The following is a 56664-nucleotide window of genomic DNA, read 5'->3' on the forward strand; positions in this document are numbered from 1 at the left end:
ATTCCGAAGACCTCCTCCACCGCCCAGTCACGCGCCCAGTCCCCGACGCGGAACAGCGGAGCGGGGGCGGTCAGCCGGTTGGCCACCAGCACCTCGATCACCTGGCCGTGCGTCAGATCAGCCCGGGAATCGGGCGGGCACAGCGCGTCGACGATCCCTGCGACATCCAACCGGCGCAGAAACTCGGCGGCGACGGGCAGAGCGCCCAGACGCTTGGTCACCACGGACTCGATCGCAACCCGCATACGAGGGCGCTCCGTCCGTGGCCGCGGGGACCGGGAAGTCATCGACACACCCGCTCCAACGCGACAGACCCCCGACCGGACACCGGACCGGCCACCGAACCATCCGATTCACCGACCCGCGAAGTACGGGCCTAGCCGCCGAACTCCTCCAGGCCCTTGAGCGCCTGGTCGAGCAGCGCCTGCCGCCCGGCGAGCTCCTGCTCCAGCTTCTCGGCCTTCGCCGTGTTGCCCGCCGCGCGCGCCCGCTCCGCCTGCTCCCGCAGCCGGTCCACGGCGTCCCGCAACTGGCCGGTCAGCCCCGCGGCCCGCGCCCGGGCCTCCGGGTTGGTGCGCCGCCACTCGGCGTCCTCGGCCTCCGCCACGGCCCGTTCGACCGCGTGCATGCGGCCCTCGATCGCCGCCCGGGCGTCGCGCGGCACATGCCCGATGGCCTCCCAGCGCTCGCCGATCGAACGCAGCGCCGCCCGGGCCGCCCGCAGGTCCGTGACGGGCAGCAGCTTCTCGGCCTCCGCCGCCAGCAGTTCCTTGGCCGCCAGGTTGTCCCGCTGCTCGGCGTCGCGCTCGGCGAACGCCGAGCCACGAGCCTGGAAGAAGACGTCCTGCGCCGCGCGGAAGCGCGCCCACAGGTCCTCCTCGGCGTCCCGTTGCGCCCGGCCCGCCGCCTTCCACTCCCGCATCAGCTCCCGGTAGCGGGCCGCCGTCGGCCCCCAGTCCGTGGAGTCCGACAGCGCCTCCGCCTCGGCGATCAGCTTCTCCTTGCGGCGGCGGGTCTCCTCGCGCTGCCCGTCGAGGGCGGCGAAGTGCGACTTGCGGCGCTTGGAGAACGCCGAGCGGGCCTGCGAGAACCGGTGCCACAGCTCGTCGTCGGTCTTGCGGTCCAGCCGGGGGAGGCCCTTCCAGGTGTCCACCAGGGCGCGCAGCCGCTCCCCGGCGGACCGCCACTGCTCGCTGACGGCCAGCTCCTCGGCCTCCGCGACCAGCGCCTCCTTGGCCGCCCGGGCCTCCTCGCTCTGCCGGGCCTTGGCCGCCCTGCGCTCCTCGCGCCGGGCCTCGACCGTCTCCACCAGCCCGTCCAGCCGCCGCCCGAGCGCCGCGAGATCGCCGACCGCGTGCGCGGCGTCCACCTGCTCCCGCAGGTGCCCGATGGCGGTCATCGCGTCCTTCGTCGACAGGTCGGTGGTCCGCACCCGGCGTTCCAGGAGATCGACCTCGACGACCAGGCCCTCGTACTTGCGCTCGTAATAGGCGAGGGCCTCGTCGGGCGAGCCCGCCTGCCAGGAGCCGACGACCTTCTCGCCGTCCGCCGTCCGCACGTACACGGTCCCCGTCTCGTCAACGCGGCCCCACGGCTCGCTGCTCACAGCGCCTCCTCGTTTGATGCGCGCGACAGGGCGTGATGCCCCCGGCACCGTCCACAGTTCTCGTCCGGTCCAAACCGTCTGTTCTCGTCCGCCTGACCGGCGCAGGCACCCTACACAACGCCAACATAGGCGACACCCCGCCCGGCTGTCCGCAGATTGCCCGGCGGAAATTACCGGTGAGCGGCCTCATTCCGCCGGTACGGCCTCCACCCTCGCCTCGTTGATGACCACGGTGGCGTGCGGCGCGGTGTTGCCGGTGCTCGGGTCGGGCTCGGTGGCGCCCGCCCCCGCGATCAGCTCCAGCACGTCCAGGCCGGCCGTGATGGTGCCGAACGGCGTGTAGTCCGGGGGTAGTTCGCTGTCCTGGTACACCAGGAAGAACTGGCTGCCGCCGGTGTCCCGGCCGCTCCCGTCGGAGGGGTTGTACTGGTTGGCCATCGCCACGGTGCCGGCCGGGTAGACGCCGCCCTCAAGGTCGGGGTCGTCCAGGTTCTCGTCCGGGAGGGTGTAACCGGGGCCGCCCTGCCCGGTGCCCTGCGGGTCGCCGCACTGGAGGACGAAGATGCCCTCCGGCACCAGGCGGTGGCAGGACGAGTGGTCGAAGTAGCCCTCGTTCGCGAGGAAGTTGAACGAGTTCACCGTGTGCGGGGCCGCCTCGGCGTCCATCGTGATCTCGATGTCGCCACAGGTCGTGGCCAGCGTCATCACGTAGTCCGAGGACGTGTCCACGGTCATCTCCGGCTCGGCGTCCCACTGCTTCGTGGACGGCTCGCCCGGCGCCGGCTCCTCGCAGGGGTCCTCCGGAGGCGCGCTCGGCTCTTCGCCGGGCTCGGTGCCGGGATCGGCGCTCGGCTCGCCGTCCGCCTGGTCCGACGTCCCGCCGTCGTCCCCGGCCAGCACGGCCCACGCCGTCCCGCCACCCGCGACGACGAGCACCAGCACGGCGGCGAGCAGGACCCGGCGCCGCCGTCCCTGACGCACCCGGTCGGTCCGGCGTTCCTGCTGCCGTTCCCACTTCGCCCGCGCGAGCTGCTTGCGCCGCTGCTCCTTGCTGACCACCGCGCTCTCCCTTGTCTCGACTCGGCTGCTCAACTGGACCCGTGGCGTCACCGTATACGGGTTCGCCCGGGCTGCACCGTCGCCGGTAGGCTCTGGCCTGGCAGCCCGCCCACGACGACGACCGAAGGACGACCGTGCTCATCGCTGGCTTCCCCGCCGGGGCCTGGGGGACCAACTGCTATCTGGTCGCCCCCGCGGCCGGCGAGGAATGCGTGATCATCGACCCCGGCCACCGCGCCGCGCCGGGTGTCGAGGAGACCATCGCCAAGCACCGGCTGAAGCCGGTCGCGGTCATTCTCACCCATGGGCACATCGATCATGTCGCCTCGGTCGTACCCGTCTGCGGGGCCCACGACGTGCCGGCCTGGATCCACCCCGACGACCGTTACATGCTCACCGACCCCGAGAAGGCGCTGGGCACCCGGATCGGCCAGCCGCTGCTGGGCGAGCTGACGGTGGGCGAGCCGGACGATCTGCGCGAGCTGGCCGACGGGGCCGAACTCCCGCTGGCCGGGCTGACGTTCACCGTCGCGCACGCGCCGGGCCATACCAAGGGGTCGGTGACCTTCCGGCTGCCCGAACAGGCCGACATCCCGCCGGTGCTGTTCTCGGGCGACCTGCTGTTCGCCGGCTCCATCGGACGCACCGATCTGCCCGGCGGAGACCACGCCGAGATCCTGCGGTCGCTGGCCCGTGTCTGCCTGCCGCTGACGGACTCGACCGTGGTGCTGGCCGGGCACGGCCCCCAGACCACCATCGGCCGCGAGCGCGCCACCAACCCGTTTCTGCGGGAGCCGGCCGCCGGCCACGGGACCGCCGACGCCGCGGCCCCGCGACGAGGAATGTGAAGAGACCCCTTCCGTGAGCACCTTCTCCGCCCCTAAGGGCACGTACGACCTGATCCCGCCGGACTCCGCCGCGTTCCTCGCGGTGCGCGAGGCGCTGGCGGCCCCGCTGCGCCGCGCCGGATACGGCTATGTGGAGACGCCCGGCTTCGAGCACGTGGAGCTGTTCTCCCGCGGCGTCGGTGAGTCCACCGACATCGTCACCAAGGAGATGTACACCCTCACCACCAAGGGCGGCACCCGCCTGGCGCTGCGTCCCGAGGGCACCGCCTCCGTGCTGCGCGCCGCCCTCCAGGCGAACCTGCACCGCGCGGGGAACCTGCCGGTCAAGCTCTGGTACTCGGGCACCTACTACCGCTACGAGCGCCCGCAGGCCGGCCGTTACCGGCACTTCTCGCAGGTCGGCGCCGAGGCCATCGGCGCCGAGGACCCGGTGCTGGACGCCGAGCTGATCATCCTGGCCGCGGACGCCTACAGCTCCCTGGGCCTGCGCGGCGTGCGCCTCCTGCTGAACTCGCTGGGCGACCGGGAGTGCCGCCCGGCCTACCGCGCCGCGCTCCAGGAGTTCCTGCGGGGCCTGGACCTGGACGAGGAGACTCGCGCGCGCATCGAGATCAACCCGCTGCGGGTGCTGGACGACAAGCGCGAGAGCGTGCAGCGTCAGCTCACGGGCGCGCCGATGATGCGTGATCACCTGTGCGAGGCGTGCAAGGAGTACCACGAGCGCGTCCGGGAGCTGATCGCCGGCGCCGGGGTCGCCTTCACGGACGACGAGAAGCTGGTGCGCGGCCTGGATTACTACACCCGGACCACGTTCGAATTCGTCCACGACGGGCTGGGCTCCCAGTCGGCCGTCGGCGGCGGCGGCCGGTACGACGGGCTGTCAGAGATGATCGGCGGCCCGCCGCTGCCGTCCGTGGGCTGGGCCCTGGGCGTCGACCGCACGCTGCTCGCGCTGCGCGCCGAGGAGGTGGCGCCCGGGGCCCCGGCGTCGGCCGACGTGTTCGCCGTCCCGCTCGGCGAGGACGCGCGGCGCGCGCTGTTCACCCTGGTCACCGCGTTGCGCCGGGCCGGGGTGGCGGCGGACTTCGCGTTCGGCGGCCGGGGTGTGAAGTCGGCGATGAAGTCCGCCAACCGCAGCGGCGCCCGGTTCGCCGTGGTGGCCGGCGACCGGGACCTGGCCGAGGGCGTGGTCCAGGTCAAGGACCTCGCCAGCGGCGAGCAGGCGCCCGTGCCCCTGGTCGACGCCGTGGAGGAACTGCGCCGCAGGGTCGCCGGGAGTTCCCCCACCGGTTGACATCAGCGCCCCGTGAGCGTTGTGTCACTGGTGCAGAATTGGTGAGACACACCCGGACGGAGCGGATTGGCGAAATGGCAGCATCGGCGGTGGACGTGGCCCGTACGGACGGGCCGCCGGCCAGGGACGGCGAGCAGGGCGTGGGCGCGGGGCGCGGCTTCGCGCTGACGCTGGTGATCACCGGCTTCGCCGGCCTGCTGGCGGCCTGGGTCATCATCCTGGACAAGTTCCACTTGCTGGAGGACCCGGACTTCACCCCGGCGTGCAGCCTCAACCCGGTCGTCTCCTGCGGCAGCATCATGGAGAGCGACCAGGCCGAGGTCTTCGGCTTCCCGAACCCGATGCTCGGCATGGTCGCCTACGGCGTGGTGATCGCCATCGGGATGGGGCTGCTGGCCGGCGCCCGGTACCGGCGCTGGTTCTGGCTGGGGCTCCAGGCCGGCACGCTGTTCGGCGTCGGCTTCTGCACCTGGCTCCAGTACCAGTCGCTGTACGAGATCAACGCGCTGTGCCTGTGGTGCTGCCTGGCCTGGGTCGCCACCATCGTCATGTTCTGGTACACGACGCTGCACAACGTGCGGCACGGCTTCCTGCCCGCGCCTGACGGGCTGAAGCGGACGCTGGAGGAGTTCCACTGGCTGATCCCGGCGGTGCACATCGGCGTCATCGGCATGCTGATCCTGACCCGCTGGTGGGACTTCTGGACGAGCTGACCGGCCCCGGCGGGACTGTCGGTCCCGTGGCTTAGGGTCGGTGACGTGGAGCCCGATCTGTTCACCGCCGCCGCCGAGGAGCGTGCGGAGAAGGACCCGTCCGCCCGGCCGCTGGCCGTCCGGATGCGGCCGCGCACCCTGGACGACGTCGTGGGGCAGCGGCACCTGCTGCGCCCCGGGTCGCCCCTTCGCCGCCTGGTCGGAGAGGGGAGCGGCGGCCCGGCGGGGCCCTCCTCGGTCATCCTGTGGGGGCCGCCCGGCACCGGCAAGACGACGCTGGCCTATGTGGTGAGCCAGGCCACGGACAAGCGCTTCGTGGAGCTGTCCGCGATCACCGCCGGGGTCAAGGAGGTCCGCGCCGTCATCGACGGGGCACGCCGCTCCTCCGGCGCGTACGGCAAGGACACTGTCCTGTTCCTCGACGAGATCCACCGTTTCAGCAAGGCCCAGCAGGACTCCCTGCTGCCCGCCGTGGAGAACCGCTGGGTCACCCTCATCGCGGCCACCACCGAGAACCCGCACTTCTCGGTCATCTCCCCGCTGCTGTCCCGGTCCCTGCTGCTGACGCTGGAGTCACTGACCGAGGAGGACCTGCGCGGGCTGCTGCGCCGCGCGGTCGCCGAGGAGCGCGGCCTGGGGGGCGCGGTGTCGCTGCCGGAGGACACCGAGGCGCATCTGCTGCGGATCGCCGGGGGCGACGCGCGGCGGGCGCTGACCGCGCTGGAGGCGGGCGCCGGCGCGGCCCTGGCCAAGGGCGAGAAGGAGATCGGCCTGGCCACGCTGGAGGAGGCCGTGGACCGGGCCGCGGTCCGCTACGACCGGGACGGCGACCAGCACTACGACGTGGCCAGCGCCTTCATCAAGTCCATCCGCGGCTCGGACGTGGACGCCGCGCTGCACTATCTGGCCCGCATGATCGAGGCGGGCGAGGACCCGCGCTTCATCGCGCGGCGGCTGATGATCTCCGCCAGCGAGGACATCGGCATGGCCGACCCGACCGCGCTGTCCACGGCCGTGGCCGCCGCGCAGGCGGTGGCGCTCATCGGCTTCCCGGAGGCCGCCATCACGCTCAGCCACGCCACCATCGCCCTGGCGCTGGCCCCCAAGTCGAACGCGGCCGTGCTCGCCATCGGCGCGGCCCAGGCCGACATCAAGGCGGGGCTGGCGGGCCCCGTGCCGCCGCATCTGCGGGACAGCCACTACCGGGGCGCCGAGAGCCTGGGACACGGCCAGGGCTATCTGTACCCGCACGATCTGCCCGGCGGTATCGCCGCCCAGCAGTACGCCCCGGACGCCGTGCACGGGAAGCGGTACTACCGGCCCACCGGCCACGGCGCCGAGGCGCGGTACGCGGAGATACTTGACCGCGTCCGGCAGCGGCTGTCGGACGGCCGGCGCGACCGGGGCGAATAGCGCCAGGCCGGCCGCTCGGCGGCTCAGGCGCCGGCGGCCTCGAAGAGCTGGCGCATCGCCCGGCGAAGCTGCGCGATGTCGCCCACGGGCTCGGGGAATTCGAAGCGCGCGTCGAAGCAGGCCGGGCCGGCGCGGAAGCGCACGCGCAGGCCGAAGCGGTCCAGGCTCAGCGGGGTCACGGCGTGCCAGCCCGCGCCGCCCTGTTCCGGGCTCCCGCCGCCGGGCGCCGGCGGCACCGCGCAGCCAGCTCCTCGCTCGCCCAACAGCGAGCTGAGCGACCGGAGTTGGGGCTGATGGGCGGCGGCCAGATGCTGGAGCAGCTCGGCCTCGTGCCGGGCCAGCGGGTCGGCGGCGGCCTCGGCCAGTTCGTCGGGCTCGACATGGTCGGCGCCCCACAGATCGTCGGTGTACGCCTCGCCGACCTCCAGGCGCAGCAGCGCCCAGTTGGGGTCCGGCGCCAGGTCCGGGAGGCCGTCCCGCCAGGGCGCGCCGCCGGGGTACCGTTCGGCGAGCAGCCCCAGCGCGGCGGTCCGTTCGCCGCCCGCCGCGGTGGTCAGCCAGCCCGCCACCCAGCCGCGCCCGCGGATCCGGTGGGGCACCGCCACCGGCGCGACATCGGTGATTTCCATCACGGCGGTCACCTCGTCGTCCAAGGCGCGGGCGGCGATCACGGCGGCCCGCGCACCGGCCGGGACCAGCACGAAGACGTCGCCGGAGGGCGCGACGACGCGGAAGTCGGCGGCGCCGGTCCCCGGTTCCTCGGGCTCGGCGCCCGGAATGACCAGCGTGGCGGAGGCGTTCCCGTCCAGCAGGGTGCGTACCCGCTCGGCGGCCGTGGGCTGCCGGGCGTCCTCGCCGGGGCGCGGCTGGCCCTCCTGGCTTCGGTGTCCGGTGCCGGGCACGGGGCTCCCAGGTCGAATCATGCGCACTCCTCAGCTAAGGTAAGGCTCACCTAACTTACACGGAGGTCCGGTCAACGTGAACCAGTCGCGTCCCAAGGTCAAGAAGTCGCGCGCCCTCGGCATCGCGCTCACCCCGAAGGCCGTCAAGTACTTCGAGAAGCGCCCGTACCCGCCAGGCGAGCACGGGCGCGGCCGGAAGCAGAACAGCGACTACAAGGTCCGCCTGCTGGAGAAGCAGCGGCTGCGCGCCCAGTACGACATCAGCGAGCGGCAGATGGTCCGCGCCTACGAGCGCGCCCGCAAGGTCACCGGCAAGACGGGCGAGGCGCTCATCGTCGAGCTGGAGCGGCGGCTGGACGCCCTCGTGCTCCGCTCCGGGCTGGCCCGCACCATCTACCAGGCGCGCCAGATGGTCGTGCACGGCCATATAGCGGTCAACGACCGCAAGGTGGACAAGCCCTCGTTCCGCGTCAGCCCCGAGGACGTCGTGTCCGTGCGCGAGCGGAGCCGCGCCAAGCACCCGTTCCTGGTGGCCCGGGAGGGTGGCTACGCCGGTGCCGGCGAGACCCCGCGCTACCTCCAGGTCAACCTGGAGGCGCTCGCGTTCCGGCTCGACCGCGCCCCCAACCGGAACGAGATCCCGGTCATCTGCGACGAGCAGCTCGTCGTGGAGTACTACGCCCGCTGACCCCCGGGCGACCGGTCCGGCTCCCCGTCGTCCCGGCGGGGAGCGGCGGGGGGCAGCGCGGGCCGTTCCGCCGTGCGGGCGGCCGGCAGGGCCGGTGCCCCGCCGACGCCCCGGCCGCGCAGGGCCCGCGCCACCGCCGCGTCCGTGTCGAGCCGCTCGCCCTCGCGGGTGCACTCCTTGAAACGAGCCGCGCCCAGCCGCCGCCGCAGATGCCGTTCGCACTGGATGTGCGGCGCGTTGAAGTACTCGGAGCCGAACAGCGGCATCCCCACCGACTTCCACAGCCGCCCGGCCGCGCCTTGGAGCACCGCCGCCTGCGCCGGATCTCCCTCGGTGGCCGTGATCCCGGCCAGCAGCTCCAGCGCCAGCACCGTGCCCACCGGGTCGCGGAACGTGTAGTTGACCGGCAGCGACGCCTCCAGCAGCTCCCGGGCCTCCGCCGTGTCGCCCCGGCTCCAGGCCGCGAAGCCCAGCACATAGAGCGCGTAGGTGCGCGCCCACCGCTCCCCGTGCTCCTCGGCCACCTGCCGGACCTCCTCGCACAACGCCACCGCTCCGGCCAGATCGCCCTGGAAGGCGATGGCCATGGCCAGTTCGGCCCGGCACATCAGCACGTTGCTGTTGAGCTCCCCGATCTCCTCGTACCGCTCCAGCGCGGCCCGCAAGAGCTTCTCCGCCCGCTGCGTCTCGTCGCTGATCAGCGCCAGGAGCCCCGAGTGGTGCTGGCTGTAGGCGGCGGCCCGGGCGTTGCCGGTGCGCTCCGCGCCCTCCTGACACTCGTGCAGCGTTGTCATCGCCGCCACCGCGTCGCCCTGGAGCACCGCCACCATGCCCGACACCCACAGCGCCTTGAGCCGGGTCTCCTCGTGGTCCGTCTCCTGCTCCAGCGCCCGGCGCAGCCAGTGCCGCCCCTCGCCCAGCCGTCCGCAGCCGACCCAGCAGAACCACAGCGTCCCGGCCAGGTAGAGCCCGAGCCTGCCGTCCTCCCCGTCCTCCAGGGCGAACTCCAACGCGGCGCGCAGGTTGGGCAGTTCGTCCTCGATCCGGCGCGCCACCTCCGCCTGGCGGGGGCTGAACCACTCCAGCTCGCACCAGGTGACCAGGCCGGTGCACCAGTCGCGGTGCCGCCGCCGCAGCCGGTCCGTGTCGCCGGTCGCCGCCAGCCAGTCGGCGCCATAGGCCCGCAGCGTGTCCAGCATCCGGTACCGCACGCCCGAGGCCCCGTCCTCCCGGGTCACCACCGACTGCGCGACCAGCTCGGTCAGCACGTCGAGCACCTCGTCCGCCGGCAGATCGGGCCCCGAGCAGACGTACTCGGCGGCCTCCAGGTCGAAGTGCCCCGCGAAGACCGACAGCCGCGCCCACAGCAGGCGCTGCGCGGGCGTGCACAGCTCATGGCTCCAGCCGATGGCCGTGCGCAGCGTCTGGTGGTGCGGGGGCGCGCCGCGGCTGCCGCCGACCAGCAACCGGAACCGGTCGTCGAGCCGGTGCAGGGTCTGGTCCAGGGACAGGGTCCGCAGCCGTCCCGCGGCCAGCTCCAGCGCCAGCGGAATGCCGTCAAGGCGGTGACACAGCTCCGCCACGACCTCGTGATTCTCCTCGTTGACGCTGAACCCCGGCAGCACTGCCGCCGCCCGGTCCGCGAACAGCCAGGCCGCCTCGCTCAGCGGCGCCAGCGCGCTGGCCGCCCCCGACCCGGGCGTCGGCGCGGCCAGCGGGGGCAGCGGGTACAGCCGCTCGCCGGCCACCCCCAGGGGGCGGCGCCCGGTGGCCAGCACCCGCAGCCCGGGAGCCCGGCGCAGCAGCTCGTGCACCAACTCCGCGGAGGGCTCCACCAGATGCTCGAAGCCGTCGAGAACGAGCAGCAGCCGCCGGTCGGCCAGCCGCTCGACGAGCACCGTCCGCGGCGGGCGGCCGGTGTGGTCGGTGAGGGCCAGCGCCTCCACGACGGCGTGGTCCAGCAGCTCCGGATCGCGCACGGTGGCCAGCTCGACCAGCCAGACGCCATCGCAGAAGCGTTCCTGCAACTGTCTCGCCGCCTGGATCGCGCACCGCGATTTTCCGACGCCGCCGACCCCGGTCACCGTGACCAGCCGCGCCCCCGTCAACTTGCGGACCAGCACGCCCACTTCCGCGTGCCGCCCGATGAATCTGGTGAGCTCGGCGGGGAGGTTGCCCTGCCTGCGCCCGATCCCTGGATTCTCCCGAGCCGGAGGCTCGGAACCCTGAAAGCCTCGCATGAGACACGCAGCGTACTCGAAGGTATGCAGAACGTACAATTGTGGCCTGCGGCCCTTGGCAGGAGCCGGAGAATGCGGTACGAGCGCGGGCGCCGGGCGCGATAGGGTCGGGATCTGCCGTCGCACGCGGACGGGCCGCCAGCCCAGATGAGCGGCGGCCGATCCCGAAAGCTGTCCGAAAGAACCCATCCGAGGGAAGCGGTGCGTTCGTGTCCGGTGGAGAAGTGGCCGGCCTCCTGGTGGCCGTCTTCTGGGCGATCCTGGTCTCGTTCCTCTCCGTGGCCCTGGTCCGGCTGGCCCAGACGCTCAGGGCCGCGACCAAGCTGGTCACCGGGGTGACCGAGCACGCCGTGCCCCTGCTGGGGGAGGCGTCGCAGACCGTGCGTTCCGCGCAGGCGCAGCTCGACCGGGTGGAGACCATCGCCTCCGACGTCCAGGACGTCGCCGCCAACGCCTCGGCGCTGTCCACGACCGTCGCGTCGACCTTCGGCGGACCGCTGGTGAAGGTCGCGGCGTTCGGCTACGGCGTGCGCAGGGCGCTGCGCCGCCGCGGAGCCCCGCCGCCGCCCGTCGTCGGCCGTACGCTGCCGGCCGCCCGGCGCCGCCCGACCGGAAAGGACTGAACCGGCCATGTTCCGCCGTGCCTTCTGGTTCACCACCGGCGCAGCCGCCGGCGTCTGGGCCACCACCAAGGTCCAGCGCACCCTGCGCGGCCTGGCGCCCGACAGCCTCGCCGTCCGCGCGGCGGGCCGCGCCGCGGCGGCCGGCCACCGCGTGCGCGGCTTGGCGCTCGACGTCCGGGCCGGCATGGCCCAGCGCGAGGGCGAGCTGAACGAGGCGCTGGGCCTCGCGCCCCAGCAGCCCGCACCGGGCGGGGCCCTTCCCCCGCCCGTCCCCCGGGTCGGCATCGGCCCGGCCCGGGACACCACCGCACCGACCGGACCGACCGGAAATGAGGACCACTGATGGAGTCGGCTGAAATCCGCCGCCGCTGGCTGAGCTTCTTCGAGAAGCGCGGGCACACCGTCGTGCCCTCGGCGTCGCTGATCGCGGACGACCCGACGCTGCTGCTGGTCCCCGCGGGCATGGTTCCGTTCAAGCCCTACTTCCTGGGCGAGGCCACGCCGCCCTTCGCGCGCGCCGTCAGCGTGCAGAAGTGCGTGCGCACCCCCGACATCGAGGAAGTCGGCAAGACCACGCGCCACGGCACGTTCTTCCAGATGTGCGGGAACTTCTCGTTCGGCGACTACTTCAAGGAAGGCGCGATCCGTTACGCCTGGGAGCTGCTGACCAGCTCCGTGGCCGACGGCGGCTACGGGCTGGACCCGGAGCGGCTGTGGATCACCGTCTACGAGCAGGACGACGAGGCCGAGCGCATCTGGCGGGAGGTCATCGGCGTGCCCGCCGAGCGCATCCAGCGCCTGGGCATGGGCCCGAACTTCTGGTCCATGGGCGTCCCCGGACCCTGTGGCCCCTGCTCCGAGATCAACTACGACCGCGGCCCGGAGTTCGGCCCCGAGGGCGGCCCCGCCGTCAACGACGAGCGCTACGTGGAGATCTGGAACCTGGTCTTCATGCAGTACGAGCGCGGGCCGGGCGAGGGCAAGGAGGACTTCCCGATCCTCGGGGACCTGCCCGCCCAGAACATCGACACCGGGCTGGGCCTGGAGCGGCTGGCGATGATCCTCCAGGGCGTCCACAACATGTACGAGACGGACACCCTGCGCGTCGTCATCGACAAGGCCGGCGAGCTGACCGGCGTGCGCTACGGCGCCGGTGAGGACTCCGACGTCTCGCTGCGCGTGGTCGCCGACCACATGCGCACCTCCGTCATGCTCATCGGAGACGGCGTCACCCCGGGCAACGAGGGCCGCGGCTATGTGCTGCGCCGGATCATGCGCCGGGCCATCCGCAACATGCGCATCCTCGGCGCCACCGGCCCGGTCGTCGGCGACCTCGTCGACGTCGTGATCGCCACCATGGGGCTCCAGTACCCGGAGCTGCTCACCGAGCGCCGCCGCATCGAGACCGTGGCCCTCGCCGAGGAGGCCGCGTTCCTCAAGACCCTCAAGGCCGGCACCAACATCCTGGACAGCGCCGTCAGCGAGACCCGCGCCGCCGGCGGCACCGTGCTGCCCGGCGACAAGGCGTTCCTGCTCCACGACACCTGGGGCTTCCCGATCGACCTGACCCTGGAGATGGCCGCCGAGCAGGGGCTGTCCGTCGACGAGGCCGGCTTCCGCCGCCTGATGAAGGAGCAGCGGGAGCGGGCCAAGGCCGACGCCCGGGCCAAGAAGCAGGGCCACGCCGACCTGTCCGCCTACCGCGAGGTCGCCGACGCCGCCGGGCCGTCCGAGTTCATCGGGTACACGGACACCGCCGGTGAGGCCACGGTGGTCGGGCTCCTGGTCGACGGCCTGTCCTCGCCGGCCGCGCAGGAGGGTGACGAGGTCGAGATCGTGCTGGACCGCACGCCGTTCTACGCCGAGGGCGGCGGCCAGCTCGCCGACACCGGCCGGATCCGCCTGGACTCCGGCGCCGTCGTCGAGGTCCGCGACGTCCAGCAGCCGGTGCCCGGCGTCACCGTCCACAAGGGCGAGGTGCAGGTCGGCGAGGTGACCGTGGGCGCCGGCGCCCACTGCCACGTCGACGTCCAGCGCCGCCGGGCCATCGCCCGCGCCCACAGCGCCACGCACCTGACGCACCAGGCGCTGCGCGACGCGCTCGGCCCGACGGCCGCCCAGGCCGGTTCGGAGAACTCCCCGGGCCGCTTCCGGTTCGACTTCGGCTCGCCGGCCGCCGTGCCCGGCTCGGTGCTCGCCGACGTCGAGCAGAAGATCAACGAGGTGCTGGCCCGGGAGCTCGATGTCACCGCCGAGGTCATGTCGATGGACGACGCCAGGAAGCAGGGCGCCATCGCCGAGTTCGGCGAGAAGTACGGCGACCGGGTCCGGGTGGTCACCATCGGCGACTACTCCAAGGAGCTGTGCGGCGGCACCCACGTGCACAACACCGCGCAGCTCGGCCTGGTGAAGCTGCTCGGCGAGTCCTCCATCGGCTCCGGGGTGCGCCGCGTCGAGGCCCTGGTGGGCGCCGACGCCTACCGTTTCCTGGCCCGCGAGCACGCCGTCGTCGCCCAGCTCACCGAGCTGGTCAAGGGCCGGCCGGAGGAGCTGCCCGAGCGCATCTCCGGCGTGCTGTCGCGGCTGAAGGAGGCCGAGAAGGAGATCGAGCGGTTCCGCGCCGAGAAGGTCCTCCAGGCCGCCGGCGGCCTGGCCGCGGGCGCCCGCGACATCCGGGGCGTGGCGCTGGCCAGCGGCCGGGTGCCGGACGGCACCACGGCCGAGGACCTGCGGCGGCTGGTGCTGGACGTGCGCGGCCGGATCCCGGGCGACCGGGCCGCCGTCGTCGCCCTGTTCACGGTCGTCAAGGGCCGGCCGCTCACGGTCGTGGCCACCAATGAGGCCGCCCGCGAGCGCGGTCTGAAGGCCGGCGACCTGGTGCGCACCGCCGCCAAGACGCTGGGCGGCGGCGGGGGCGGCAAGCCCGACGTGGCCCAGGGCGGCGGCCAGGACCCGGCCGCCATCGACGAGGCGCTGGCCGCCATCGAGCGTCAGGTCGGTGAAGTGGCCTGATGCGGCGCGGCAGACGGCTCGGCATCGACGTCGGGGAGGCCAGGATCGGGGTCGCCGGCAGCGATCCCGACGGCCTGCTAGCCACCCCGGTGGAGACGGTGCCGGGCCGCGACGCGTCGGCCGCGCACCGGCGGCTGGCCCAACTGGTCGCGGAATACGAGCCGTTGGAGGTCGTGGTCGGGCTCCCGCGCTCCCTTTCCGGGGGCGAGGGCCCGGCCGCGGCGCGGGTGCGCGCGTTCGCCCAGGAGACCGCGCGCCGGATCGCCCCCGTGCCGGTGCGACTTGTGGACGAACGGATGAGCACCGTCAGCGCGGCGCGGGGCATGCGCGCCTCCGGGGTGTCCGCGAAGAAGGGCAGGTCCCGGATCGATCAGGCCGCCGCCGTGGTCATCCTCCAGAGCGCCCTGGACACGGAACGGTCCTCCGGCCGCCCGCCGGGGCAGTGCGTCGAAGTGGTTGTCTGATCGCGATACGGTAACGTTCCGCGCGACAGGGCAGTCGTGCGGACTGCGGGGGACCGGCTGCCGCCTTGCGTGACAAGGGGTTCGATGACTGAGTATGGCCGGGGCTCCGGCTCCGAACCGTGGTACCCCGAGGACCCGCTCCACGGGGACCCGAACTGGTCCGGCGGGTACGACGGCACGGGCGCCCAGCCCGGGGCGTGGGAGGGGCAGTACGGCGCGCAGCAGCAGCCGCACCACCCCGGACAGCACGCTCCGCAGCAGCACCAGGAGCCGCACTACCCGCAGCAGTACGGGGAGCAGGGCGGCTGGGACACCACGGGCCAGTACTACGCGGACCCCTCGTATCCGCAAGCGCAGAGCGGCGCGTACCCCACGGGGGAGTACCAGGACGCGTACGGCACTCAGGAGGCGTACCCGGCGCCCCAGCCGCAGCACCTGGGGCAGGAGCCGCAGCACCACCAGCACCACCAGGAGCAGTACGAGCAGCAGCACCCCGAGCAGTACGAGCAGCAGCAGCGGCACGCACACCCGCAGCAGGGCGGGCACCAGGCCGGGCCGCGCCCCGCGCCGCCGGCGGCCGACGGGCCCGGACCCGATCCGGAGACCGGCTGGGACCCGGGGCCCGATCAGGGGGAGCACGACTTCTTCAGCCGGGACGACGACGATGAGGACGACCGCCGGAGCGGCGGCGCGGCCGGGCGCGCGGGCCGACGCGGCGAGCGTCCCAAGCGGCGGCGCGGCGGCTGCGGTTGCATGGTGGCGGCGCTGATCGTGGTCGGCGGTCTGGGCGGCGTGGCCTACTACGGCTACCAGTTCTACCAGGACCGGTTCGGCCCGGCGCCGGACTACGCGGGCGAGGGCACCGGCGAGGTCCAGGTGGAGATCCCCGAGGGCTCCTCGCTCTCCATGATCGGCAACATCCTGAAGGAGGCGGGCGTCGTCCGCAGCCACGACGCCTTCGTCGAGGCCGCCGGGGAGAACACGTTCCAGGCCGGCGTCTTCAACCTGCGCGAGCAGATGTCGGCGGCGTCGGCCGTGGAACTGCTGCTGGACCCCGCCGCGGTCAACGCGCTGATCATCCCCGAGGGGCGCCGGGCCACCGAGATCTACACCCTGATCGACGAGTACCTGGGGCTGGAGGAGGGCAGCACCGAGGAGGTCGCGGACTCCGCGGACCTCGGGTTGCCCGACTGGGCCGAGGGCAATCCGGAGGGTTTCCTCTTCCCCACCCGTTACGACGTGGGCGCCGACACCACCCCGGAGGAACTGCTGACCGAGATGGTGGACCGGGCCGAGGCCGAGTTCGCCGAGATCGACCTGGAGGGCCAGGCCGCGGAGATCGACCGGACCCCGCGCGAGGTGCTGACGATCGCCTCGCTGATCGAGGCCGAGGCCCAGTCCGACGAGGAGTTCGTCCAGGTGTCCCGGGTGATCTACAACCGCCTGGAGCAGGACATAAAGCTGCAGTTCGACTCCACCATCAACTACGCGTTGGGCCGCTCCACCCTCGACACGAGCATCGAGGACACCCAGCTCGACTCCCCGTACAACACGTATGTGGAGTTCGGGCTGCCGCCCGGGCCCATCGACAACCCCGGGCACGAGGCCGTCGAGGCCGCGCTCAACCCGGCCGACGGCGACTGGCTGTACTTCGTCACGGTCACCGAGGGGGACACCCGCTTCACGGCCGACTACGACGAACACCTCCAGAACGTGGAGGACTTCAACGAAGCGCAGGGGAACGGCTGATGGCGCTCGCGCCGGCGGACCGCCGGGCCGCCGTCCTCGGGTCCCCCATCGAGCACTCGCTCTCCCCGGTGCTGCACCGTGCCGCCTACCGGGCGCTCGGGCTCGACACGTGGTCCTACGGGCGGTTCGAGGTCGACGAGGAGAGCCTGCCCGGCTTCGTCGCCGGCCTTGGCCCGGACTGGGCCGGGCTGTCGCTGACCATGCCGCTCAAGCGCGCCGTGATTCCGCTGCTCGACGAGATCAGCGAGACGGCCGCCTCCGTGGAGGCGGTCAACACCGTGATCTTCGCCCCCGACGGCCGGCGGCTCGGCGACAACACCGACATCCCGGGGATGACCGAGGCCCTGCGGGAGGCCGGCGTGACCCGCGTGCCGAGCGCCGCCGTCCTGGGCGCCGGCGCCACCGCGTCCTCGGCGCTGGCCGCGCTGGCCCGGGTCTGCGAGGGCGAGGTCACCGCGTACGTCCGCAGCCCGGCCCGCGCCGCCGAGATGCGCGGCTGGGGCGAGCGCCTCGGGGTGCCGGTGCTGATCCGTGACTGGTCCGAGGCCGAGCGCGCCCTGGCCGCCCCGCTGGTGATCGCCACCACCCCGGCCGGCGCCACCGATGTCCTGGCCACGGCCGTTCCCGACCGCCCCGGCACCCTGTTCGACGTGCTGTACGACCCGTGGCCCACGGCGCTGGCGGCGGCCTGGGCCGGCCGCGGCGGGGAGGTCATCGGCGGCCTCGACCTCCTGGTGCACCAGGCCGTTCTCCAGGTCGAGGCGATGACCGGCCTGGCCCCGGCCCCGCTGAAGGAGATGCGGGAGGCGGGCCTGGCGGCGCTCGCGGCGCGCTGAGCGGCCCGCGCGGCGCGCTGAGATGACGGAGTCGTCTCGCGCATCGGGCGAGGCACCGGCCGGACGCGGCGGACGTGGGAGGATCGACAGTGAGACACCGCACGGTCGAACGAATCCCTAAGGAGCACCGTTGAGCAGGCTGCGCTGGCTGACAGCGGGAGAGTCGCACGGTCCGGCACTGGTGGCGACGCTGGAGGGGCTGCCCTCCGGGGTGCCGGTCACCACCGACATGGTGGCGGACGCCCTGGCCCGCCGGCGGCTCGGCTATGGCCGCGGGGCCCGGATGAAGTTCGAGCGCGACGAGGTCACCTTCCTCGGGGGCGTCCGGCACGGCCTGACGCTCGGCTCGCCCGTGGCCATCATGGTGGGCAACACCGAGTGGCCCAAGTGGGAGAAGGTCATGGCGGCCGACCCCGTGGATCCGCAGGAGCTGGCCGGCCTGGCGCGCAACGCCCCGCTGACCCGCCCCCGCCCCGGCCACGCCGACCTGGCCGGCATGCAGAAGTACGGGGTGAACGACGCCCGCCCGATCCTGGAGCGCGCCTCCGCCCGGGAGACCGCGGCCCGCGTCGCGCTGGGCACCGTCGCCCGCTCCTACCTCAAGGAGACCACCGGCATCGAGATCGTCTCGCACGTCGTCGAACTGGCGGGCGCCCGCGCCCCCCAGGGATCGCTGCCGCGTCCCGAGGACACCGCCCGGCTCGACGCCGACCCGGTGCGCTGCCTGGACGCGGACGCGAGCAAGGCGATGGTGGCCGAGATCGACCAGGCCCACAAGGACGGCGACACCCTCGGCGGCGTCGTCGAGGTGCTGGCCTACGGCGTGCCCGTGGGCCTCGGCTCGCACGTCCACTGGGACCGCCGGCTCGACGCGCGGCTGGCCGCGGCGCTGATGGGCATCCAGGCCATCAAGGGCGTCGAGGTCGGGGACGGCTTCGGGCTCGCCCGGGTCCCCGGCTCCCAGGCGCACGACGAGATCGTGGCGACCCCGGACGGCATCCGGCGTGCCTCCGGCCGTTCCGGCGGCACCGAGGGGGGCCTGTCCACCGGTGAACTGCTGCGCGTGCGTGCCGCGATGAAGCCCATCGCCACCGTGCCCCGCGCCCTGTCCACCGTGGACATCGCGACCGGCGACACCACCAGCGCCCACCACCAGCGTTCCGACGTCTGCGCCGTGCCGGCCGCGGGCATCGTCGCGGAGGCCATGGTCGCCCTGGTGCTGGCGGACGCCGTGGCGGAGAAGTTCGGCGGGGACAGCGTGACCGAGACCCGGCGCAACGTCACCGGCTTCCTGGACAGCCTGGAGATCCGGTGAGCGGCACCGCGGGGGCCACCGGGCCGGCCGTGGTCCTGGTCGGCCCGCCCGGATCCGGCAAGTCCACCGTGGGCGCCCTGCTCGCCGAGCGGCTCGGGACCACGGTGCGCGACACCGACACAGACATCCAGCGGGCCGCGGGGAAGCCCATCCCGGAGATCTTCGTCGAGGACGGCGAGCCAAGGTTCCGCGAGCTGGAGGCCGCCGCCGTGCGCGCCGCCCTCACCGAGCACGACGGCGTCGTCTCGCTGGGCGGCGGCGCCATCCTCAGCCCCGCCACCCGGGAGCTGCTGGCCGGGCTGCCGGTGGTGTTCCTCGACGTCGCGCTCGCCGAGGCCGTGCGGCGCGTCGGCCTGGACACCCCCCGCCCGCTGCTCGCCGTCAACCCCCGGCAGCGCTGGCGGGTGCTCATGGAGGAGCGCCGCCCCCTGTACACCGAGGTCGCCCGCGCGGTCGTGCAGACCGCCGAGCGCACGCCGGACGAGGTCGCCCAGGCGGTCCTTGACGCATTGGAGCTCGAAACAGCATGACCCACTCCTCCCAGGACATCTCCACGGACGTCCCGACCCGGATCACGGTCGGCGGCAGCGCGGGGACGGAAGCCTACGACGTGCTGGTCGGCCGCCGCCTGCTGGGCGAGCTGCCGGGCCTGATCGGCACGGCCGCCCGGCGCGTCGCCGTGCTGCACCCGGAGGCGCTGGCCGAGACCGGCGAGGTGGTCCGCGAGGACGTCGCCGGCCAGGGGTACGAGACCATCGCCATTCAGTTGCCCAACGCCGAGCAGGCCAAGACGGCCGAGGTCGCGGCCTACTGCTGGAAGGCGCTGGGCCAGAGCGGCTTCACGCGCACCGATGTCATCGTCGCGGTCGGCGGCGGGGCGACCACCGACGTCTCCGGCTTCGTGGCCGCCACCTGGCTGCGCGGGGTGCGCTGGATCGCCGTGCCCACCACCGTGCTGGGCATGGTGGACGCCGCGGTCGGCGGCAAGACCGGGATCAACACCGCCGAGGGCAAGAACCTGGTGGGCGCGTTCCACCCGCCGGCCGGCGTGCTGTGCGACCTGGCCGCCCTCGACTCCCTGCCGGTGCACGACTACGTGTCCGGGCTGGCCGAGATCATCAAGGCCGGGTTCATCGCCGACCCCGTCATCCTCGACCTCATCGAGGCCGACCCCGAGGCCGCGCGCCGCCCCGACGGCCCGCACACCGCCGAGCTCGTCGAACGCGCCATCCGCGTCAAGGCCGAGGTGGTGGCCAGCGACCTCAAGGAGTCCGGGCTGCGCGAGATCCTCAACTACGGGCACACACTGGCGCACGCCATCGAGAAGAACGAGCGCTACACCTGGCGGCACGGCGCCGCCGTCTCGGTCGGGATGGTCTTCGCCGCCGAACTGGGCCGCATCGCCGGCCGGTTGGACGACGCCACCGCGGACCGGCACCGGGCCGTCCTCACCTCGGTCGGACTGCCCGTCACCTACCGCGGCGACCAGTGGCCCCGGCTGCTGGAGACGATGCGCATCGACAAGAAGTCCCGGGGCGACCGGCTGCGTTTCATCGTCCTGGACGGGCTGGCCCGGCCCGCCGTCCTGGAGGGCCCGGACCCGGCGATGCTGCTGGCCGCGCACGCGGAGATCGCCGCATGAGCCGCCCGGTTCTGGTCCTCAACGGCCCCAACCTCGGCCGCCTGGGCTCCCGCGAGCCCGATGTGTACGGCTCGACGTCCTACGCCGGACTGGTCGAACGGTGCACCGCGCTCGGCAAGGAGCTGGACCTCGCGGTCGAGGTCCGGGAGACCAACGACGAGGGCGAGTTGATCCGCTGGCTCCACGAGGCGGCGGACGGCTCGGTCCCCGTGGTCCTCAACCCCGGCGCGTTCACGCACTATTCGTACGGACTGCGGGACGCGGCGGCCCAGCGCTCAGCTCCGCTCATCGAGGTGCATATCTCCAACCCGTACGCCCGGGAGGAGTTTCGTCACACCTCGGTGATCGCGGCCGTGGCCAGCGGCACCGTCGTCGGCTTCGGCATCGGCTCATATCTGCTGGCCCTGCGGGCACTCGCGGAGGAACTGGCCGGCTGAACGGGCGGGCGCGGGCACTTGTCGGCCGCGCCACTCGTTCACCCGATGCGGGGCCGACCGGGTACGGTGTTTCAGGCCCGAAGGGATGCACGAGCCGGGTGCCGTGCGCGGAGAAGACGTAGGTGGGGAGCGGATGCAACAGCCCGGTGGGATGCCCGTGCCGCCTCCGGCGCCGCTCGACGGTGGGACTGCCGGGTACCTCCAACTGCCGCCCGGCGGCTCGGTGCCAGCGCCGGCACCCGCCCCCGGGACCGCGCAGCCGGACGTGTCGCACGCCGGGGTGGCGGTGCTGCTGATCGGGCCGGCCGGGGCGGGCAAGACGACCGTCGCCCGCTTCTGGGCGGAGCGGCGCCCGGTGCCGACCGCGCACATCAGCCTGGACGACGTGCGGGAGTGGGTCCGCTCGGGGTTCGCCGACCCGCGCTCCGGCTGGGACGACCGCTCCGAGGCCCAGTACCGGCTGGCGCGCCGCACCTGTGGCTTCGCCGCGCGGAACTTCCTGGCCAACGGCATCTCCTGCATCCTCGACGACGCCGTCTTCCCCGACCGGCCCGCCGTGGGCCTCGGCGGCTGGAAGCGGCACGTGGGACCGGGCCTGATCCCCGTCGTCCTGCTGCCCGGGCTCGACGTCGTCCTCGAGCGGAACGCCGCCCGCACCGGGACCCGGCGCCTCTCCGACGAGGAGGTGGCGACGATACACGGCCGGATGGCCGGCTGGTACGGCTCCGGCCTGCCCATCATCGACAACTCGCGGCACGACGTCGCCACGACCGCCCGGATGCTCGACGACGCGGTGGCCCACAGCCTCACCAGTCCCGCCCAGTGGTGACCGGGGTCCGCTCGTCCGGACCCGTTCAGGCGGCCGAATGGAGCCGCGGTGCGTAGGCTCGGTCCATGTCCGAGGTACACGCGGCCCGGAGGGCACGGCTGCGGGCCCGCTGCTCGTCAGCGGGCAGCGTGGCCGCCCTCGTCTCCCGGCCGGCCAACGTCCGTTATCTGGCCGGTTCCGCGCCCGCCCAGGCGGTGCTGCTGGTCGGCCACTCCGGCGGTGACGTGCTGGTCGGCCACTGGGACCCGGCGGGCGATCCGGCCGGACCGCGCCCCGCGGACGACGACGGCCTGCGCCGGGTGGCGCTGGAGGGCGACACCGACCCGGCCGTGACGGCCGTCGCGCTCGCCGCGGAGGGCGGCGCCGAGGCCGTCGCCGTCGAGGAGCACCATCTGACGGTCGCCCGGCACCGGGCCCTGGCCGCGGGCGCTCCGGGGTTGCGGCTCACCGACCTGGACTGCGCGGTGGAGCGGCAGCGGCTGGTGAAGGACGAGGACGAGATCGCGGCGCTGCGCGTCGCCGCCGAGATCACCGACCGGGCGCTGGGCGAGCTGCTGGAGTCGATCCTGGTCGGCCGCACCGAGCGCCATCTCGCCCTGGAGCTGGAGCGCCGTCTGGTGGACCACGGCGCGGACGGCCCGGCGTTCCCCACCTCGGTCGCCACCGGCAGCCACTCGGGCCTGGCCGGCCACCGGCCCAGCGACCGCCGGGTGGAGGAGGGCGACTTCCTCACCGTGCGGCTGGGCGCGCGGTTCCGCGGCTACCGCTGCCAGATCGGCCGGACGTTCGTGATCGGCACCAGCCCGGCCGACTGGCAGATCGAGCTGTACGAGGTCGTCTTCGCCGCGCAGCGGGCGGCGCGGGAGGCGCTGGCGCCGGGCACCGAGTACCGGGCGGTGGACCGCGCGGCGCGCGAGGTGCTGGCCGCCGCGGGGCACGGCACGGCGCTCGGACCGGTCACCGGGCACGGCGTCGGGCTGGAAATCGGGGAGGACCCTCGGTTGGCACCCGCGGCCATGGGTAGACTTGGCCCTTGCGTGCCGGTCACCGTCGAGCCAGGGGTGCATCTTCCCGGCCGGGGCGGTGTCCGGATCGACGACACACTCGTCGTCCGCTCACCGGCGGACGGCGGGCCCGAGCTACTCACCATCACGACCAAGGAGCTCCTCGCCCTTTAGGCCCTGCCGTGGGCGGCGCGGGGGGACCGCGGTCACCTCAGTACGCAGTTGGTAGGAGATTCCGCGACCGTGGCCACCACGAACGACCTGAAGAACGGCATGGTGCTGAAGCTCGACGGGGGCCAGTTGTGGTCCGTTGTCGAGTTCCAGCACGTCAAGCCCGGCAAGGGCGGCGCCTTCGTGCGCACCAAGCTCAAGAACGTACTCTCCGGCAAGGTGGTGGACCGGACCTTCAACGCCGGGACCAAGGTCGACACGGCCACCGTGGACCGGCGGGGGATGCAGTTCTCCTACAAGGACGGTGTCGACTTCGTCTTCATGGACACCGAGACGTACGACCAGCTCTACGTCAACCCGGAGACCGTGGGCGACGCGGCCAACTACCTGCTGGAGGGCCAGGACTGCACCGTGGCCATCCACGAGGAGAACCCGCTGTTCGTGGAACTCCCGGCCGCCGTCGAGCTGGTCGTGGAGTACACCGAGCCGGGCGTGCAGGGTGACCGGTCCACCGGTGGCACCAAGCCCGCGCGGCTGGAGACCGGCTACGAGATCGGCGTCCCGCTGTTCATCACGACCGGCGAGAAGATCAAGGTCGACACCCGCTCCGGCGACTACCTTGGCCGGGTGACCAGCTAACCGTGTCTGCTCGCAGCAAGGCCCGTAAACGCGCCCTACAGATTTTCTTCGAGGCCGATCAGCGTGGCGTCCCGACGACGGAGGTCCTTGCTGACTGGGTCCGGCTCGCCCGGACCGACGACCGTCAGCCGCCGGTCAGCGAGTACACCCGCGAGCTGGTCGAGGGCTACGCCGGGCATGCCGAGCGCATCGACGAGCTGATCTCCCAGTACACGGTGAGCTGGCCGCTGGACCGCATGCCGGTCGTGGACCGCAACATCCTGCGGATGGCCACCTTCGAGCTGATCTGGCAGGACGGCACGCCCGACGCGGTGGTGCTGGACGAGGCCGTGCAGCTCGCCAAGGAGTTCTCCACGGACGACTCGCCGGCGTTCGTCAACGGACTGCTCGGCCGGCTGAAGGACCTCAAGCCGACGCTCCGCCGCTGACACCTCCTCCGGCGCGGGCCGGAGCGAGACGCCCCCGGTCCCGGGTCACCCCGGGCCGGGGGCGTGCCACATCAGCCCTCTTCCGCCTGCACCGCACGGCGCGCGTCCGCGCCCAGCACACCCCAGCTGATGAGCTGCTCGGTCAGCACCGAGGGCGACTGGTCGTAGATGACGGCCAGCGTGCGCAGGTCGTCCTGCCGGATCGACAGCACCTTGCCGTTGTAGTCACCGCGCTGACTCTGGATTGTCGCGGTGTAGCGCTGCAGAGGCCCGGCCTTCTCGCTCGGCACGTGCGCGAGGCGCTCCAGGTCGAGCACGAGCTTCGGCGGCGGCTCGGCGGCACCCCCGGGGGTCGAGCCGGGCAGCAGCTCCTGCACCGGGACCCCGTAGAAGTCCGCCAGCTCCGCGAGGCGCTGCACGGTCACGGCTCGGTCGCCGCGCTCGTAGGAGCCGACGACGACCGCCTTCCAGCGGCCCTGCGACTTCTCCTCGACCCCATGGAGCGACAGACCCTGCTGGGTGCGGATGGCGCGGAGCTTGGCCCCGAGCTGTTTGGCGTATTCGCTGGACATGTGTCTCCCCGGAACGGCTACTTCGTAACTCACTGTGAGGTTACGCAGCGTAATATGTCCCGTCAAGCCGGGGCCCGGCAGTCGGCCCCTGACCTGGGAGAATGCGCAGCGTGCCGAGGTCCCTGGTATCGTCGGGCCGGATCTACCAGACGTCCTTTAAGGCCCGTCCCGTGAGGCGGGGAAGGAGGTCCTCTTTCGATGGACTCATCACACCCGGCGCCGGCCCGCTCCGTCCTGGAGGCGCCGGACATTGCGCGGGCACTGACCCGCATCGCCCACGAAATCGTCGAACGCGCCAAGGGCGCCGACGACGTGGTGCTTCTCGGCATTCCGACCCGTGGGGTCTTCCTGGCCCGGCGGCTGGCCGCCAAGCTGCGCGAGATCACCGGCCACCCGGTGCCCGTCGGCTCCCTGGACATCACCATGTACCGGGACGACCTGCGGCTGCGCCCGGCGCGCGCGCTGGCACGCACCGACATCCCCGGTGACGGCATCGACGGCGGGCTCGTCGTACTCGTCGACGACGTGCTGTTCTCCGGCCGCACCATCCGGGCCGCGCTCGACGCGCTCAACGACATCGGCCGGCCGCGCGCCGTGCAGCTCGCGGTCCTCGTCGACCGCGGCCACCGCGAGCTGCCCATCCGGGCCGACTACGTCGGAAAGAACATCCCCACCTCGCTGCGGGAGACGGTCAAGGTGCTGCTCATCGAGGAGGACGGCCGCGACGGCGTGCTGCTCGGCGTGCGCGACCACGCCCCGGCCGGTGAGTGCTAGCGCCCGCCGAGCCCTCCCCGCACGCCAGCACGCTTCCCTTGACCCACGGAAGGCACCAGATGAAGCGCCATCTCATCTCGGCCACCGATCTCACCCGTGACGACGCCGTCCTGGTCCTCGACACCGCCGAGGAGCTCGCCCGCGTCGCCGACCGGCCGATCAAGAAACTGCCGACCCTGCGCGGCCGTACCGTCGTGAACCTCTTCTTCGAGGACTCCACGCGCACCCGCATCTCGTTCGAGGCCGCGGCCAAGCGCCTGTCCGCGGATGTGATCAACTTCTCGGCGAAGGGCTCGTCCGTCTCCAAGGGCGAGTCGCTGAAGGACACCGCGCTCACCCTGGAGGCCATGGGCGCCGACGCGGTCGTGATCCGCCACCACGACTCCGGCGCCCCGCACCGCCTCGCCACCTCCGAGTGGATCGGCGCCTGCGTGGTCAACGCCGGTGACGGCACCCACGAGCACCCCACCCAGGCGCTGCTGGACGCGTTCACCCTGCGCCGCCGCCTGGTCGGTGGCCCGCACGGCGGCGCCGGCGCGGACCTGGCCGGCCGCCGCGTCACGATCGTCGGCGACATCCTGCACAGCCGGGTGGCCCGTTCGAACGTCCATCTGCTCACCACGCTGGGCGCCGAGGTCACCGTTGTCGCGCCGCCCACCCTGCTGCCGATCGGCATCTCCCACTGGCCCTGCGAGGTGTCCTACGACCTCGACGCCGTGCTGGCGAAGTCCGACGCCGTGATGATGCTGCGGGTCCAGCGCGAGCGGATGAACGCCGCCTACTTTCCGACCGAGCGCGAATACGCCCGGCGCTACGGGCTGGACGGCGACCGGATGGCCCGGATGCCCGAGCACGCCATCGTGATGCACCCGGGCCCGATGAACCGCGGCATGGAGATCACCGCCGAGGTCGCCGACTCGTCCCGCTGCACCGCCGTGGAGCAGGTCTCCGGCGGTGTCAGCGTCCGGATGGCCGTCCTGTACCTGCTGCTCGGCGGCGCCGGGCCCGCCGTCACCACCCGCACCCAGGAGAACGGACTGCCAGCATGAGCCAGACCCAGCGGACCCTGATCCGAGGCGCCAGGATCCTCGGCGGGGCGCCCCGGGACGTCCTGATCGACGGCGAGACGATCGCCGAGGCCGGCGCCGGGCTGCCGGCCGACGGCGCGACCGTCGTCGAGGCCGACGGCCGCGTCCTGCTGCCCGGCCTGGTGGACCTGCACACCCACCTGCGCGAGCCGGGCCGGGAGGACTCCGAGACCGTCCTCACCGGCACCCGCGCCGCCGCGGCCGGCGGCTTCACCGCCGTGCACGCCATGGCCAACACCTTCCCCGTCGCCGACACCGCCGGCGTCGTCGAGCAGGTCTGGCGGCTGGGCGCGGAGTCCGGGTACTGCGACGTCCAGCCGGTCGGTGCCGTCACCGTGGGCCTGGGCGGCAAGCAGCTCGCCGAGCTGGGCGCCATGCACGACTCGGCGGCCGGTGTCGTGGTCTTCTCCGACGACGGCAAGTGCGTCGACGACGCCGTGATCATGCGGCGCGCGTTGGAGTACGTGAAGGCGTTCGACGGCGTGATCGCCCAGCACGCCCAGGAGCCCCGGCTCACCGAGGGCGCCCAGATGAACGAGGGCGTCGTCTCCGCCGAGCTGGGCCTGGCCGGCTGGCCCGCCGTCGCCGAGGAGTCGATCATCGCCCGCGACGTGCTGCTGGCCGCGCACGTCGGTTCCCGGGTGCACATCTGCCACCTGAGCACCGCCGGCTCGGTGGAGCTGGTCCGCTGGGCCAAGTCCAAGGGCTGGCAGGTGACCGCCGAGGTCACCCCGCACCACCTGCTGCTGACCGACGACCTGGTGCGTTCCTACGACCCGGTCTACAAGGTCAACCCGCCGCTGCGCACCGAGACCGACGTGCTCGCGCTGCGCGAGGCGCTGGCCGACGGCACCATCGACTGTGTGGCCACCGACCATGCCCCGCACCCGCACGAGGACAAGGACTGCGAGTGGGGCGCCGCGGCCATGGGGATGGTGGGCCTGGAGACCGCGCTCTCCGTCGTCCAGCACACGATGGTGGACACCGGGCTGCTCGACTGGGCCGCGGTCGCCGACCGCATGTCCATCCGGCCGGCCGCCATCGGCCGCCTCACCGGCCAGGGCCGCCCCATCGCCGCCGGCGAGCCGGCGAACCTGACGCTGCTCGACCCCGCCCACCGCGCGGTCGTCGACCCCGCGGCCTTCGCCTCCCGCAGCCGCAACTCCCCCTACCGGGGCCGCGAGCTGCCGGGCCGGGTGACCCACACCTTCCTGCGCGGCCGCGCCACGGTCCGGGACGGTGAGCTCGTATGACGACCACGCTGCTGCACGTCCTGGCCGAGGGCGGGACCGAACGGCGCTCCCAGGAGGTCACCGACTGGGCCGCCCGCATCGGCTGGGTCGTCGGGCTGCTGCTCTTCGTCGCCCTGGTCTACTGGCTGATGCGCGAGGGCTGGAAGTGGCGGGCCACCCTCCAGGGCGACCTGCCCGAGCTGCCCGCCGTGCCCGGCACGGCCGCCGAGCCGCGGCTGCGGTTCGCCGGCCGCTACCACGGCACCACCACCGCGGGTCAGTGGCTGGACCGCATCGTCGCCCATGGCCTCGGCGCCCGGAGCCGCGCCGAGCTGGCCCTGACCGACGAGGGCGTCACCGTGCTGCGCCCGGGCGCGGCCGACTTCCTCATCCCGGCCGACAGCATCCGCGGCGCCCGCCTGGACAAGGGCATCGCCGGCAAGGTCCTCACCGAGGGCGGCCTGCTGGTGATCACTTGGGCGCACGGCGACCGGCTGCTGGACTCCGGCTTCCGCTCGGACGACGCCGCCGGGCACGCCGCCTGGGTCGAGGCGCTCGGCCCGTTCTCCCCGTTCGACGGCTCCACCACCAGCGAGACCCGCAAGGAAGGTGCACGATGACCACCGCCGCAGTGAACGGCGCCACGGCCTCCGCCGTGCTGGTACTGGAGGACGGCCGCGTCTTCGGCGGCCGGGCCTACGGTGCCGTCGGCGAGACCTTCGGCGAGGCGGTGTTCGCCACCGGCATGACCGGTTACCAGGAGACGCTCACCGACCCGTCGTACCACCGGCAGGTGGTCGTGATGACCGCGCCGCACATCGGCAACACCGGCGTCAACGACGAGGACCCCGAGTCACGCCGCATCTGGGTCGCCGGCTACGTCGTCCGCGACCCCGCCCGGGTGCCCTCCAACTGGCGCTCGGTGCGCTCCCTCGACGAGGAGCTGGCCGCGCAGGGCGTCGTCGGCATCAGCGGCGTGGACACCCGCGCCCTCACCCGGCACCTGCGCGAGCGCGGCGCCATGCGCGCGGGCATCTTCTCCGGCGCCGCGCTGAGCGACACGGAGACGCTGCTGACGCGCGTGCGCTCCGCGCCCGTGATGACCGGCGCCGACCTGGCCGCCGAGGTCGCCACCACCGAGCCGTACGTCGTGCCCGCCATCGGGCGCAAGCGGTTCACCGTGGCCGCGGTCGACCTCGGCATCAAGGGCATGACCCCGCAGCGGATGGCCGAGCGCGGCATCGAGGTCCATGTGCTGCCCGCCACCGCCTCCCTGGACGAGGTGTACGCCTCCTCGCCGGACGGCGTCTTCTTCTCCAACGGCCCCGGCGACCCGGCCGCCGCCGACCACCCCGTCGACCTGATGGGCGGCGTGCTGGAGCGCGGCACCCCGCTGTTCGGCATCTGCTTCGGCAACCAGATCCTCGGCCGGGCCCTCGGCTTCGGCACGTTCAAGCTCAAGTACGGCCACCGCGGCATCAACCAGCCGGTGAAGGACCTGGCCACCGGCCGCGTCGAGGTCACCGCGCACAACCACGGCTTCGCCGTGGACGCCCCGCTGGAGGGCGCCACCGAGACACCGCACGGACGGGTGGAGGTCTCCCACGTCTGCCTCAACGACGACGTCGTCGAGGGGCTGCGGCTGCTCGACCGCCCGGCCTTCAGCGTCCAGTACCACCCCGAGGCGGCGGCCGGCCCGCACGACGCCGCCTACCTGTTCGACCGCTTCGCCGCACTGATGGAGGGCCAGCGTGCCTAAGCGCACCGATATCCAGTCCGTCCTGGTCATCGGCTCCGGCCCGATCGTCATCGGCCAGGCCGCCGAGTTCGACTACTCCGGCACCCAGGCGTGCCGCGTGCTCAAGGCCGAGGGGCTGCGCGTCATCCTGGTCAACTCCAACCCGGCGACGATCATGACCGACCCGGAGATCGCCGACGCCACCTATGTGGAGCCGATCACCCCGGAGTTCGTCGAGAAGATCATCGCCAAGGAGCGCCCCGACGCGCTGCTGCCCACCCTGGGCGGCCAGACCGCGCTCAACGCCGCGGTCGCCCTGCACGAGGCTGGCACGCTGGAGGCCTACGGCGTCGAGCTGATCGGCGCCAACATCGCGGCGATCCGCAAGGGCGAGGACCGCGACCAGTTCAAGGAGGTCGTGGCCGCCGTCCGCGAGCGGATCGGGCACGGTGAGTCGGCCCGTTCCGTGATCTGCCACTCCATGGACGACGTCCTGGCGGGCGTCGCCGAGCTCGGCGGGTACCCGGTCGTCGTGCGGCCCTCGTTCACCATGGGCGGCGCGGGCTCCGGCTTCGCGCACGACGAGAACGAACTGCGCCGCATCGCCGGCCAGGGGCTGACCCTGTCGCCGACCACCGAGGTGCTCCTGGAGGAGTCGATCCTCGGCTGGAAGGAGTACGAGCTGGAGCTGATGCGCGACCGGAACGACAACGTGGTGGTCGTCTGCTCCATCGAGAACCTGGACCCGATGGGCGTGCACACCGGGGACTCCATCACCGTCGCGCCCGCGATGACCCTCACCGACCGCGAGTACCAGGTCCTGCGGGACATCGGCATCGCCGTCATCCGCGAGGTCGGCGTGGACACCGGCGGCTGCAACATCCAGTTCGCGGTCAACCCGGACGACGGCCGCGTCATCGTCATCGAGATGAACCCGCGCGTCTCCCGCTCCTCCGCGCTGGCGTCCAAGGCCACCGGCTTCCCGATCGCGAAGATCGCCGCGCGGCTCGCCATCGGCTACACCCTGGACGAGATCCCGAACGACATCACCGAGCAGACCCCCGCGTCCTTCGAGCCCACCCTCGACTATGTGGTGGTCAAGGTGCCGCGGTTCGCGTTCGAGAAGTTCCCCGCCGCGGACCCGTCGCTCACCACCACCATGAAGTCCGTCGGCGAGGCCATGGCCATCGGGCGGAACTTCACCGAGGCGCTCAACAAGGCGCTGCGCTCGCTGGAGAAGAAGGGCTCCCAGTTCGACTTCACCGGCGACCCCGGCGACAAGGACGCGCTGCTGGACCGCGCCCGCGTGCCCACCGACGGCCGGCTCAACACGGTGATGGCCGCCATCCGCGCCGGAGCCACCCCCGATGAGGTCTTCGGGGCCACCCGGATCGACCCCTGGTTCGTCGACCAGCTCTTCCTCATCAAGGAGATCGCCGACGAGCTGGCCGCCGCGGACCTGCTCTCCCCGGACCTGCTCGCCACCGCGAAGCGGCACGGCTTCTCCGACGCCCAGATCGCCGGCATCCGGGGCCTGCGCGAGGACGTCATCCGCGAGGTCAGGCACGCGCTGGGCGTGCGCCCCGTCTACAAGACGGTGGACACCTGCGCCGCCGAATTCGCCGCCCGCACCCCGTACCTGTACTCCTCCTACGACGAGGAGACCGAGGTCACCCCGCGCGAGAAGCCGGCCGTGATCATCCTGGGCTCCGGCCCCAACCGCATCGGCCAGGGCATCGAGTTCGACTACTCCTGCGTCCACGCCTGCTTCGCGCTGAGCGAGGCCGGCTACGAGACCGTGATGGTCAACTGCAACCCGGAGACCGTGTCCACCGACTACGACACCTCCGACCGGCTCTACTTCGAGCCGCTCACCCTGGAGGACGTCCTGGAGATCGTGCACGCCGAGACCCAGGCCGGGCCCGTCGCCGGCGTCCTGGTGCAGCTCGGCGGCCAGACCCCGCTGGGCCTGGCCCAGGCCCTCAAGGACAACGGCGTGCCCATCGTCGGCACCTCGCCCGAGGCGATCGACCTCGCCGAGGAGCGCGGCGCGTTCGGCCGGGTGCTCGCCGAGGCCGGCCTGCCCGCGCCCAAGTACGGCACCGCGTTCTCGTTCGACGAGGCCAAGGCCATCGCCGCGGGCATCGGCTACCCGGTCATGGTCCGGCCCAGCTACGTCCTCGGCGGACGCGGCATGCGCATCGTCTACGACGAGCCCTCGCTGGCCGACTACCTGGTCCACCACGCCGGGCTCATCTCCGAACACCCGGTCCTGATCGACCGGTTCCTCGACGACGCCATCGAGATCGACGTCGACGCGCTCTACGACGGCCACGAGCTCTACCTCGGCGGCGTGATGGAGCACATCGAGGAGGCCGGCATCCACTCCGGCGACTCCGCCTGCGCGCTGCCCCCGATCACCCTGGGCGGATACGACATCAAACGGCTGCGCGCCTCCACCGAGGCCATCGCGCGCGGGGTCGGCGTGCGCGGCCTGATCAACATCCAGTTCGCGCTGGCCGGCGACATCCTCTACGTGCTGGAGGCCAACCCCCGCGCCTCCCGCACCGTCCCGTTCACCTCCAAGGCCACCGCCGTGCCGCTGGCCAAGGCCGCCGCCCGCGTCTCGCTCGGTGCGACGATCGCCGGGCTGCGCGAGGAGGGCCTGCTCCCGGCCCGGGGCGACGGCGGCACCCTGCCGCTCACCGCGCCGATCTCCGTTAAGGAGGCCGTGATGCCGTGGTCCCGCTTCCGCGACGTGCACGGGCGCGGCGTGGACACCGTGCTGGGCCCGGAGATGCGTTCCACCGGCGAAGTCATGGGCATCGACTCGGTGTTCGGCACGGCCTACGCCAAGTCCCAGGCCGGCGCCTACGGCGCGCTGCCCACCAAGGGACGGGCGTTCGTCTCCGTGGCCAACCGCGACAAGCGCGCCATGATCTTCCCGGCCCGCGCGCTGGTGGAGCACGGTTTCGAGCTGCTGGCCACCTCCGGGACCGCCGAGGTTCTCAAGCGCAACGGCATCAACGCCACCGTGGTGCGCAAGCAGGGTGAGGGCCAGGGGCCGAACGGCGAGCCGACCATCGTCCAGCTCATCCACGACGGCCTCGTCGACCTCATCGTCAACACGCCCTACGGCACCAGCGGACGCCTCGACGGCTACGAGATCCGCACCGCCGCGGTGGCCCGCGGCGTGCCCTGCCTGACCACGGTGCAGGCGCTGTCGGCCGCGGTGCAGGGCATCGACGCGCTCAACCGCGGGGAGGTGAGCGTGCGTTCGCTCCAAGACCACGCGCGCGAGCTCACCGCCGCCAGGGAGGGCTGAGCCGCCATGTCTCCCTACGGACTGCTGTTCTCCGGCGTGCTGCGCCGGCTGGACGCGGAGCGGGCGCACCGCCTCGCGTTCGGCCTGATCCGGCTGGCCGCCCGGGTGCCCGGCCTGCGCGCCGTGGTGCGCGCCGCGTTCGCCCCGGCGCACCCGGAGCTGCGCGTCACCGCCCTCGGGCTGGACCTGCCCGGGCCGTTCGGCCTGGCCGCGGGCTTCGACAAGAACGCGGTCGGCGTCGACGGGCTCGCCGCGCTCGGCTTCGACTTCGTCGAGATCGGCACCGTCACCGCCCGGCCCCAGCCGGGGAACCCGCTGCCGCGCCTGTTCCGGCTGCCCCGGGACCGCGCCCTGGTCAACCGCATGGGCTTCAACAACGACGGCTCGGCCGCCGTCGCCGCCCGGCTGGCCCGGACCACCGGCCGGCGCGGCGTGGTGGTGGGCGTCAACATCGGCAAGACCAAGGCCGTCCCCGAATCGGAGTCCGTCGCCGACTACGTCGCCTCCACCGAGCGCCTGGCCCGGCACGCCGACTACCTGGTGGTCAACGTCTCCTCGCCCAACACCCCGGGCCTGCGCGACCTCCAGGCCGCCGAGCGGCTGCGCCCGCTGCTCGCCGCCGTCCGCGCGGCGGCCGACCGCGCCGTTCCCGAGCGCCGCGTGCCGCTGCTGGTCAAGATCGCCCCCGACCTCGCCGACGAGGACATCGACGCCGTCGCCGACCTCGCCGTCGAGGCGGGCCTGGACGGCATCGTCGCGACCAACACCACCATCGCCCGCGACGGCCTGGCCTCCGACCCGGCGGCCGTGGCGGCGGCCGGCGCGGGCGGCCTGTCCGGCGCCCCCCTGCGGGACCGGTCGCTGGCCGTCCTGCGCCGCCTGTACGCCCGCGTCGGCGACCGGCTCACGCTGGTCGGCGTGGGCGGCGTGGAAACCGGGGACGACGTCTGGGAGCGCGTGCTGGCCGGGGCCACCCTCGTGCAGGGCTACAGCGGGTTCATCTACGCCGGCCCGTCCTGGACCCGCTCGGTCCACCGCGATCTGGCCCTGCGGCTGGCCGCCAGTCCGCACACCACGCTCGCCGACGCCGTCGGCGCCGACGCCAGGAAGGAAGAAGCCGCGTGACCGGAGCAGACGCGCCCACCGGCGCCCCCGAGCCCTTCGGCGCCCGGCTGCGCCGCGCCATGGACGAGCGCGGACAGTTGTGCGTCGGCATCGACCCGCACGCCGCGCTGCTCGCCGAGTGGGGCCTGTCCGACGACATCGGCGGCCTGGAGCGCTTCACGCGCACCGTGGTGGACGCCCTCGCCGACCGGGTGGCCGTGCTGAAGCCGCAGTCGGCGTTCTTCGAGCGGTTCGGCTCGCGCGGCATCGCCGTGCTGGAGCGGGCCGTCGCCGACGCCCGCGCGGCCGGCGCCCTGGTGGTGATGGACGCCAAGCGCGGCGACATCGGCTCCACGATGGCCGCCTACGCCGGCGCGTTCCTCGACAAGGGCGCCCCGCTGTTCTCCGACGCGGTCACCCTCAGCCCCTACCTCGGCTACGGCTCGCTGCGCCCGGCGCTCGACCTGGCGCGCGCCGGCGGCGCCGGCGTCTTCGTGCTGGCCCTCACCTCCAACCCCGAGGGCGCGGAGATCCAGCGGGCCACCACCGCCGCGGGCACGCCGCTCGCTCAGACGGTGCTGGACCGTCTCATGGCGGAGAACGCCGGGGCCCGGCCGCTGGGTTCCTTCGGCGCCGTGGTCGGCGCGACGATCGGCGAGGCCGGCGTGGACCTGGACATCAACGGGCCGCTGCTCGCCCCGGGGCTGGGCGCCCAGGGGGCCACCGCGGCGGACCTGCCGCGCGTCTTCGGGGACGCCGTGGGCAACGTACTGCCCAGCGCCAGCAGGGGAGTTCTGCGGCACGGCCCCAATCCGGCGGCACTGCGTGCCGCGGTGGAACGCGAGGTCGGCGAGATCGCCCGATTCATCGGTTCCGGAGGGTAACGGGCCGTGGCCGGGAGGTGGCGACCGAGGGGATATGTCGGACATGTCGCCGACACTCCAAGGCTGACCTGGACTTTTTGTCGATTCTCCCTGACTTATTGCGGCGGTGGCCGCTAGTCTCCGTCGAGAGCGAGCCCCGAGCGCGTTGCTCGTTGCTCCACCGGTGCGGGCCTACTAGGTTCCTCACCGTTCCGTATCCGACAGTTCGACACCCGAGGTGACGTAGGCGTGGCTCTTCCGCCCCTAACCCCTGAACAGCGCGCAGCCGCGCTTGAGAAGGCAGCCGCGGCTCGCCGGGAGCGCGCCGAGGTCAAGAATCGGCTCAAGCACTCCGGCGCCTCGCTGCACGAGGTCATCAAGCAGGGCCAGGAGAACGATGTCATCGGCAAGATGAAGGTCAGTGCGCTGCTGGAGTCGATGCCTGGCGTCGGCAAGGTCCGGGCCCGCCAGATCATGGAGCGGCTCGGTATCTCCGAGAGCCGCCGGGTCCGCGGCCTCGGCACCAACCAGATCGCGGCCCTTGAGCGCGAGTTCGGCACCGGTACCGCCTGAGCCGCTTCCGCCTCTCGTGGACCACGTTGTCGCGGTCGTCACGGGAAGCGGGATAATCGCCGCATGACCGATCGTCCGCGACTGACCGTGCTCTCCGGCCCCTCCGGGGTCGGCAAGAGCACGGTCGTCGCCCATCTGCGAAAAGCCCACCCGGAGGTGTGGCTGTCCGTCTCGGCCACGACGCGCAGGCCGCGCCCCGGCGAGCGGCACGGCGTGCACTACTTCTTCGTGGACGACGAGGAGTTCGACAAGCTGATCGCCAACGGCGAACTGCTCGAATGGGCGGAGTTCGCCGGGCATCGCTACGGGACCCCGCGTCGTGCCGTGCTGGACCACCTCGACGCGGGCGTTCCCGTGCTGCTGGAGATCGACCTCCAGGGCGCCCGGCTGGTGCGCGACTCCATGCCGGACGCCCGGCTGGTATTCCTCGCGCCGCCGAGCTGGGAGGAGCTGGTCCGCCGGCTCACGGGCCGGGGCACCGAGCCGCCCGAGGTGGTGGAACGGCGGCTCGCCGTGGCCAGGACGGAGCTGGCGGCCGAGCCGGAGTTCGACGTCACCCTGGTCAACACCTCGGTCGAGGACGTCGCCGCCGAGCTGCTAGCCTTGATTCGTTGACCATCCGGTTGAAATGCGGTAATTCCCGAGACATCCAGCGGAAGGCAGAGCGTGTCCTCTTCCATCACCACGCCCGAGGGCATCATCAACCCGCCGATCGACGAGCTGCTCGAGGCGACCGACTCGAAGTACAGCCTGGTGATCTACGCCGCCAAGCGCGCGCGCCAGATCAACGCGTACTACTCGCAGCTCGGCGAGGGTCTGCTGGAGTACGTCGGCCCGCTCGTGGACACCCACGTGCACGAGAAGCCGCTCTCCATCGCGCTCCGCGAGATCAACGCGGGCCTGCTGACCTCCGAGGCCGTCGAGGGCCCCACGGAGTAGCGGCCACGGCATCGTGAATCACGGGCCCGGCGGCGCCGAGACCCCCGACGGGGCGGCGCCGCCGGGCCCGTGACCGTTGTGCGGCAGGATGGCCTTCCCCGGTGGGGCACCGAGGAAGCGGCGGGAGACGGAAGGGGACATTCGATGGAGCGGCCCAGGGTCGTCCTCGGCGTGGGCGGCGGGATCGCCGCCTACAAGGCATGCGAGCTGCTGCGGCTGTTCACCGAGTCCGGGCACGAGGTCCGGGTCGTGCCGACCGCCTCCGCCCTCCGTTTCGTCGGCGCCGCCACCTGGGCCGCGCTCTCCGGCGCCCCGGTGGCCACCGAGGTCTGGGAGGATGTCCACGAGGTGCCGCACGTCCGCCTCGGCCAGCGCGCGGACCTCGTCGTCATCGCCCCCGCCACCGCCGACGTGCTGGCGCGGGCGGCCGGCGGCCGGGCCGACGACCTGCTGACCAACGTCCTGCTCACCGCCCGGTGCCCGGTGGTCTTCGTGCCCGCCATGCACACGGAGATGTGGGAGCACCCCGCCACCCGGGAGAACGTCGCCACCCTGCGCCGCCGCGGGTCCCTCGTGCTGGAGCCCGCCGAGGGCCGGCTGACCGGCGCGGACACCGGCAAGGGCCGGCTGCCCGACCCCGACGCGATCTTCGAGGTGTGCCGCCGCGTGCTGGCCACCGGTGCCGGCGCCCTCGTCCCGGACCTCGCGGGGCGGCACGTGGTGGTCACCGCCGGGGGCACCCGCGAGCCGCTGGACCCGGTCCGGTTCCTGGGCAACCGCTCCTCGGGCAAGCAGGGTTACGCCCTGGCCCGCACCGCCGTGGCCCGCGGCGCCCGGGTCACCCTCCTCTCCGCCAACAGCGAGCTGCCCGACCCGGCCGGGGCCGAGGTCCGCCGGGTGGGCACCGCCGAGGAACTGCGGGACGCCGTCCTCAAGGCCGCCGCGGACGCCGACGCGGTGGTGATGGCGGCGGCGGTGGCCGACTTCCGGCCAGCCGACCGCGCCGGGCAGAAGATCAAGAAGGTGGAGGGCCGGGACCCGGAGCCCGTCGTCCTCGTCCGCAACCCGGACATCCTGGCCGAGCTCTCGGCCGGCCGGGCAGCGGGCCAGGTCGTGGTCGGCTTCGCCGCGGAGACCGAGAACGTGCTGGCCAACGGCCAGGCCAAGCTCGCCCGCAAGGGCTGCGACATTCTCGTGGTCAACCAGGTGGGGGAGGACCGCGCCTTCGGGACCGAGGAGAACGAGGCCGTGATCCTGGCGGCGGACGGCGGCGAGACGCCCGTTCCGCACGGCCCCAAGGAGGCGCTGGCCGATCGCGTCTGGGACGCGGTGACGCGGCGCTGGTCCGCGGCGGGTTGAGGCACAAACGTCTCGGAGTGCGGGCCGCCTCTACCCGGAGTGGAGCGGGTCCCGTTACTGTTGTCCTCCTGAAGCCGTGTGGGGCCGGTGATCGCCGGGGTCCACGCGGACCAGAGCCGGATACACTGGCGCCGACCCGGCCCCGACGTGGGCGGTCGCCGGTGATTCAGTCAGCAGCCGCTGCAACCAAGGGAGCGATGTGTCCCGCCGTCTCTTCACCTCGGAGTCCGTGACCGAGGGTCACCCCGACAAGATCGCCGACCAGATCAGCGACACCATTCTCGACGCGCTGCTGAAGGAGGACCCCTCCTCCCGCGTCGCCGTGGAGACCTTGATCACCACGGGCCTGGTCCATGTGGCCGGCGAGGTCACCACCAAGGCCTACGCCCCGGTCGCCACCCTGGTGCGCAACAAGATCCTGGAGATCGGCTACGACTCCTCCAAGAAGGGCTTCGACGGGGCCTCCTGTGGAGTGTCGGTGTCGATCGGCGCGCAGTCGCCGGACATCGCGCAGGGTGTGGACGCCGCGTACGAGGCGCGGGTCGAGGGTGACGACGACGAGCTGGACCGGCAGGGCGCCGGGGACCAGGGCCTGATGTTCGGCTACGCCTGCGACGAGACGCCCGAGCTGATGCCGCTGCCCATCCGGCTCGCCCACCGCCTCTCGCACCGCCTCTCCGAGGTCCGGCGCAACGGCACCATCCCCTATCTGCGCCCGGACGGCAAGACGCAGGTCACCATCGAATACGACGGCGACAAGGCCGCCCGGCTGGACACCGTGGTGGTCTCCAGCCAGCACGCGTCCGACATCGACCTGGACTCTCTTCTGGCGCCCGACATCCGGGAGTTCGTCGTCGAGGCGGAGCTGAAGCTGCTGACGGACGAGGGCATCAAGCTGGATACCGACGGGTACCGGCTGCTGGTCAACCCGACGGGCCGGTTCGAGATCGGCGGTCCCATGGGTGACGCGGGGCTGACCGGCCGGAAGATCATCATCGACACCTACGGCGGGATGGCCCGGCACGGCGGCGGCGCGTTCTCCGGCAAGGACCCCTCCAAGGTGGACCGCTCCGCGGCGTACGCGATGCGCTGGGTGGCGAAGAACGTGGTGGCCGCGGGCCTGGCCCGGCGCTGCGAGGTCCAGGTCGCCTACGCCATTGGGAAGGCGGAGCCGGTCGGTCTCTTCGTGGAGACCTTCGGCACCGCCAGCGTGCCGGTGGAGCGGATCGAGCAGGCCATCACCGAGGTCTTCGACCTGCGCCCGGCCGCGATCATCCGCGACCTGGACCTGCTGCGGCCCATCTACGCCCAGACCGCCGCCTACGGGCACTTCGGCCGCGAGCTGCCGGACTTCACCTGGGAGCGCACCGACCGCGTCGACGCCCTGCGCGCCGCCGCCGGAGCCTGACGGCCGGCGCCCCGGGAGGGGCGCCGGGTGTCCGACCCGTTTGATGTACTGGCCCCGTGGGCGAGGCACAGTCGGGCGGCGAGCGGACCGGTGAGCAGTTGGCGCTGCTCCGGGAGGCCGCGCGCCGCGGGTCCACCGCCCGCGCCAGGCCACGCACCTGGCGCGGCGCGGCGCTTGCCGGGGGGCTGCCGGTGGCCCGGGTCCTCGTCGACAAGGGCCTGGTCCACCTCGACCGTTACTTCGACTACGCCGTGCCCGCGGCCATGGACGCCGAGGCTCAGCCCGGCGTCCGGGTCCGGGTGCGCTTCGGCGCCGGCCAGCGGGAGGGCCGCCGCGAGGGCGGCCGGCTGATCAACGGCTTCATCGTCGAGCGCCGCGCCGACAGCGACTTCCCCGGGGTGCTGGCGCCGCTGGCCCAGGTCCTCTCCACCGAGCGGGTCCTGGACCCCGGGCTGCTGCGGCTGTGCCGCGCCGTCGCCGACCGCTACGCCGGGGCGCTGGCCGACGTCGTCTCCCTCGCGGTGCCGCCCCGGATGGCGCGCGCCGAGCGCGCGCCCTCGCCCGCCCCGGGCGGCGCGCTCCCGGCCCCGGGCCCCGGCGGCTGGGCGCGTTATCCGCACGGCCCGGGATTCCTGGACGCGCTCGCCCGCGGCGCCGCCCCGCGCGCCGTGTGGTCCGCGCTGCCCGGCCCCGGCTGGCCCGAGGAGCTGGCCCGGGCCCTGGCGACCACGCTGGCCGCCGGGCGCGGCGCCCTGGCCGTGCTGCCGGACGGGCGCGCCGCCGCCCGTGTCGACGCCGCGCTCGCCGCGCTCACCGGCCGCGACCACCATGTGCTGCTGACCGCCGACGCCGGCCCCGAGGCGCGGTACCGGCGCTGGCTGGCGATCAGCCGGGGCGCGGTCCGGGGGGTCGTCGGCACCCGTGCGGCCATGTTCGCCCCGGTGCGCGACCTCGGGCTGGCCGCCATCTGGGACGACGGGGACGCCGCCCATCGCGACGACCGCGCCCCGCACCCGCACGCCCGCGAGGTGCTGCTGCTGCGCGCCACCCAGGAGAACGCGGCGGTGCTGATCGGCGGGCACGCGCTGACCGCCGAGGCCGCGCAGCTCGTCGAGTCCGGCTGGGCCCGCCCGCTGGCCGCCGGCCGGGAGACCGTCCGCGCCACCGCGCCGCTGATCCGCACCGTCGGCGACGACGACGAGGCGCGCGACGAGGCGGCCCGTTCCGCCCGGCTGCCCACCCTGGCCTGGGGGGTGCTGCGCGACGGACTGGCCCGGGGCCCGGTGCTCGTTCAGGTGCCCCGCCGGGGATACGCGCCCCGGCTGGCCTGCGCGCGCTGCCGCACCCCCGCCCGCTGTGGGCGCTGCCACGGGCCGCTGGCCTCGGTGGGCGCCGAGGAGACGCTGCGCTGCGGCTGGTGCGGCACCGAGGAGCCCGACTGGCACTGCGCGGAGTGCGGGGGAGCGCGGCTGCGGGCCGTCGTCGTCGGGGCCCGCCGCACCGCCGAGGAGCTGGGCCGCGCGTTCCCCGCCGTGCCCGTCCGGACCTCGGGCCGCGACCACATCCTGGACACCGTCCCGGACCGGCCGGCGCTCGTCGTCAGCACCCCCGGCGCGGAGCCCGTGCCGGAGGGGCCCGGCTACGCGGCCGCGCTGCTGCTGGACGGCTGGGCCCTGCTCGGCCGCCCCGATCTGCGCGCCAGCGAGGAGGCGCTGCGCCGCTGGCTGGACGCCGCCGCGCTGGTCCGCCCGGGGGACGACGGCGGCACCGTCGTCGTGCTCGCCGAGCCGACGCTGCGCCCGGTGCAGTCTCTGGTGCGCTGGGACCCCGCCGGTCACGCGCGCCGCGAGCTGACCGACCGGGCGTCCCTCGGCTTTCCGCCGGTCTCCCGGATGGCGGCCGTCAGCGGCCCGCCCGAGGCGGTCGAGGGACTGCTGCGCGCCGCCGCCCTCCCGGACAGCGCCGAGACCCTGGGCCCGGTGCCGCTGCCCGTCGGCGAGCCGGGCCGCCCCCGCCGCACCGGCGATCCCCCGCCGGGGGAGCGGTGGGAGCGGGCCCTGATCCGGGTGCCGCCCGGCAGCGGCACCGCGCTGGCCGCCGCCCTGAAGACCGCGCAGGCCGCCCGGCTCGCCCGGCGCGAGGGCCCCTGGGCGCGCGTGCGCATCGATCCGCCGGACATCGGCTGACCGGCCGGCGCGGTCAGCCGCTGCGCTGCCCGGGGAACGCGCCCGGCCGGGACTCGCCCTGGCCCGGCGGCGCGGGACGGCCGGTCACCGCGCGGGCCGCCGGCAGGACGGGCGGCGGTGGCCCGGCCGGCTCCGGGTGGGCCACCTCGCGCGCGGCGGGCGGCTGGGCGGCGGCCGTCGGCCGCCGCGTGCCGTAGCGGCGGTGCACGGCCTGCTTGGTGACGCCGAGGGCGGAGCCCACCGCGTCCCACGAGAAGCCGAGGGAGCGGTCGAAGTCCACCGCGGCCGTCACCAGGGCCTCCACACTGTCCCGGAGCTCCTGAGCGAGCCGGACCGTCGGGGCCGGGGCGCGCCCGTACACCACGAAACCGGCCGACGGGCCGGTGCGGCGCGGACGGTAGACGTTGCCGAGCTGTGCGGTCAGCGTGCGCAGCGCGTCCACCTGACGGCGGACCCGCTCGATGTCCCGCACCAGCAGGTGCAGGCTGGCCCGTGCCTGAGCGTCAGGGGTGGCGTGGTCGGCCATGAACAAGCCTCTCGAACCGGCGTCAAGGAAGCGGGCCCGAAATCGGCCCGTAGCGGTCAATCTGCCTTGACCAACGCGCCAGCCACGGTCGGGGTAACGCTGTGGGAGCGCATCGTCAACTCATCGGGGCGCACGGGGAGCTGTACGCCCCTCACGGCGCCCGTCCCCCGGTGAACGTAGACTTGCGAGCCGCTCCCGACACCCGACCGAGAGGTGACACCCGCACGATGAGGCTCGTCTTCGCCGGCACGCCCGAGGTCGCCGTGCCCGCCCTGGACGCCCTGCTCGCCGCCGACCGGCACGAGGTCGTCGCCGTCGTCACCCGGCCCGACGCGCCCGCCGGCCGCGGGCGCCGGCTGGTCGCCAGCCCGGTGGCCGAGCGGGCCGCCGAGGCGGGGATCGAGATCCTGCGGCCCGCCCGCCCGCGCGATCCGGACTTCCTGGCCCGGCTCACCGAGATCGCCCCCGACTGCTGCCCGGTCGTGGCCTATGGCGCGCTGCTGCCCCGGGCCGCCCTGGACATCCCCCGGCACGGCTGGGTGAACCTGCACTTCTCGCTCCTCCCCGCCTGGCGCGGCGCCGCGCCCGTGCAGCACGCGGTGCTGGCCGGCGACGAGGTGACCGGCGCCAGCACGTTCCTCATCGAGGAGGGGCTGGACTCCGGCCCGGTCTACGGCGTGCTGACCGAGCAGATCCGCCCCGACGACACCAGCGGCGACCTGCTCACCCGGCTCGCGCTGGCCGGCGCCGGGCTGCTGGTCGCCACCATGGACGGGATCGAGGACGGCACGCTGGTGCCCCGGCCGCAGCCACCGGAGGGCGTCAGCACGGCGCCGAAGCTCACCGTCGAGGACGCCGCCGTCGACTGGACGGCGCCCGCGCTGCGCGTGCACCGCCAGGTCCGCGCCTGCACGCCCGCGCCCGGCGCCTGGACCGTCTTCCGGGGCGAGCGGCTGAAGCTCCGCCAGACCGCCCTGGCCCCCGACCGCACCGGCCTGGCCGCCGGTGAACTCGCCGCCGGCAAGCAGTCGGTGCACGTCGGGACCGGTTCGCACGCCGTGGAGCTGGTGTGGGTGCAGCCGCAGGGCCGCAAGCCGATGCGGGCCGCCGACTGGGCGCGGGGCGTGCGTGTCGCGCCGGGGGAGCGGCTGGGTGCCTGAGCGCCGTCCCGCCGTAGGCTTGGACAGCACCCGTCCCGTACCACCCGGAGTTGACCAGCACGTGAGCAACCGGCCGCGCCGCCCTGCCAGGCCCTACCGCCGTCCCCGCCGGGACCCGGTCCGGATCCTCGCCTTCGACGCGCTGCGCGCGGTGGACGAGCGCGGCGCCTACGCCAACCTCGTGCTGCCGCCCATGCTGGCCAGGGCCCGGGCGGACGGCACGTTCGACAGCCGCGACGCGGCGCTGGCCACCGAGCTGGTCTACGGCACGCTGCGCCGGCAGGGCACCTATGACGCGGTGCTCGCCGAGTGCGTGGACCGGCCGCTGCGCGAGGTGGACCCGCCCGTGCTGGACGTGCTCTCGCTGGGCGCGCACCAGTTGCTGGGCACCCGCATCCCCAGCCACGCGGCCGTCAGCGCCTCCGTCGAGCTGGCCCGCTGCGTGCTGGGCGACGGGCGCGCCAAGTTCGTGAACGCCGTGCTGCGCCGGGTCGCCGCCCGGGACCTGGACGGCTGGCTGACGCACCTCGCGCCGCCCTACGACGAGGACCCCGAGCGGTATCTGGGCCTGGTGCACGCCCACCCGCGCTGGGTCGTCTCCGCGCTGTGGGACGCGCTGGGCGGCGGCCGGGAGGACATCGAGAGCCTGCTCGCCGCGGACAACGAGCGGCCCCGGGTGACGCTGGCCGCCCGCCCCGGCCGGTCCACCGTGGCCGAGCTCGTGGCGAGCGGTCCAGCCGAGCCGGGCCGCTGGTCGCCCTACGCGGCGCGGCTGGCGGAGGGCGGCGAGCCGGGCGCGCTCGACGCCGTCCGCGAGGGGCGGGCCGGGGTGCAGGACGAGGGCAGCCAACTGGTCGCCCTCGCGCTGGCCAACGCGCCGCTGACCGGCGGCGACACCCGCTGGCTGGACGGCTGCGCCGGCCCCGGCGGCAAGGCCGCGCTGCTCGGCGCGCTCGCGGCGGAACGGGGCGCCGCGCTGGTGGCCGCCGAGAAGCAGCCGCACCGGGCCCGGCTGGTGGCCCGCGCCCTGGCGGACAACCCGGGCCCGGCCCAGGTCGTCGTCGCGGACGGCACCCGCCCTGCCTGGCGGCCGGGCAGCTTCGACCGGGTCCTGGTGGACGTTCCCTGCACCGGGCTGGGCGCGCTGCGCCGCCGCCCGGAGGCCCGCTGGCGGCGCCGCCCGGAGGACCTGGACTCCCTGACCTCCCTGCAACGCGAGCTGTTGCGCGGGGCGTTGGCCGCCGCCCGGCCCGGCGGGGTCGTCGGCTACGCCACCTGCTCGCCGCATCTGGCCGAGACCCGGCTGGTCGTCGCGGACGTGCTGAAGCGGCTGGACGGCATCGGCGCCGAGTGGATCGACGCCCGCCCGCTGCTGCCCGGGGTGCCGGACCTGGGCGACGGCCCGGACATCCAGCTCTGGCCGCATCTGCACGGCACCGACGCGATGTACCTGGCGCTGCTGCGGCGCACCTGACGCCCCGGCGGGGCCGTTGATCGCATGCTGAATACTGGGGGCCATGGCTCAGATCAACCCCAGCATCCTGTCCGCCGACTTCGCCCGCCTCGCCGAGGAGGCCCGGGCCGTCGAGGGTGCCGACTGGCTGCACGTCGACGTCATGGACAACCACTTCGTGCCAAACCTGACGATCGGTCTGCCGGTCGTCGAGTCGCTGCGCAAGGCCACGGACACCCCGCTGGACTGCCACTTGATGATCGAGGACCCGGACCGCTGGGCGCCGGCCTACGCGGAGGCGGGCGCGGGGTCGGTCACGTTCCACGCCGAGGCCGCCGCCGCGCCCGTCCGGCTGGCGCGCGAGATCCGGGCCAAGGGCGCGCGCGCCTCGCTGGCGCTGCGACCGGCCACCCCGATCGAGCCGTACGAGGACCTGCTGCCCGAGCTGGACATGGTGCTGATCATGACCGTGGAGCCGGGCTTCGGCGGGCAGGCGTTCCTGGACATCATGCTGCCCAAGATCCGCCGCACCCGGCAGCTCATCGACCGGCACGGCCTCGCCCTGTGGCTCCAGGTGGACGGCGGCGTCTCGGCGGCCACCATCGAGCGCTGCGCGGAGGCCGGGGCCGACGTGTTCGTCGCCGGATCGGCCGTCTACGGCGCGGAGGACCCGGCCGCCGCCGTCGGCGCGCTGCGCGACCGGGCCGAACGGGCCGCGGCCCGCGCCACATCCCGGTGAACTCCCGCCGTCCATCCGGTTCCCGCGGGGCCGCGGGCGGCGGGATCCGGACCGGCGGCCACGGGGATCTGCGAGGATGAACCGGCAGGACGTGAGCGGGGACACAATGCGTAGAACAGTGAGGTGAGTGCGGTGCCGACCGGGAGGTCAGCCACACGGATGGGGCCCGCCGAGCTGATGCAGGCGGCGGCGATGGCGCGCCGCTTCTACTTGGAAGGAAAGTCGAAGATCCAGATCGCGGACGAGTTCGGGGTGAGCCGCTTCAAGGTCGCCCGCGTCCTGGAGTCCGCGGTGGAGCACGATCTGGTGCGCATCGAGATCCGGGTGCCGGCCGAGCTGGACGCGGAGCGGTCGGACGCGCTGCGGGCGCGGTACGGGCTGCGGCACGTGGTGGTCGCCGAGTCGCCGTCGGACGCGGCCGACGACACCCCGGATCCGGAGCATCTCGGCGAGGTGGGCGCGGAGTTGCTGGGGGAGCTCGTCACGGAGGGGGACGTGCTGGGCCTGGCCTGGGGGCGGTCGACCATCCACATGGCCGCGGCGCTGCGCGAGCTGCCGCCGTGCACGGTGGTCCAGCTCACGGGGGTCTACGACGCGGGCGCGGCCGAGCGCGGCTCGGTCGAGGCGGTCCGCCGCGCGGCGGCGGTGTCCGGGGGCGACGCGCACCCGATCTACGCGCCGATGCTGCTGCCCGACCCGGGCACGGCGGCGGCGCTGCGCCGGCAGCCGGGGATCGCGGCGGCGTTCGAGTACTTCGACAAGGTGACCATCGCCGCGGTCTCGATCGGCACCTGGGAGTCCGGCATCTCGGCCGTGCACGACATGCTCGGCAAGGACGAGCGGGAGCACTATGCCTCGTTCGGGGTGGCGGCCGAGATGTCCGCGCACCTGTTCGCCGCGGACGGCCGCCGTGTCGGGCGGGACCTGGGGGAGCGGTGCATCACGGTCGAGGCCGAGCGGTTGCGCCGCGTTCCCGAGGTGGTCGCCATCGCCGGAGGCCGGCGGAAGGCGGACGCGATCGGCGCGGTGCTGCGGTCCGGGCTGGTCACCAGCCTGGTCACCGACACGGCCGCCGCCGACCGGCTGCTCGCCCAGCCGCCGGGCCGCCGCCCGGCGCTGGACCGCGCCGACCCCGACGAATAAGGCGGCAGACCCTAGCCCGCGGCGGCCCGTTCCGTGACCGGGGTGATGATCTCGTCCGCCGCCCAGCGGGCGACCCCCGGCGGGAACGGCATCGGCAGGCTGAGCACGAGGTGCGTGACGCCCGCGTCGATCAGCTCCAGCACGGTGGCGCGGGTCGCGGCGGGGTCGTCGTAGGAGACGTGGAACTGGGCGGAGCGCGTGATCTCGGCGGGGTCGCGGCCGATGGCGGCGCAGTGCCCGTCGAGGATCCGGGCCCGTTCGCGGATCCGGGCGGCGTCGTTGTGCGGCGGCCCCGGCATGTTCCAGATGTCGGCGTGCTCGGCCACCACGCGCAGCGTCCGGGTGCCCGAGCCGCCGATCAGCAGCGGGGGGCGGCGTTCCGGCCGGGGCACGCAGCGGGCGCCGGTCAGCCGGTAGTACCGGCCGGTGAAGTCCACGGTGTCCTCGGTCCACAGCCGGCGCAGGATCGCGCAGGACTCGGCGAGGCGCGCCACGCCCTCGGCGGGGGAGACCAGGCCCACGCCCAGGGCGGCGTACTCGGCGGCCGGGTCTTTCCCGGGGCCGCCGCCCGCACCACCGGAGGTCCGGCGGGTGCCGCCGACGCCGATGCCCATGGTGAGCCGGCCGCGCGAGATCACGTCGGTGGTCGCCGCGATCTTCGCCAGCAGGGCGGGCGGGCGCAGCACGTTGGCCGTCACCAGCAGGCCGAGCCGCAGCCGCTCCGTTCGCGCGGCGAGGGCGGCCAGCAGCGTCCAACTGTCGTGGGCCTGCCCGTCCGGCGGGCCGAAGACGGGCAGCAGGTGATCCCAGAGCCAGGCGTGCTCGATCCCGGGGATGGCGTCCGCCTCCTGCCAGACCCGCAGGATGTCGTCGTACCCGATGTGGGCGGGGGTGGTCTTGATGCCGAAGCTCAGCCGTCCGTCGTGCGCGTTCATGCCGGTCCCTTTCCGCCGCTCCGCCGCGGCAGCCGCACCCATCGCTACCCGCCCGGCGACCACGCCAAGCGAGTGCGGCGTCACGGTCGGTGAAATGGGGTGCGGGGGCGGCGGCCGGTTCGTCCGGTCGCGCCGGGATCGGCGATAATGACACAGGAGCCGCAGCTCCCCACCGGCCGGATCCGCACAGCAGCAGGTGAGAGAGCGAGCAGCATGAGGTTCCTCAACGATTCCCCGCCGTCGTACGACCTGACCTACGACGACGTCTTCATGGTCCCCAACCGTTCGGCGGTCGTCTCCCGCCAGGACGTGGACCTCGCGACCCCCGACGGCACCGGCACCACCATCCCCCTGATCGTCTCCAACATGACGGCGGTGGCCGGCCGCCGGATGGCCGAGACCGTCGCGCGCCGCGGCGCCATGGCCGTCATCCCGCAGGACATCCCGCTGGACGTCGTCACCGAGGTCATCGGCTGGGTCAAACGGCGCCATCTGGTGCTGGACACCCCCATCGTGCTCGCGCCCACCCAGACGGTGGCCGACGCGCTGGCCCTGCTGCCCAAGCGCGCGCACGGCGCCGGGGTGGTCGTCTCGGCGGAGCGGCCGGTCGGCATCGTCACCGAGGCGGACCTGACCGGCGTCGACCGCTTCACCCAGGTCGGCGAGGTCATGTCCCGCGACCTCGTCGTGCTCGACGCGTCCCAGGACCCCCGGGACGCGTTCACCGCGCTGGACGCCGCGCACCGCAAGATCGCCCCCGCGGTGGACGAGGACGGCCGGCTCGTCGGCATCCTCAGCCGCAAGGGCGCTCTGCGGGCCACGCTCTACACCCCCGCCACCGACGACCGCGGCCGGCTGCGGATCGCGGCGGCCGTGGGGATCAACGGCGATGTGGCCGGCCGCGCCAAGGCCCTGCTCGACGCCGGGGTCGACACCCTCGTCGTGGACACCGCGCACGGCCACCAGGAGTCGATGATCGCCACGCTCCGGGCGGTGCGCGGCCTGGACCCGCGAGTGCCCGTCGTCGCGGGGAACGTCGTCTCCGCCGAGGGCGCCCGGGACCTCATCGAGGCCGGGGCGGACATCGTCAAGGTCGGCGTCGGCCCGGGCGCGATGTGCACCACGCGCATGATGACCGGCGTGGGCCGGCCGCAGTTCTCCGCGGTGCTCGAATGCGCCGCCGAGGCACGGAAGTTCGGCAAGCACGTCTGGGCCGACGGCGGCGTGCGGCACCCCCGGGACGTCGCGATGGCGCTGGCTGCCGGCGCGTCCAACGTGATGATCGGCTCCTGGTTCGCCGGCACCTACGAGTCGCCCGGCGACCTCCAGCAGGCGGCCGACGGCCGGCTGTACAAGGAGAGCTTCGGCATGGCCTCGGCCCGCGCCGTGCGCAAGCGCACCAGCGAGGAGTCGGCCTACGACCGGGCGCGCAAGGGGCTGTTCGAGGAGGGCATCTCGACCTCGCGGATGTTCCTGGACCCGGCCCGGCCGGGCGTGGAGGACCTGATCGACTCGATCGTCGCCGGGGTCCGTTCGGCCTGCACCTACGCGGGCGCGGCGACGCTGGAGGAGTTCGCCGAGCGGGCGATCGTGGGCGTGCAGAGCGCCGCCGGGTACGCGGAGGGCAAGCCGCTGCACGACAGTTGGCAGTAATCCGGGGGCGGTTGGCGGGCTCCGGGCTGTTCCGGCCGGCACCCCGCGTGGTGTGCTGTCCGGCATGAGCGAACGCATGCGTGACGGGTTCCGGGGGACCGGCCCCGGGCCCATTACCCCGGACGGCTGCGCCGTCGAGCGGTGGCTGCGGCTGCCGGTGGGCCGGGAGCCGGACATCATCGAGGCCGCCGTGCCGCCCGGCGCCTCCCTGCTCGAACTCGGCTGCGGCGTCGGCCGGGTGACCCATCCGCTGCTGGCGCGCGGCTTCGCCGTGACCGCGGTCGACGAGTCGCCGGAGATGCTGGCGCATGTGCGCGGCGCCCGCACCGTGTGCTCCCCGGTGGAGACCCTGGAGCTGGGCGAGGAGCGCTTCGATGTGGTGCTGCTCGCGTCGTTCCTGGTGAACAACGGCGATCCCGCGGTCCGCCGGGGCATGCTGCGCACCTGCCGCCGGTATGTCGCCGACGGCGGCTGCGTGCTCATCGAGCGGGAGGGCGACGACTGGCACGTCCGGGTGCCCCGCGAGGCGCGTTCCGCCGACGGCGGACTCGTCCGGGTGGCCACGGCGGAGCCGGTCGGGCCGGACACCTCCGCGATCCGCGTCGAGTACGAGTTCCCGGACGCCGTGTGGACGCAGACCTTCGTGTCCTACCGCTATCGCGGCGACGCGTTCGAACGGGCCCTGGCGGAGGCCGGGCTGGCCGTGGACGCCACGCTGACCGAGGACCTGACCTGGGTCCGGGCGCGGCCGGTGTGACGCGCGTCGCGTTCCGCCGGTCAGTCGTTTTCTCATCGGTCAACTCGCGTAAATGCCATAGGGGTTGAGTATTCCGTTACTCGAACGTAGCTTCATCTTCCGGACCCCACGCGGCAGTTCCCCAACTGCCGCCCGAATTCCGGAGGATGCGCATGCGCACCCGTCATCGGCTCGCCACCGCTGTGTCCGCCTCCGCGCTGGCCCTCGTCGCCGTCTCGGCGACGCCGGCTGTCGCGGCCCCGGCCGACAAGCCGCAGGTGCTGTCCAGTTGGACGCAGACGAGCGCCAGCAGCTACAACGCCTGGCTCAACGCGCGTAACAACCAGTCCGCGTGGAGCGCCTACGACTTCGACTGGAGCACCGACCTGTGCTCGTGGTCCCCGGACAACCCGTTCGGCTTCCCCTTTGAGCTGTCATGCGCGCGACATGACTTCGGGTACCGGAACTACAAGGACATCGGGACCTTCGAGGCCAACAAGGCCCGCCTCGACAGCGCCTTCTACGCGGACCTCCTGCGGGTCTGCGACCGCTACTCGGGCGCGACGGGCGCGGCGTGCGACGCCACGGCGTGGACCTACTACCAGGCCGTGCGCAACTTCGGCTGACACCTCCGGACCCGTGCCGCGGCGCCTGACCAACGCCGCGGCACGTGCTTTCCCGGGGCCTGTCCGGACGGGCTCAGCCCCGGGGTTCGCCGCGCTCCCGGGCGGATGCCCCGGCCGGCGCCGCGCCGCCGGTCGCCACGGGGGTGTCGCGCGGCGGCGCGCCGAGCACCCCGGCGCCCGCCACCAGCACCCCGGTGGCGGCCGTGACGACCGCGAACGCGACGGGGAGCGAGGTGAGTTCGCCGATCGTGCCGATGAGCGTCGGGGCGAAGAGCCCGGTCGTGTAGGTGACAGTGGCGACGCCCGCGATGGCCTGGCTCGGGTTCGGCCCGCTGCGGCCGGCCGCGGCGAAGGCCAGCGGCACGACGACCGCGATGCCCACGCCCAGCAGCGCGAAGCCCGCGATGCCCTGCGCCGGCTCGCGCGCCGTCACCACCAGCAGGCCGCCGGCGACGGCCAGCGCGCCGCTGGTCCGCACGGTCCGCACCGGGCCGAAGCGGCGGACCACCGCGTCGCCGGCCAGCCGCGCCACGGCCATGGTGCAGGCGAACGCCGTGTAGCTGGCGGCGGCCACGGTCTCCGAGGAGCCGGCCACGTCCCGCAGGTAGACGCCCGACCAGTCCGCGCTGGCCCCCTCGGCCAGGATCGCGCACATCCCCACCGCGCCGATCAGCAGCGCCGAACGCGGCGGCAGCGCGAAACGCGGCGGCGGGTCATCGTCCGGCTCGGCCCGCACGTCCAGCAGGTCGCGGCAGGCGACGGGCACGGCCGCGACCAGCGCCAGGGCCATCAGTCCCAGATGCGCCCGGGCGTCCAGGCCCAGATGGACCGCGCCGACGCCGGCCGCCGCGCCGAGCAGCGCGCCCACGCTCCACAGGCCGTGCAGGCCGGACATGATCGACCGCCCGTGGTGCCGTTCGATGTCCACGCCCTGCGCGTTCATCGCGACGTCCGCCATGCCGGCGCCCGCGCCGAACAGCAGGAGGGCCGCGCACAGAACCGGCAGCGAGGGCGCGAGGGCGGGCAGGGCCAGCGCCAGACACCACAGCGTGAGCAGGCCGCGCACGGCGGCGAGCGCGCCGTAACGGTGCATGATCCGGCTGGCCAGGGGCATGGCGATCGAGGCGCCGAGGGCGGGGAACGCCAGCGCCAGGCCGAGCACCGCGGTGCTGAGGTCCAGGTGGTCCTTCAGCCAGGGGATGCGGGCGGCGAAGCTGCCCGCGGCCGCCCCGTGCAGGGCGAAGACGATGCCGATGGACACCCGGGCGCGGCGGGTGCGCGCCGGCCCGGGGAGGGTGGTGTGCTGCGACATGGGACGAGTCGGTTCCTCGTGAGTGATGCGGGAAGGCCGGGGACGGCGGCCGGTGCTTAAATTATCAGGAAGCCTTCCTAATAAAAAGTTCTGCGAGGATTTCCGTATGACCACCGCGCGCACCGCATCGCCGCGTACGGCCCGGGCCATCAACGACCGCATCGCTCTCGAACTCCTCGCGGAGCACGGACCGTTGACGGCGGCCGGGCTGCGCGACCTCACCGGTCTGTCCCGGCCCAGCGTCGCCGACCTGCTCGACCGGCTCAGCCGGGACGGCATGGTCGCCGTCGTGGGCGAGGCGGGGGAGGCGCGCCGCGGGCCGAACGCCCGCCTCTACGGGCTGGTGGCCGAGCGCGCCCACGTGGTGGCCCTGGACGTGCGCACCCAGTCCGTCGCCCTGACCCTCGCCGACCTGACCGGCCGGACCGTCGGCCGGGCCGAGCTGCCCATCGACGACGACCCGGCCGGCAGCGGGTCCGGCGCCGTCACCGCCGTGCTCGACGCGCTGTCCGAGGCCATGCGCGGCGCCGGGGTGACGGCCGTGCACACCGCCGTCATGGGCGCCCCGGGGCTCGCGGACCCGGCCACCGGGGCGCTGCTGCCGGTGAGTTCGCTGCCCCGCTGGCACGCCGCGCTGCTGACGGCGCTACGGGACCGGTTGAACGGCCGGGTCCTGCTGGAGAACGAGGTCAACCTCGCGGGCATCGCCGAGCACCGCCTCGGCGCCGTCCGGGACCGCGACACCTTCGTCCTGCTGTGGCTCGGCCACGGCATCGGCGCCTCCGTGGTGCTGGACGGCACGCTGCGCCGCGGCGCCTCCGGCGGCGCCGGCGAACTGGGCTTCCTGCCGGTGCCGGGCACCGGCGGACTCCCCTCGGCCACCGACTGCGACCGCGGTTTCCACTCGCTGGCCGCCAGCGGCGCGGTCTGTGCGCTGGCCCGGCGGCACGGGCTGCCCGCGGACGAGGCGGACGACGCGCCCGCCGCCGAGGCCGTGGTGCGCGCGGCGGCCGAGGCCGACGACGGGCCCCGCGGCGCGTTCCTGGACGAGCTCGCCGAGCGCGTCGCCGTCGCCATCGCCGCTGTGGTCGCCGTCCTCGACCCCGGCTGCGTGGTGCTCGGCGGCGAGGTCGGCCGGGCCGGCGGACCGGCCCTGGCCGAGCGCGTCGGCCGCCGGCTGCGCGAGCTGTCGCCGCTGGCCACGGAGGTGCGCGCCGCGACGGTCGGCGGCAGCCCGGTGCTCAGCGGCGCGCTGCTCACCGCGCTGGACGCCGTCCGCGACGAACTCTTCGGCCCCGGACGTTAGGCCCTGCCAGTCCGTCAACACCCGTACCGACGGCGGGAGAACGTGCCCGGGGCGCCCGTGTCCGCTCCAGCGCGCGGGGTGTGGGCTCCTGTGAGTCGCCCCACAGCCGGGGCGGGGCCCCGGGACGCCATGGCACACTGGTGGGCGTACCAGTGACGTAGCGCACTCCGGGGTCGGTGAAAGTCCGAACCGGCGGTTATAGTCCGCGACCCGTCCGCTGCCAGCGGCCGGTTGACCAGGTGGAATTCCTGGACCGACGGTTAAAGTCCGGATGGGAGGCAGTGCGCGGCGGAACGGGACCGGTACGGCCCGGCCGTCGGTCCGCCCTCAGGGGCGGTCCGTGAGCGCGAGCCCGCCCGGCCCCACCGTTCCGTCCTGTCTCTTCGAGCCCCGGAGCCGTGCCTTCTCAGGCAGGAGGATCCGGTGGCCCCCCCGACAGCAGCGAGCCACGCCGGCCACGAGGCCGAGGCGATGCGCCGCGCCATCGCGCTGGCGGCCCGCGGACTGGGCACCACCAGCCCCAACCCCGTCGTCGGCTGCGTCATCCTCGACGCCGCCGGCCGCCCCGTGGGCGAGGGCTGGCACGAGCGGGCCGGCGGACCGCACGCCGAGGTCAACGCGCTGGCCGACGCCGGCGCCGCGGCGCGCGGCGGCACCGCCGTGGTCACCCTCGAACCGTGCGACCACACCGGCCGCACCGGCCCCTGCACCCGGGCGCTCATCGCCGCCGGAATCGCCCGCGTCGTCTACGCCGTCGCCGACCCGCACCCCCCGGCCAGCGGCGGCGCGGACACCCTCCGCGCGGCCGGTGTCGACGTCGCCGGCGGCCTGCTCGCCGAGGAGGCCGCCGCAGGCAACGCCGCCTGGCTCACCGCCGTCAGGCTCCGCCGCCCCCATGTGCGCTGGAAGTACGCCGCCACCCTCGACGGCCGCGTCGCCGCCGCCGACGGCACCAGCCGCTGGATCACCTCCGGGCCCGCCCGCGCCGATGTGCACCGGCTGCGCGCCCAGTCCGACGCGGTGCTCGTCGGCGCCGGCACGGCCCGCGCCGACGACCCGCACCTGGCCGTCCGCGGCGTCCCCGGCGACCGCCGGCCGCTGCGCGTCGTCGCCGACACCGGCGCCACCGCCGTGGCGCCCGGCGCCCGCGTGCTCGACGACGCCGCGCCCACCCTGATCGCCGTCGCGCACGACGCCCCGGAGGAACGCGCCGCCGCCCTCGCCCGGCACGCCGAGGTCGTGCGGCTGCCCCGTGCCGCCGACGGCCGGGGCCTGGACATCCCCGCGCTGCTCACCGCGCTCTACGACCGCGGCGTGCGTTCCGTCCTGCTGGAGGGCGGCCCCACGCTCGCCGGCGCGTTCACCGCCGCCGGCGCCGTCGACGAGATCACCGCCTACCTCGCCCCCGCGCTGCTGGGCGCGGGCCCCCACGCGCTGGCCGGCGCAGGAATCACCACCATCGCGCAGGCGTTGCGCCTTCGCGTCACCGAGGTGATCCGCGTCGGGCCCGACATCCGCATCACCGCCGTCCCCGCCAACGCCCCCGAGGAGTTGTGAGTGTTCACCGGAATCATCGAAGAGCTGGGTGAGGTCGTCGCCGTCGAGTACGCCGCCGACTCGGCGCGCCTGCGCCTGCGCGGCGACGTCGTCACCGAGGGCGCCGCCCACGGCGACTCCATCGCCGTCAACGGCGTCTGCCTGACCGTCGTGGCCACCGGCGACGGCGAGTTCACCGCCGACGTCATGGCCGAGACCCTCAAGCGCTCCACCCTCGCCGGCCTCACCCCCGGTTCCCGCGTCAACCTCGAACGCCCCACCCCCGTCGGCGGGCGCCTGGGCGGCCACATCGTCCAGGGCCACGTGGACGGCACCGCGCCCGTGCTCAGCCGCGTCCCCGGCGACCAGTGGGAGAGCGTCGCGTTCGGGCTGCCCCCGGAGCTGTCCCGGTACGTCGTGGAGAAGGGCTCCATCACGGTCGACGGCGTCAGCCTCACCGTGGTCGAGGTGAGCGACGACCGCTTCACCGTGGGCCTCATCCCCACGACGCTGGCCCTCACCACGCTCGGCCACCGGCAGCCCGGCGACCTCGTCAACCTGGAGGTTGACGTCCTCGCCAAGTACGTCGAGCGGCTCCTCGCCCACCGGGAGGGCGCCGATGGGGTGACCGTCCGATGAGCGCGCTGGACCAGCTCAACGCCACCGCGTTCACAGCCTTCGGACAGCATGTGATGTGGTCCGACATGGCGGGGAACCTGGCGGGCCTCGTCGCCCTCGCCCTCGGCTGGCGGCGCTCCATCTTCACCTGGCCCGTCCAGCTCCTCTCCGGCGTCATCCTCGTCGCCGCCTACGCCTCCGCCCAGCTCGGCGGGGGAGTGGGCAAGCAGCTCCTTGTCATCACCGTGGCCGTCTGGGGCTGGCGGCAGTGGCAGCTCGGCGGCCGGCGGACCGCCGACGGCCAGATCGCGGTGCGCTTCGCCACCTGGCCCGAGCGGGCCGCGCTGGTGGCCGGTACCGCCCTGGGCACCCTCGCCGTGGGCGGGCTGTTCACCGCCTTCCCCGACCTGTCCTGGAACCCCTGGCCGGACGCCTACATCTTCGTCGGCACCCTGGCCGCCATGGTGGCGCAGGCCCGCGGCCTGGTGGAGTTCTGGTTCGCCTGGCTGCTGGTGGACATCGTCGGCGTCCCGCTCGCCTTCAGCAGCGGCCTGCCGTTCTCCGGCCTGGTGTACATCGTCTACTTCGTCCTCGTCCTGTGGGGCATGCGCGACTGGTGGCTGCGCTCGCGCACCACCGCGGCCGAGCCCGTTCTGGAAGGAGCAGCAGCGTGACCGTGACGCAGCGCGCCCCCGCGATGCCGAACACCCAGCCCCTGGACCCGGTCCGGCGGGCCATCGACGACATCGCGCTCGGCCGCCCGGTCGTCGTCGTGGACAGCGCCGACCGCGAGAACGAGGGCGACCTCATCGTGGCCGCCGAGTTCATCACCCCCGAGATCGTCGCGTTCATGATGAGCCAGTGCCGCGGCATGATCTGCGTCCCCATGGCGCCCGACGACCTCGACCGGCTGGACCTGCCGCAGATGGTGGAGAAGAACACCGAGTCGATGGCCACCGCGTTCACCGTCTCGGTCGACGCCACCGCCGCGCACGGGGTCACCACCGGCATCTCCGCGGCCGACCGCGCCGCCACGATCCGGCTGCTCGCCGACCGCGCCGCCACCCCCGCCGACTTCGCCCGCCCCGGCCACGTCTTCCCGCTGCGCGCCCGCCCCGGCGGCGTGCTGGTCCGCCCCGGGCACACCGAGGCGGCCGTCGACCTGGCCCGGCTGGCGGGCCTGCGCCCCGCCGCCGTGGTGGTGGAGATCGCCGCCGAGGACGGCACCATGCTGCGGCTGCCCGCGCTGCGGTCGTTCGCCCGCAAGCACAACCTGGCGATCATCTCCATCGAGGACCTCATCGCCTACCGCCGCGCCGCCGACGAAGACGCCGGACCCGCCGTCCGGCGTGAGGCCGAAACCGCCCTGCCCACCGCCCACGGCGACTTCCGCGCCTACGGCTACCGCGACCCCGCCGATGGCGCCGAGCACATCGCCCTGGTGGCCGGCGACCTCGGGGACGGCGAGGACGTCCTGGTCCGGGTCCACTCCGAATGCCTCACCGGCGACGTCTTCGGCTCCCAGCGCTGCGACTGCGGCCCCCAGTTGCGCGCCGCCCTGGAACGGGTCCAGGCCGAGGGGCGCGGCGTGGTCCTCTACCTGCGCGGCCACGAGGGGCGGGGCATCGGACTGCTGTCCAAGCTGCGCGCCTACGAGCTTCAGGAACGCGGACGGGACACCCTGGACGCCAACCTGGAGCTCGGCCTGCCCGCCGACGCCCGGGACTACGCCGCCGGGGCACGCATCCTCGCGGACCTCGGCGTGCGTTCGCTGCGCCTGATGACCAACAACCCCGACAAGACCGCCGCGCTCCGCCGGCACGGACTGCGCGTCACCGGCCGCGAGCC

The 56664-nt window shown here is 73.9% G+C and carries 54 protein-coding genes and 1 riboswitch (1 of these 55 only partly in view); of the genes, 45 read left to right on the plus strand and 9 right to left on the minus strand.

Annotated elements, in window-relative coordinates; all coding sequences use genetic code 11:
• From RM590_RS13890 to RM590_RS13900, 3 genes are all read right to left on the minus strand, one after another.
• The coding region (locus RM590_RS13890) for a DUF4277 domain-containing protein (protein WP_311704832.1) at nucleotides 1-224 on the minus strand (224 nt) is incomplete at its 3' end.
• Between the two features lie 152 nt (nucleotides 225-376).
• Nucleotides 377-1606, minus strand: coding sequence for a DUF349 domain-containing protein (locus tag RM590_RS13895; RefSeq protein ID WP_311704833.1), 1230 nt, complete (start codon nucleotides 1604-1606; stop codon nucleotides 377-379).
• Between the two features lie 186 nt (nucleotides 1607-1792).
• Nucleotides 1793-2665 (minus strand): peptidylprolyl isomerase, encoded by an 873-nt coding sequence (locus RM590_RS13900; RefSeq protein ID WP_311704834.1) that lies wholly within the window; start codon nucleotides 2663-2665, stop codon nucleotides 1793-1795.
• A gap of 134 nt (nucleotides 2666-2799) precedes the next feature.
• Here RM590_RS13900 and RM590_RS13905 point away from each other — a divergent pair, with 134 nt between their 5' ends.
• From RM590_RS13905 to RM590_RS13920, 4 genes are all read left to right on the plus strand, one after another.
• Nucleotides 2800-3513, plus strand: a complete 714-nt coding sequence (locus tag RM590_RS13905; RefSeq protein ID WP_311704835.1) for an MBL fold metallo-hydrolase — start codon at nucleotides 2800-2802, stop codon at nucleotides 3511-3513.
• 13 nt (nucleotides 3514-3526) lie between these two features.
• Nucleotides 3527-4807 carry a histidine--tRNA ligase gene (gene hisS / locus RM590_RS13910; protein WP_311704836.1) on the plus strand — a complete coding sequence of 427 codons (1281 nt, stop codon included), beginning with the start codon at nucleotides 3527-3529 and terminating at the stop codon, nucleotides 4805-4807.
• A 74-nt stretch (nucleotides 4808-4881) separates the two neighbouring features.
• Complete coding sequence (locus RM590_RS13915; protein WP_311704837.1) at nucleotides 4882-5520, plus strand: vitamin K epoxide reductase family protein; 639 nt, start codon at nucleotides 4882-4884, stop codon at nucleotides 5518-5520.
• 45 nt (nucleotides 5521-5565) lie between these two features.
• On the plus strand, nucleotides 5566-6933 hold the full coding sequence (locus RM590_RS13920) for a replication-associated recombination protein A (RefSeq protein ID WP_311704838.1): 1368 nt from the start codon (nucleotides 5566-5568) through the stop codon (nucleotides 6931-6933).
• Nucleotides 6934-6956: 23 nt separating this feature from the next.
• On the opposite strand, the gene RM590_RS13925 is transcribed toward RM590_RS13920, so the two are convergent.
• Entirely contained in the window at nucleotides 6957-7856 is a 900-nt protein-coding gene (locus tag RM590_RS13925; RefSeq protein ID WP_311704839.1) for a DUF2470 domain-containing protein, read from the minus strand.
• Between the two features lie 55 nt (nucleotides 7857-7911).
• Between RM590_RS13925 and rpsD the strand changes: the two genes are divergently transcribed.
• The gene (rpsD, locus tag RM590_RS13930; protein WP_311704840.1) at nucleotides 7912-8523 is read left to right on the plus strand and encodes a 30S ribosomal protein S4; all 612 of its coding nucleotides are present in this window, start codon (nucleotides 7912-7914) and stop codon (nucleotides 8521-8523) included.
• Here rpsD and RM590_RS13935 read toward each other — a convergent pair.
• Entirely contained in the window at nucleotides 8511-10763 is a 2253-nt protein-coding gene (locus RM590_RS13935) for an ATP-binding protein (RefSeq protein ID WP_311704841.1), read from the minus strand. The genes rpsD and RM590_RS13935 overlap by 13 nt on opposite strands.
• A gap of 209 nt (nucleotides 10764-10972) precedes the next feature.
• Here RM590_RS13935 and RM590_RS13940 point away from each other — a divergent pair, with 209 nt between their 5' ends.
• The 14 genes from RM590_RS13940 to nusB all read left to right on the plus strand — a co-directional run bounded on the left by RM590_RS13940 (nucleotide 10973) and on the right by nusB (nucleotide 23912).
• On the plus strand, nucleotides 10973-11386 hold the full coding sequence (locus RM590_RS13940) for a DUF948 domain-containing protein (protein ID WP_311704842.1): 414 nt from the start codon (nucleotides 10973-10975) through the stop codon (nucleotides 11384-11386).
• A gap of 7 nt (nucleotides 11387-11393) precedes the next feature.
• Nucleotides 11394-11729 (plus strand): DUF6167 family protein, encoded by a 336-nt coding sequence (locus RM590_RS13945; RefSeq protein WP_311704843.1) that lies wholly within the window; start codon nucleotides 11394-11396, stop codon nucleotides 11727-11729.
• Entirely contained in the window at nucleotides 11729-14398 is a 2670-nt protein-coding gene (alaS, locus tag RM590_RS13950) for an alanine--tRNA ligase (protein ID WP_311704844.1), read from the plus strand. The genes RM590_RS13945 and alaS overlap by 1 nt, the downstream gene beginning before the upstream one ends.
• The gene (ruvX, locus tag RM590_RS13955; RefSeq protein ID WP_311704845.1) at nucleotides 14398-14862 is read left to right on the plus strand and encodes a Holliday junction resolvase RuvX; all 465 of its coding nucleotides are present in this window, start codon (nucleotides 14398-14400) and stop codon (nucleotides 14860-14862) included. The genes alaS and ruvX overlap by 1 nt, the downstream gene beginning before the upstream one ends.
• A gap of 84 nt (nucleotides 14863-14946) precedes the next feature.
• Nucleotides 14947-16611 (plus strand): endolytic transglycosylase MltG, encoded by a 1665-nt coding sequence (gene mltG, locus RM590_RS13960; protein WP_311704846.1) that lies wholly within the window; start codon nucleotides 14947-14949, stop codon nucleotides 16609-16611.
• On the plus strand, nucleotides 16611-17447 hold the full coding sequence (locus RM590_RS13965; protein ID WP_311704847.1) for a shikimate dehydrogenase: 837 nt from the start codon (nucleotides 16611-16613) through the stop codon (nucleotides 17445-17447). Before mltG ends, RM590_RS13965 begins: the two co-directional genes overlap by 1 nt.
• 130 nt (nucleotides 17448-17577) lie before the next feature.
• Nucleotides 17578-18762 (plus strand): chorismate synthase, encoded by a 1185-nt coding sequence (gene aroC, locus RM590_RS13970; RefSeq protein WP_311704848.1) that lies wholly within the window; start codon nucleotides 17578-17580, stop codon nucleotides 18760-18762.
• Nucleotides 18759-19292: a shikimate kinase gene (locus RM590_RS13975; protein ID WP_311704849.1), complete on the plus strand. Its 534-nt coding sequence runs from the start codon at nucleotides 18759-18761 to the stop codon at nucleotides 19290-19292. Before aroC ends, RM590_RS13975 begins: the two co-directional genes overlap by 4 nt.
• Nucleotides 19289-20404, plus strand: a complete 1116-nt coding sequence (aroB, locus tag RM590_RS13980) for a 3-dehydroquinate synthase (RefSeq protein ID WP_311704850.1) — start codon at nucleotides 19289-19291, stop codon at nucleotides 20402-20404. The genes RM590_RS13975 and aroB overlap by 4 nt, the downstream gene beginning before the upstream one ends.
• Nucleotides 20401-20841, plus strand: coding sequence for a type II 3-dehydroquinate dehydratase (gene aroQ / locus RM590_RS13985; RefSeq protein ID WP_311704851.1), 441 nt, complete (start codon nucleotides 20401-20403; stop codon nucleotides 20839-20841). Before aroB ends, aroQ begins: the two co-directional genes overlap by 4 nt.
• 85 nt (nucleotides 20842-20926) lie before the next feature.
• Complete coding sequence (locus tag RM590_RS13990) at nucleotides 20927-21670, plus strand: AAA family ATPase (protein WP_394813861.1); 744 nt, start codon at nucleotides 20927-20929, stop codon at nucleotides 21668-21670.
• A 65-nt stretch (nucleotides 21671-21735) separates the two neighbouring features.
• Nucleotides 21736-22848: a M24 family metallopeptidase gene (locus tag RM590_RS13995; protein ID WP_311704853.1), complete on the plus strand. Its 1113-nt coding sequence runs from the start codon at nucleotides 21736-21738 to the stop codon at nucleotides 22846-22848.
• Between the two features lie 69 nt (nucleotides 22849-22917).
• A complete protein-coding gene (efp, locus tag RM590_RS14000) occupies nucleotides 22918-23484 on the plus strand; it encodes an elongation factor P (protein WP_311704854.1) in 567 nt (188 codons plus the stop codon).
• A gap of 2 nt (nucleotides 23485-23486) precedes the next feature.
• Nucleotides 23487-23912 carry a transcription antitermination factor NusB gene (gene nusB, locus RM590_RS14005; RefSeq protein ID WP_311704855.1) on the plus strand — a complete coding sequence of 142 codons (426 nt, stop codon included), beginning with the start codon at nucleotides 23487-23489 and terminating at the stop codon, nucleotides 23910-23912.
• Nucleotides 23913-23983: 71 nt separating this feature from the next.
• On the opposite strand, the gene bldD is transcribed toward nusB, so the two are convergent.
• Nucleotides 23984-24484, minus strand: a complete 501-nt coding sequence (gene bldD, locus RM590_RS14010) for a transcriptional regulator BldD (RefSeq protein ID WP_077062573.1) — start codon at nucleotides 24482-24484, stop codon at nucleotides 23984-23986.
• Nucleotides 24485-24682: 198 nt separating this feature from the next.
• Here bldD and pyrR point away from each other — a divergent pair, with 198 nt between their 5' ends.
• The 14 genes from pyrR to RM590_RS14080 all read left to right on the plus strand — a co-directional run bounded on the left by pyrR (nucleotide 24683) and on the right by RM590_RS14080 (nucleotide 41073).
• Nucleotides 24683-25258: a bifunctional pyr operon transcriptional regulator/uracil phosphoribosyltransferase PyrR gene (pyrR, locus tag RM590_RS14015; RefSeq protein WP_311704856.1), complete on the plus strand. Its 576-nt coding sequence runs from the start codon at nucleotides 24683-24685 to the stop codon at nucleotides 25256-25258.
• A gap of 59 nt (nucleotides 25259-25317) precedes the next feature.
• Entirely contained in the window at nucleotides 25318-26307 is a 990-nt protein-coding gene (locus tag RM590_RS14020) for an aspartate carbamoyltransferase catalytic subunit (RefSeq protein ID WP_311704857.1), read from the plus strand.
• Nucleotides 26304-27599, plus strand: a complete 1296-nt coding sequence (locus RM590_RS14025) for a dihydroorotase (protein ID WP_311704858.1) — start codon at nucleotides 26304-26306, stop codon at nucleotides 27597-27599. The genes RM590_RS14020 and RM590_RS14025 overlap by 4 nt, the downstream gene beginning before the upstream one ends.
• Entirely contained in the window at nucleotides 27596-28198 is a 603-nt protein-coding gene (locus RM590_RS14030; protein ID WP_311704859.1) for a PH-like domain-containing protein, read from the plus strand. Before RM590_RS14025 ends, RM590_RS14030 begins: the two co-directional genes overlap by 4 nt.
• On the plus strand, nucleotides 28195-29337 hold the full coding sequence (gene carA / locus RM590_RS14035; RefSeq protein WP_311704860.1) for a glutamine-hydrolyzing carbamoyl-phosphate synthase small subunit: 1143 nt from the start codon (nucleotides 28195-28197) through the stop codon (nucleotides 29335-29337). Before RM590_RS14030 ends, carA begins: the two co-directional genes overlap by 4 nt.
• Nucleotides 29330-32641: a carbamoyl-phosphate synthase large subunit gene (gene carB / locus RM590_RS14040; RefSeq protein ID WP_311704861.1), complete on the plus strand. Its 3312-nt coding sequence runs from the start codon at nucleotides 29330-29332 to the stop codon at nucleotides 32639-32641. Before carA ends, carB begins: the two co-directional genes overlap by 8 nt.
• Nucleotides 32642-32647: 6 nt before the next feature.
• Nucleotides 32648-33766, plus strand: coding sequence for a quinone-dependent dihydroorotate dehydrogenase (locus RM590_RS14045; RefSeq protein ID WP_311704862.1), 1119 nt, complete (start codon nucleotides 32648-32650; stop codon nucleotides 33764-33766).
• Complete coding sequence (pyrF, locus tag RM590_RS14050; protein ID WP_394813862.1) at nucleotides 33763-34629, plus strand: orotidine-5'-phosphate decarboxylase; 867 nt, start codon at nucleotides 33763-33765, stop codon at nucleotides 34627-34629. The genes RM590_RS14045 and pyrF overlap by 4 nt, the downstream gene beginning before the upstream one ends.
• 228 nt (nucleotides 34630-34857) lie before the next feature.
• Nucleotides 34858-35181 carry an integration host factor gene (locus RM590_RS14055; RefSeq protein WP_311704863.1) on the plus strand — a complete coding sequence of 108 codons (324 nt, stop codon included), beginning with the start codon at nucleotides 34858-34860 and terminating at the stop codon, nucleotides 35179-35181.
• A 63-nt stretch (nucleotides 35182-35244) separates the two neighbouring features.
• Entirely contained in the window at nucleotides 35245-35796 is a 552-nt protein-coding gene (gene gmk / locus RM590_RS14060; protein WP_311704864.1) for a guanylate kinase, read from the plus strand.
• Nucleotides 35797-35847: 51 nt separating this feature from the next.
• A complete protein-coding gene (rpoZ, locus tag RM590_RS14065; RefSeq protein WP_311704865.1) occupies nucleotides 35848-36120 on the plus strand; it encodes a DNA-directed RNA polymerase subunit omega in 273 nt (90 codons plus the stop codon).
• 144 nt (nucleotides 36121-36264) lie between these two features.
• Nucleotides 36265-37479 carry a bifunctional phosphopantothenoylcysteine decarboxylase/phosphopantothenate--cysteine ligase CoaBC gene (gene coaBC / locus RM590_RS14070; RefSeq protein WP_311704866.1) on the plus strand — a complete coding sequence of 405 codons (1215 nt, stop codon included), beginning with the start codon at nucleotides 36265-36267 and terminating at the stop codon, nucleotides 37477-37479.
• A 199-nt stretch (nucleotides 37480-37678) separates the two neighbouring features.
• Entirely contained in the window at nucleotides 37679-38887 is a 1209-nt protein-coding gene (gene metK, locus RM590_RS14075) for a methionine adenosyltransferase (protein WP_311704867.1), read from the plus strand.
• 56 nt (nucleotides 38888-38943) lie between these two features.
• Nucleotides 38944-41073 carry a primosomal protein N' gene (locus RM590_RS14080; RefSeq protein WP_311704868.1) on the plus strand — a complete coding sequence of 710 codons (2130 nt, stop codon included), beginning with the start codon at nucleotides 38944-38946 and terminating at the stop codon, nucleotides 41071-41073.
• A gap of 13 nt (nucleotides 41074-41086) precedes the next feature.
• On the opposite strand, the gene RM590_RS14085 is transcribed toward RM590_RS14080, so the two are convergent.
• On the minus strand, nucleotides 41087-41599 hold the full coding sequence (locus RM590_RS14085) for a hypothetical protein (protein WP_311704869.1): 513 nt from the start codon (nucleotides 41597-41599) through the stop codon (nucleotides 41087-41089).
• 227 nt (nucleotides 41600-41826) lie between these two features.
• Here RM590_RS14085 and fmt point away from each other — a divergent pair, with 227 nt between their 5' ends.
• The 4 genes from fmt to RM590_RS14105 all read left to right on the plus strand — a co-directional run bounded on the left by fmt (nucleotide 41827) and on the right by RM590_RS14105 (nucleotide 46094).
• Nucleotides 41827-42759 carry a methionyl-tRNA formyltransferase gene (gene fmt, locus RM590_RS14090; RefSeq protein WP_311704870.1) on the plus strand — a complete coding sequence of 311 codons (933 nt, stop codon included), beginning with the start codon at nucleotides 41827-41829 and terminating at the stop codon, nucleotides 42757-42759.
• Nucleotides 42760-42820: 61 nt separating this feature from the next.
• The gene (locus tag RM590_RS14095; protein ID WP_311704871.1) at nucleotides 42821-44233 is read left to right on the plus strand and encodes an RsmB/NOP family class I SAM-dependent RNA methyltransferase; all 1413 of its coding nucleotides are present in this window, start codon (nucleotides 42821-42823) and stop codon (nucleotides 44231-44233) included.
• Nucleotides 44234-44276: 43 nt separating this feature from the next.
• A complete protein-coding gene (gene rpe / locus RM590_RS14100; protein WP_311704872.1) occupies nucleotides 44277-44951 on the plus strand; it encodes a ribulose-phosphate 3-epimerase in 675 nt (224 codons plus the stop codon).
• A 159-nt stretch (nucleotides 44952-45110) separates the two neighbouring features.
• On the plus strand, nucleotides 45111-46094 hold the full coding sequence (locus RM590_RS14105; protein WP_311704873.1) for a sugar-binding transcriptional regulator: 984 nt from the start codon (nucleotides 45111-45113) through the stop codon (nucleotides 46092-46094).
• Between the two features lie 11 nt (nucleotides 46095-46105).
• On the opposite strand, the gene RM590_RS14110 is transcribed toward RM590_RS14105, so the two are convergent.
• Entirely contained in the window at nucleotides 46106-47029 is a 924-nt protein-coding gene (locus RM590_RS14110; protein WP_311704874.1) for an LLM class flavin-dependent oxidoreductase, read from the minus strand.
• 213 nt (nucleotides 47030-47242) lie between these two features.
• On the opposite strand from RM590_RS14110, the gene RM590_RS14115 reads away from it, so the two are divergent.
• From RM590_RS14115 to RM590_RS14125, 3 genes are all read left to right on the plus strand, one after another.
• Entirely contained in the window at nucleotides 47243-48682 is a 1440-nt protein-coding gene (locus RM590_RS14115; RefSeq protein WP_311704875.1) for a GuaB1 family IMP dehydrogenase-related protein, read from the plus strand.
• Between the two features lie 64 nt (nucleotides 48683-48746).
• A complete protein-coding gene (locus RM590_RS14120) occupies nucleotides 48747-49439 on the plus strand; it encodes a class I SAM-dependent methyltransferase (RefSeq protein ID WP_311704876.1) in 693 nt (230 codons plus the stop codon).
• Between the two features lie 152 nt (nucleotides 49440-49591).
• Nucleotides 49592-50044: a phospholipase gene (locus RM590_RS14125; protein WP_311704877.1), complete on the plus strand. Its 453-nt coding sequence runs from the start codon at nucleotides 49592-49594 to the stop codon at nucleotides 50042-50044.
• A 73-nt stretch (nucleotides 50045-50117) separates the two neighbouring features.
• Here RM590_RS14125 and RM590_RS14130 read toward each other — a convergent pair whose 3' ends face one another.
• Nucleotides 50118-51356, minus strand: a complete 1239-nt coding sequence (locus RM590_RS14130) for an MFS transporter (protein ID WP_311704878.1) — start codon at nucleotides 51354-51356, stop codon at nucleotides 50118-50120.
• A gap of 106 nt (nucleotides 51357-51462) precedes the next feature.
• Between RM590_RS14130 and RM590_RS14135 the strand changes: the two genes are divergently transcribed.
• The 5 genes from RM590_RS14135 to RM590_RS14155 form a co-directional block, all read left to right on the plus strand.
• Nucleotides 51463-52662: an ROK family transcriptional regulator gene (locus RM590_RS14135; protein ID WP_311704879.1), complete on the plus strand. Its 1200-nt coding sequence runs from the start codon at nucleotides 51463-51465 to the stop codon at nucleotides 52660-52662.
• 158 nt (nucleotides 52663-52820) lie between these two features.
• Nucleotides 52821-52951: riboswitch (FMN riboswitch) on the plus strand.
• Nucleotides 52952-53133: 182 nt separating this feature from the next.
• Complete coding sequence (gene ribD / locus RM590_RS14140; RefSeq protein ID WP_311705080.1) at nucleotides 53134-54219, plus strand: bifunctional diaminohydroxyphosphoribosylaminopyrimidine deaminase/5-amino-6-(5-phosphoribosylamino)uracil reductase RibD; 1086 nt, start codon at nucleotides 53134-53136, stop codon at nucleotides 54217-54219.
• A complete protein-coding gene (locus RM590_RS14145; RefSeq protein WP_311704880.1) occupies nucleotides 54220-54837 on the plus strand; it encodes a riboflavin synthase in 618 nt (205 codons plus the stop codon).
• On the plus strand, nucleotides 54834-55490 hold the full coding sequence (locus RM590_RS14150) for a nicotinamide mononucleotide transporter family protein (RefSeq protein ID WP_311704881.1): 657 nt from the start codon (nucleotides 54834-54836) through the stop codon (nucleotides 55488-55490). The genes RM590_RS14145 and RM590_RS14150 overlap by 4 nt, the downstream gene beginning before the upstream one ends.
• A gap of 23 nt (nucleotides 55491-55513) precedes the next feature.
• A protein-coding gene (locus RM590_RS14155; RefSeq protein ID WP_311705081.1) for a bifunctional 3,4-dihydroxy-2-butanone-4-phosphate synthase/GTP cyclohydrolase II crosses the window boundary here: on the plus strand, nucleotides 55514-56664 show its 5' portion. 118 nt of this gene lie beyond the right edge of the window; only the first 1151 of its 1269 coding nucleotides appear in the window; its start codon is at nucleotides 55514-55516; its stop codon lies off the right edge, out of view.

This window comes from Streptomyces litchfieldiae, assembly GCF_031845365.1.
Taxonomy (GTDB): Bacteria; Actinomycetota; Actinomycetes; order Streptomycetales; family Streptomycetaceae; genus Streptomyces; species Streptomyces litchfieldiae.

Bases quoted from the DNA above. Each gene is read 5' to 3' on its own strand.
- RM590_RS14045 (WP_311704862.1), top strand. From the start codon at position 32,648: ATGTCTCCCTACGGACTGCTGTTCTCCGGCGTGCTGCGCCGGCTGGAC.
- RM590_RS14115 (WP_311704875.1), top strand. From the start codon at position 47,243: ATGAGGTTCCTCAACGATTCCCCGCCGTCGTACGACCTGACCTACGAC.
- RM590_RS13945 (WP_311704843.1), top strand. From the start codon at position 11,394: ATGTTCCGCCGTGCCTTCTGGTTCACCACCGGCGCAGCCGCCGGCGTC.
- carA (WP_311704860.1), top strand. From the start codon at position 28,195: ATGACCACCGCCGCAGTGAACGGCGCCACGGCCTCCGCCGTGCTGGTA.
- mltG (WP_311704846.1), top strand. From the start codon at position 14,947: ATGACTGAGTATGGCCGGGGCTCCGGCTCCGAACCGTGGTACCCCGAG.
- RM590_RS14105 (WP_311704873.1), top strand. From the start codon at position 45,111: ATGGGGCCCGCCGAGCTGATGCAGGCGGCGGCGATGGCGCGCCGCTTC.
- RM590_RS14110 (WP_311704874.1), bottom strand. From the start codon at position 47,029: ATGAACGCGCACGACGGACGGCTGAGCTTCGGCATCAAGACCACCCCC.
- pyrR (WP_311704856.1), top strand. From the start codon at position 24,683: ATGGACTCATCACACCCGGCGCCGGCCCGCTCCGTCCTGGAGGCGCCG.
- RM590_RS14120 (WP_311704876.1), top strand. From the start codon at position 48,747: ATGAGCGAACGCATGCGTGACGGGTTCCGGGGGACCGGCCCCGGGCCC.
- aroB (WP_311704850.1), top strand. From the start codon at position 19,289: ATGACCCACTCCTCCCAGGACATCTCCACGGACGTCCCGACCCGGATC.
- RM590_RS14125 (WP_311704877.1), top strand. From the start codon at position 49,592: ATGCGCACCCGTCATCGGCTCGCCACCGCTGTGTCCGCCTCCGCGCTG.
- RM590_RS13965 (WP_311704847.1), top strand. From the start codon at position 16,611: ATGGCGCTCGCGCCGGCGGACCGCCGGGCCGCCGTCCTCGGGTCCCCC.
- ruvX (WP_311704845.1), top strand. From the start codon at position 14,398: ATGCGGCGCGGCAGACGGCTCGGCATCGACGTCGGGGAGGCCAGGATC.
- RM590_RS13990 (WP_394813861.1), top strand. From the start codon at position 20,927: ATGCACGAGCCGGGTGCCGTGCGCGGAGAAGACGTAGGTGGGGAGCGG.
- RM590_RS14025 (WP_311704858.1), top strand. From the start codon at position 26,304: ATGAGCCAGACCCAGCGGACCCTGATCCGAGGCGCCAGGATCCTCGGC.
- bldD (WP_077062573.1), bottom strand. From the start codon at position 24,484: ATGTCCAGCGAATACGCCAAACAGCTCGGGGCCAAGCTCCGCGCCATC.
- RM590_RS14085 (WP_311704869.1), bottom strand. From the start codon at position 41,599: ATGGCCGACCACGCCACCCCTGACGCTCAGGCACGGGCCAGCCTGCAC.
- RM590_RS14030 (WP_311704859.1), top strand. From the start codon at position 27,596: ATGACGACCACGCTGCTGCACGTCCTGGCCGAGGGCGGGACCGAACGG.
- coaBC (WP_311704866.1), top strand. From the start codon at position 36,265: ATGGAGCGGCCCAGGGTCGTCCTCGGCGTGGGCGGCGGGATCGCCGCC.
- fmt (WP_311704870.1), top strand. From the start codon at position 41,827: ATGAGGCTCGTCTTCGCCGGCACGCCCGAGGTCGCCGTGCCCGCCCTG.
- RM590_RS13915 (WP_311704837.1), top strand. From the start codon at position 4,882: ATGGCAGCATCGGCGGTGGACGTGGCCCGTACGGACGGGCCGCCGGCC.
- alaS (WP_311704844.1), top strand. From the start codon at position 11,729: ATGGAGTCGGCTGAAATCCGCCGCCGCTGGCTGAGCTTCTTCGAGAAG.
- aroQ (WP_311704851.1), top strand. From the start codon at position 20,401: ATGAGCCGCCCGGTTCTGGTCCTCAACGGCCCCAACCTCGGCCGCCTG.
- RM590_RS14150 (WP_311704881.1), top strand. From the start codon at position 54,834: ATGAGCGCGCTGGACCAGCTCAACGCCACCGCGTTCACAGCCTTCGGA.
- gmk (WP_311704864.1), top strand. From the start codon at position 35,245: ATGACCGATCGTCCGCGACTGACCGTGCTCTCCGGCCCCTCCGGGGTC.
- RM590_RS13935 (WP_311704841.1), bottom strand. From the start codon at position 10,763: ATGCGAGGCTTTCAGGGTTCCGAGCCTCCGGCTCGGGAGAATCCAGGG.
- RM590_RS14135 (WP_311704879.1), top strand. From the start codon at position 51,463: ATGACCACCGCGCGCACCGCATCGCCGCGTACGGCCCGGGCCATCAAC.
- RM590_RS13925 (WP_311704839.1), bottom strand. From the start codon at position 7,856: ATGATTCGACCTGGGAGCCCCGTGCCCGGCACCGGACACCGAAGCCAG.
- RM590_RS13995 (WP_311704853.1), top strand. From the start codon at position 21,736: ATGTCCGAGGTACACGCGGCCCGGAGGGCACGGCTGCGGGCCCGCTGC.
- ribD (WP_311705080.1), top strand. From the start codon at position 53,134: ATGCGCCGCGCCATCGCGCTGGCGGCCCGCGGACTGGGCACCACCAGC.
- RM590_RS14020 (WP_311704857.1), top strand. From the start codon at position 25,318: ATGAAGCGCCATCTCATCTCGGCCACCGATCTCACCCGTGACGACGCC.
- rpe (WP_311704872.1), top strand. From the start codon at position 44,277: ATGGCTCAGATCAACCCCAGCATCCTGTCCGCCGACTTCGCCCGCCTC.
- RM590_RS14130 (WP_311704878.1), bottom strand. From the start codon at position 51,356: ATGTCGCAGCACACCACCCTCCCCGGGCCGGCGCGCACCCGCCGCGCC.